The following is a 57671-nucleotide window of genomic DNA, read 5'->3' as shown; positions in this document are numbered from 1 at the left end:
ATGGGGCACGGCCGATTCGTCGAGCATTGCAAAAAGAAGTCGAAGACCGTTTAAGTGAAGCACTCCTATCAGGACAAATTCATTTAGGTGACAAAGTGACGATTGGTGCTTCCAAAGGATCGATCACTCTCAATGTCAAAGAGGGACAAGCACGGGTCTTGCAACAAGTTTAAGTCGAGCCAATAACGGCAGCGGCGTTTCTATGGTCGAGTAATCGGCACCCATAGAAACGTCGCTTTTTTGTCTTGCTATGTCTAGTAGTGATCAAGTGATCTCTATTAATTATGATTGATGATTCACAAAAAAATATCCTTCTAAATAGCTTTATGACAACGGTTGATTAACGGAAAAAGCGCTATTCGTGAAAAAAAGAGTAACGAGACCTCTTGGAAAGAATCCTGCTGTGTGATACTATGAATGAGTTGAAAAAAGGAGGAGTATTATGGTTGAAATTATCGCCACGGTGGAATCGATCGAGCAAGCACAGCAGCTCATCCCTTATGTTGATACATTGTTTTTTGGAGAAGAGACATTCGGGCTGCGCCTACCGGCCTCTTTTTCTCGTGAAGAGCAAATCAGACTGATCGACATGGTCCACGAAGCTGGAAAGAAAGTGACGATCGCAGTCAATGGCATCATGCATCCAGAAAAAATGAAGCGGATTCCAGAATACCTAGCATTTCTGAAGACCAATCAAGCCGATCAAATCGCTCTCGGAGATCCTGGGATCATTTACCGCATGAAGCAAAATCCAGAATGTGCCGTGCCATTTATTTATGCAGGGGAAACCTTAGTAACGAGCGCTCGTCAAATCAATTTTTGGGGACAAAAAGGAGCAAAGGCAGCCGTTTTAGCGCGAGAAGTTCCTTTCGAGGAAATGAAAATCATGGCACCACAACTAAATATTCCTGTGGAAGTATTGGTTTATGGTGCGACCTGCATTCACCAATCGAAGCGTCCGCTTTTACAAAATTATTATAACTATACCCAACAATCGGAAGAAAAGAACCACGACCGTGGGTTGTTTTTATCTGAACCGAAAAAAGAAGAAACTCACTATTCCATTTATGAAGATAGCCACGGCACGCACATTTTTGCCAATAACGACATCAATCTGATGCTGCAGCTGGGGGAATTAGCCGCAACAGGCTTTCAAACCTGGAAGCTGGACGGAATCTATACACGAGGGGCTGCCTTTGTGGCAATTGCTAAGCTGTTTGCCCAAGCCAAGAGCCTTGTGGAAAGTGGGAAGTGGCAAGCAGAGCAAGCAACTGTGCTCAGTGAACAAGTTGCCCAACTTCATCCAGCAGAACGTGGGTTGGACACTGGATTTTATGCCATCGATCCTGACGATATCAAGTAAGGAGCAAGAACAAATGACCGTTAAACAAGCATTGAAACGACCAGAAGTGTTAGCACCAGCTGGTACGTTAGAAAAATTAAAAACAGCGATCCACTATGGCGCTGACGCTGTCTATATCGGCGGCAATGCCTATGGTCTACGGAGTCGCGCGGGAAACTTTACCTATGAAGAAATGGCGGAAGGGGTGGCTTTTGCCAAAGCCCACAACGCAAAAGTCTATGTAGCAGCCAACATGGTGACCCACGAGGGCAATCAAGAAGGTGCAGGGGAATTCTTTCGGGAATTGCGAGATGTCGGTATTTCGGCAGTGATCGTTTCTGATCCCGCTTTGATCCAGATCTGCGCAACAGAAGCGCCAGGTCTACCGATCCATTTGTCCACCCAAGCCAGTGCCACAAACTATGAAACATTGGAATTTTGGCGGGAAGAAGGCCTAGAACGGGTCGTTCTCGCCCGAGAAGTGTCGATGGAGGAAGTCGCTGAGATCCGCAAAAATACTAGCGTGGAGATCGAAGCCTTTATTCATGGCGCCATGTGTATTTCTTATTCTGGCCGTTGTACTTTGTCCAATCATATGTCGATGCGAGACGCCAATCGCGGCGGCTGTTCGCAATCTTGCCGCTGGAAATATGATCTGTTTGACATGCCCTTTGCAACGGAACGAAACAGTTTGACTAAAAACGGGACAGTGGAAGAAGAGTTTTCCATGAGTGCTGTGGATATGTCGATGATCGAACATATCCCGGATTTGATTGAAAACGGCGTGGATAGTTTCAAAATCGAAGGCCGCATGAAATCGATCCACTATGTTTCAACCGTGGCGAACGTTTATAAAGCAGCCGTGGACAGTTACATGGCCGATCCAGAGAACTATGTCTGCAAACAAGAATGGATCGATGAACTGTGGAAAGTTGCGCAGCGAGAGCTTGCGTCAGGCTTTTACTACGATACCCCAAGTGAAAATGAGCAGTTGTTTGGTCCGCGTCGGAAAATTCCGCAATACAAATTTATTGGGGAAGTCATGGCGTATGATCCGGCAACAAAAACAGCTACGATTCGGCAACGGAACCACTTTTCCGTTGGCGATGAAATCGAATTTTACGGTCCCGGATTCCATCACTTTCACCAAACCGTCGAAGTCATGTATAATGAAGACGGTGAATCCATCGATCGTGCACCAAATCCTATGATGCTGTTGACGATGCCGGTCAAAGAACCGGTGGAAGTCGGAGACATGATTCGGAAGAAAAAATAAGGTCGAGAGTTTCTCTCGGCTTTTTTTGTTGAATCAATCCAGCCAAAAAGGATCGATGAGAACATAGACAATCTTAAGGAGGAAACAACAAATATGGAAACATACGACTACATAGTAATTGGTGGCGGCAGCGGCGGAATCGCCTCAGCCAATCGGGCAGGGATGCACGGCGCCAAAGTATTATTGATCGAAGGCAATGAATTAGGCGGCACCTGTGTCAATGTCGGTTGTGTACCGAAAAAAGTCATGTGGCAAGCTAGTGAGATGTTAGAAATGATCAAACGGGACGCAACTAGCTACGGCATTTATCCACATGTGGATAAATTTAATTTTACTGAGCTTGTGGATAACCGTGAAAAATACATTGATTTTTTACACACAGCCTATCAAAAAGGCTTAGACAGTAACAATATAGAAGTTATCCACGGTTATGCACAGTTTGTGGATAACCACACGATTACCGTCAATGGGGAAAACTACCATGCAGCAAACATTTTGATTGCCACCGGTGGAAAACCTAGCGCGATGAATATTCCCGGCGGTGAGTACGCCATTGACTCGAATGGTTTTTTTGCGTTGCGAGAAGCACCAAAGCGTATGGTCGTCTTAGGGGCAGGCTACATCGCAGCCGAAATCAGCGGTGTCAGCCAACAGCTGGGCAGCCAAGTGGCTTGGGCGTACCGCAAAGAGCGGCCATTACGAACCTTTGACAAGATGCTTGCGGATAATCTCGTGGAGATGTACCAAGAATCAGGAATCGAAACTTATGCAGGCTACGTTGCCTCTCGTATCATTAAAGAAGGTGACGAGTATCTCGTTCACTTTGAAAATGGCGAAACCTTGACCGGCGATTGCGTCCTTTTTGCTGGTGGTCGCGTGCCGAATACGGATAAGTTAGGTCTGGAAAACACCGATGTCCAATTGGATGAAAAAGGGTTTATCATTGTGGACAAATATCAAAATACCACAGCTGACTCGATTTTTGCGGTGGGCGATGTCATCGGAAAATTGGATTTAACCCCGGTTGCGATCGCCGCCGGTCGTCGCTTGTCTGAACGCTTGTTCAACGGTCAAAGCGATGCGTACTTGGATTATCACTTAGTACCGACGGTCATCTTTACTCATCCACCGATTGCCACGATTGGTTTATCCGAAGAAGCAGCCTTGGCAAAATACGGCCAAGAGCAGATAAAGGTGTATCGCTCGCGCTTTACACCGATGTACTTTGCTTTAAATGAGTATCGCCAAAAATGTGAGATGAAATTGGTGTGCTTAGGAAAAGAAGAAAAAATCATCGGTCTGCACGGCATCGGGATCGGTGTCGATGAAATGCTGCAAGGCTTCGCTGTAGCCATCAAAATGGGTGCTACAAAAGCAGACTTTGATCAAACCGTTGCCATTCATCCGACAGGGTCAGAAGAATTTGTGACGATGCGTTAACTAGTAAATAGAAGAAAAAATGAGCAGGGAAAAACGAATGGATCGTTCTTCCCTGCTCATTTTTATGAAAGGAAGGGGCTGTATTGTTCAGCCGCTTATCTTGAAGCACCTAGGTTCTTTATTTTTCGACATCGTAAGCGATGTAGTGAGTGTTTAAAAGCTGTGCGACATGGATATTTTCTGAAGTACTGCCGCCTCCATGGGACCCGCAACCTAGAGTCAAGGAAGGATTTAAGTTCGTGGTGCCTCCAATGGCTCCTAAAGCTGCTTGGGTATTGACTAAGATTCGGGCAGAAGGGATCGCCAGCCCAAATTCACGAACAAAGGTATCGTCTTTGGTATGAACGACAGCGGTGTGTCCAGCACCTTGGATCTTTAGCAACTCTTGGCAAAAACGAATGCCTTCCTCGGCATCAGCCACGGTATAAAACGCGAGGATCGGCGAAAGTTTCTCCCGCGCATAGGGATTGTCTTTAGCGATGACCGTCTGTTCCGAAACGAGGATTTTCGTATCACTTGGGACCGATAGACCGCTCATTTCGGCAATTTTAACTGCTGGCTGACCGATGATTCGGGGATTCAGACCGCCCTCAGTCGTGGTGATAAAATCAGCCAGCCTTTCAGACTCTTCTTGATTCAAAAAGTAGCCGTGATTTGCTTTCAATTCAGAGATCACTGTATCTTTGATCGATTGCTCAACGACTAATGCCTGTTCAGAGGCGCAGATCGTCCCATAATCGAAGGTTTTGCTACGGATGATCTGATCAACGGCTTTCGCGATGTCTGCAGATTTTTCTAGCAGTGCAGGGGTATTACCAGGGCCGACACCGATTGCTGGATTGCCCGAAGAATATGCGATTCGAACCATCGCTTTACCACCAGTAGCCAAGATTAGATCGGTATCGGGATGTGCCATCAATTTTTGGGTATCCTCAATTGTCGGTTCTTCTAGTAATTGAACCAAATCGATCGGCAATCCGCATGCTTGCAGCACCTCTTTAAAGAGGGACACGGTCTCCTTGATTGCCTGCAGCGCTCGGGGGTGAGGGGACAAGATGATTGCATTTTTCGTTTTCAATGCCAAAAGTACTTTGAAAATCGTGGTGGATGTAGGATTGGTGGAGGGGATCAAAGCAACTAAGACCCCCAATGGCGCAACGATTTTTAGCATCTTTTTCTCAGGAATTTCTTCTACGATTCCAACCGTCGGCATATCTTTGATACTGTTATATAATATTTCACTGGCAAATAAATTTTTGATGTTTTTATCTTCTGCGTTTCCAAAGCCGGTTTCTTTCTGTGCCAATTTTGCTAAGTGCATCGAGTGGCTGGTCAGTTTCTCTGCAGCTTTTCCCACCACGTAATCAACCGTTTCTTGCGAGGCAGTACGATAAAGTTCTTGGGCGTCTGACGCTTGTTTCATTAAGGAATCAACCAGTGTTAAGGGACTGTGCATCTTTGTCTCTGTCATCATATCAATCATCCTCCTTGTTTTTTATACTTTAATTATATGCGAAAGTAAGCGTTTTCTTTAGGAGGGTTCTATGCTGTTTCAGGACAATTTTATCCAAGATTGTTATATTTTTAACATGTGTTGTTATTGTTCATAAAAAGCAATAAACTTAATGATAAATGATTAAACATGGTATAATTTGAAAAAGAGAACACGGAAAGGAGCTGCTTTCATGTGCTACATTTTAGTTTCCACCCCAGATGAAAAGGAACGAAATCAGATAAAACAAGTGGTCAGAAAAGATTTTTTTAACGCCACGCTCTTGCAAGATGCTTGGACAATGGCTGAAACGGTAGCGATCGCTGGGAAAGTACACGTTGATATCCTCATCTTGTCAATCTCTAATGAGGCCGAAGATCCTTTTTATTGGACAGCCGAGGTCATGAAAAAACAGCCGAACATCAAACTGATTTTGATTGATGAGACGAAGAACTTCGACAATCTTCATCGCTCACTGCGCTGCGGAGCCATCGACTACTTAGTGCGGCCTTTAAGCAAGCAAGAGCTTCAGCACAGTATCCACCGTAGTATTCTCTCGTTGAATCAAATTTCCCTATTGCACTATTCTACGTCAGCGATCACTGATAATATTGCTGAACAAGTCAATCAGATCATTGAATACATCCATCTCAACTATCAAGAGCCGATCACCTTAGATGTCCTTGCTGCTTTCAGCCACATGCATCGCAACTATATCAGCCGGATTTTTAAAGAAGCCACTGGGATGACTTTTACTAAATATTTGACGTTTTATCGAATAGAACAAAGCAAAAAGCTGCTGGTTACTACGGAGGATTCCATTGCTGCTATCGCTGAACAAGTGGGGTATGATGATGCGGGTTATTACGCCCGGATCTTCAAACGTGAAACCAGTTATACACCAAACCAATACCGCAAAACCTTTACCTCTTCCTATGTTGCTGCAGATTTAGTGTTTGCCCAAAGAGAAATGAGTTCATGAGGGATTCCCTTGCTCAACTAAAAAAGCATGATCGCTTTGGCAGCGACCATGCTTTTTTGGTGTTCGTTCATTAGATCAATTGCTTCGCCCAAGGATCTGAGCAGTGATCTGGTAAAGATACGTTTTGGTTTCATCTTTGGTCTCAGGTAATTTCTGGATCGCCTGCAAAGCTTTTTTCGTATAGTCGGCTGCGAGTTTCTTGGCTTCTTCGATCCCAGCACTTTCTTGGACGATCCGATAGACTTCGTGGGTGTCGGTGTCCGTCATGGCGTCTTGTTTTTCCAGCAATGGGAGCAGCTGTTGGCGGTCACTTTTCAGTGCCATTAACAGCGGCAGGGAATAGACGCCTTGCCGAACATCTTCCAATACTGGTTTCCCTAAAGCAGCCGCATCTTGGCTGTAATCCAAGACGTCATCCATGATTTGAAAGGCAAGACCAATGGCTTCACCGATCTCACGGGCTTGATTGGCAAAGCGCAAGGAGGTGCCGCTTTCGTAAGCTCCGATGAAGCAGCTTAAAGCAAACAACTCAGCGGTTTTGCCGCGAATGTTTTCTAAGTAATCCTCGACAGTGACGGACAAATCGTATCGTTTGCTCATTTGTCCTAATTCGCCGGCCAGGATTTTTTCCATACTACGGGAATTCATCTGCAAGCTTTTCATGGAGCTGGCATAATCCGCCATCAATTTAAAGCAGCAGACGAAGAGGTAATCACCAGCATAGACAGCGACATCGTTGCCAAATTCGGAACGAATGGTCGGCAGCTTGCGGCGGGTGTCCGCATGATCGACGATATCGTCGTGGATCAACGAGGCAGTGTGGAGCATTTCGATCGAGGCCGCCAATGCGACGGCTTTTTCGCGATCTTTGTCGCTGCCATAAGCAGAAAAGAGCAGCTGATAAGCAGGACGCAGCAGTTTCCCACCTGAATGGATCATGGACAGGATCGCTTGTTCGACCTCTTTGTTTTTTAGTTTTAATGATTTTTCCATCAATTGCAAGGAGGCAGATAAGTCAGCTTGCAGTGCTGGATACTCTTGCCACATGGAATGAAGTTTCATAATTAACTCCTTTATTCTGAATCCGAGCGCCATTTGACTTTGGTCTGGCGTTCATAATCAATTTGAAAACGGCGCAGTGTTTCGACACGGCGCAGCAAGTAGTTGGCGGCGATTCCGATAGCGATCCCGGACAAGATCCCAAAGAAAGACAGGACCGGCAAGTAGAGCATCACGCTCCAGGATTGAGCGATCCATGAGGCAGTGATCAACTGTCCGACGTTGTGTAAGAACCCGCCGGCCGCACTAATGCCGATGATACTGACACGCTTAGGCCCCAACTGTTTCACCAAAGACATCCCAAAGTAGCTCAATAAGGAACCGCTCATACTATATAAGAAGGTCGAAACCGTTCCTCCTAGTAACGTCGTTAAGATCAGTCTTAGCCAAATCAAGAGAAAGCTGTCTTTTTTTGGCATGGTGAACAAAGCAATAATGGTAATTAAATTTGCCAAACCTAGTTTCGCACCAGGCGCAAAGGCAAATGGATAAGGGATCATATTTTCAACTAAACCAATCACGACCCCTTGGGCGACCAGCAGTGAGATGAAAATTATTCGTTGTAATCGACTCATAAGCAAACGATCAATAGATTAGATCGTCGGTCTCACTCCCATCTGCGGCTTGGATTTCGATCACCAATTTATGAGGCAGACAGACGATGGTTTCCCCATTTTTACTAGCCCAGCCACGGCGGACACAAATCTGGTCGCCGCAATCGGCTTCCTTGATTCGGATCCGATCCCCTTCGATCTCCAGTAAATTGGTATCGCCATCTTCATCTTCATAAAGATAGGTGTACGTTTTTTGACCTTCAACTAAGTCAAAACGCTTGATTTCTGTCCCATCGACCCGCAAGACGGCTTCTTTGTCCGCTGTTTGCGTCTGGCCAAAAATAAAAATCGGTAAAAAAGAGCTGAGGATCAAAACAAGTATGATGACGCCATCCCATGGTTTTAAATGGGCATCGCGGATAAATTCTTTTAATTTCATCAAAAAAGACTCCTGTTCTTTCATGTGATGTGTCTCATTCTAGCATAAGAAGACAAGATTCTACTAGCTGAATCCTCAATAATCCACCGATTTCTGTGCAAGGACGATCAAGAAAAAGTTCTGTACTTGGAAAGAGACCAAGACACTGATTGAAAATCAGAATGTCTTAGTCTCATGAAGTCGTACAGGTATTCTATTTTGCTGGCTTATTTATTGCCGTATAAGGAGCGAGGGGTACCGTACCACCATTTTCCAAGGGTACGTTGCAACCATGGGATTACCCAACGGTCTAAACCGACTGCGCGTCCTGAACCGTTCATCAAGGCAAATGCAACTGGAATGAACCAGATGTTTACCCAGTAGAACATACCAGACATACAGAAAGTCAACACTAAAACGATAGTCGTTGCGTTTACTAACCAAGTGAAGAGACCAGCCATCAATGCAAGAGCTAAAGCAATTTCAAAGAAGACCATGAATTTTTGGAAGAACATTGCAACGTCGTTGTTTGGCATGATAAATTGCATAACTTTTGTGAACCAGTCAGGTGATTTTTCAATCACGATCATTGGTTGCTCACCGTAGGCATAGCTCAAACCGAAGTGTGCGGCTTGTGTCGCTGCATCGGCTGCTTCACCGGCACCACTAGCGGCACTTGCTGCATCGGCTGCTTCACTAGCACCACTTGCTGCATCAGCGACTGTTTGGTATTCCCAAGTCCAAGGGAAAACGCTGTTGCCTTGGAACCAAGAACCTTCACCGAACCAAGTACCAGGTTTGAAGACTTCCCCATTCGTACCCAAAATTTTCTTGAAGGCTTCAACGAACCAGACAAGACCATAGAAAATACGAAGCGGAACACTCCACAAGACGTTTCCGTAACGAGACGTATGACCACGAGCGACTGTCCGGTCATCTTTGATGTGGAAGATTTCATGCATCAAGTATTGGAACATGTAGTAACCAGAACGAATATCAAAGAAGTATTTCAAGTTAACGATATGTTTCATAATGATCGCTAAGAAACCGCTCAGGTGAATCTTATTGAATAAGTTCGCCACGCCCCATTTGGCACCGATGGAAACCATAAATCCTTGGTAGTTTCCTTTGAATTTATGTTTTTCGCCGCCTTTGATGGCTGAAACGATATTCGTTGCTGCAGTGTGCCCAGTTTGTTCAGCTGCTTGCACGATTTGTGGTGTTGGTGTGTTCGGGAATTCTTCGAAGTAAACCAAGTCACCAATAATATAGATGTTTTTGTCTTCGTAGCCTTTTGCTTCCATGTACTCATTGGCAACTAGACGGAAACCACGAGCGGTTTCTAAACCGAAATCAGCAGCATCGCTAGTTCCTTTGACGCCGGCAGTCCAGATCAATGTGTGGGTTGGGATCGTTGAACCATCTTTTAGTTTGATGTGGTCAGGTGCCACTTCAACGATTGGTGCATTCAAGACAAGATCAACATTGTTTTTCTTCAAGTAACGTTCTGCTTTGGCTGCATCGTTACGATCAAGCATGTTTAAGATCGTTGGCATTGCTTCAACGACTTTCAAGCTGATTTCACTTGGGTCCAATTTATAATCGGAAGCTAAACGATCTTTCCAATCGATCAGTTCACCGATCATTTCGATCCCAGTAAACCCAGAACCACAAACGACAAACGTCAACATTGCTTTACGTAATGCTGCATCTGGTTCGATCGCTGCTTTTGCGACAGTTTTTTCAATGTGTTCGCGAATGCGGACAGCATCGTCAAATGACCATAGAGTAAAGCCATTTTCTTTGACACCAGGTGTACCGAAGTCATTCGGTTCGCCACCCATCCCTAAGATCAAGTAGTCAAATGAATAGCTGCCTAATTTTGTTTGGACGGTTTTATTTTCTTTATCGATCCCAGTTACTGTATCGGTTACTAAACGAACATTTTTCTTGCGTGAGAACAAGCGCTGCAAGTCATATTGAATTGCGGTAGGTTCTACACGTCCTCCAGCGACTTCATGCAGTTCAGTCATCATCGTATGATAAGAGTGACGGTCGATCAATGTTATCTCAACATCATTGTCTTTTTTCAATTTCTTTGCCATGTACTTCGTAGCAGAAACGCCTGCATAACCGGCACCGACAACGACAATGTTTTTCTTTGCCATTGCAAATCTCTCCTTAATAAAAATAATCTATGATAATAATTACACAATCGTTCCTATTATATAGACAAATGGTTCATTTGTCTAACGATTCTGATGAAAAAAACGCATATTTCCTGAAATTCGTGAAAACTTGCGAAAATCAAAAAATAAGTCATTTTTTATTGAAAAAGCGGAAAGGAAGCGGTTGACATCTCGTAAATTTACTTTACAATGTTAGATGTATCACAAACTTTTTTGTGGGGAAAATAAACAAGTAAAAGGTGGATAATTATGAAAGCAAAGAAATTGATTGTAGGTATGGCGGTATTTTCATTCGCAGCATTATTGTTAGGGGGATGCGGAGCAGACGACAACAATACAGGTTCTTCGTCAACTAGTGAAAGTACATCACAAACTTCTGCAAGCGATTCTGCAACTACAGAAAGCTCAGAAGCAACCGTCGTTGCAGGCGAGCCAATGCAAGATGGTACGTATCGTTTAGAAGAAAAGAACTATAAAAACGACTACCGTGTCACATTTGAGATCACAGTCAAAGACGGCAAAATCGTTGAATCAAAATATGACAACGTCAATGCGGATGGCGAATCAAAAACAGAAAACACTGAATACAATGAAACAATGAAAGAAAAAGCAGGCATCAGCCCAGAAGAATTTATTCCTAAATTCAATGAAGAGTTAGTTGCCGCACAAAGCCCTTCTTCAATCGAAGTAGTTTCTGGCGCGACTCATTCCTTTGATTCCTTCCAAAACTATGCACAACAATTGATTCAAGCGGCGCAAGCAGGCAACACGGAAACCATTGAAATCGACAATGGTGCAGACTTGAAAGACGGAACCTATACATTAGAAGAAAAGAACTACTCAAACGGTTACCGCGTAGTCTTCTCAATGACTGTAGCTGACGGCAAAATCTCTGAATCAAACTACGACTACCTAAACGAAGCAGGCGAGTCGAAAAAAGATGATGCATCATACAACGAAAACATGGAAGCAAAATCTGGTACAAGTCCAGAAGAGTTCATTCCAAACTTCAATGAAGCCTTTGTTTCTGCAGTCAATGCCGAAGACGGCTCTGTGGCAGACATGGATGTTGTTTCAGGGGCAACCCACAGCTTCCACAGCTTTGTTATCTATGCACAACAATTGTTGAATGCCGCTGAAAAAGGCGACCAAACAACAATCGAAGTGGATAACTTCGTTACTGAATAATCACAACTTCTTTCCATGAAGAGGACAGCATTCGTTTTGAGTGCTGTCTTTTTTTCGTGGGCAACAAGGGCACAAAAGCAAGTTCGTGCAAAAGGAAGCAATCTGGTGGGAAGGTTTTTTTAAAAAAGAACTGTTTTTTACAAAGAAGAAAAGGTTCGATTAAGGATTCCTAAAATACGTTGAGGAATCACGGAATGCCCTTTTCATTCTGCCAAAAAAAGGCTATTATATGAAGGTTGAAGACAATAGAAAAGAGGAAAATCATGAAAAAGAAAGTAACGTTTTTTCTGATGTTTGTTTTTTTAGGCACAATGTTGGCAGCCTGTGGCAGTGATCAGGAAGCAACGACGCTGCGAGAAGAACCATATTTTCAAGAAGAATTTTTATTAGGTACGTATACTCGGATTCGCATTTATGATGAAGGCAAAGAGGACGCTATGAAGCCTGCCTTTGACCGCATCAGAGAGTTAGGCGATAAAATCACCATCAACCAAGCAGGGTCAGAGATCGATGAAATCAATGCGCAAGCTGGCATCAAGCCAGTGAAGGTCTCAGATGATATCTATTATTTGTTGAAAGAAGCCTATGATTATAGTGTGAAATCAGAAGGCGGCTTTAATATGGCCATCGGTGCGATCACCCAATTGTGGCGAATCGGCTTTGATGATGCCCGCAAGCCAGAACAATCTGAGATCGATGAAGCGTTGAAACATATCAATTATGAACAAGTCGAGTTTAACGACGAAGACCACACGGTGTATTTAAAAGACAAGGACATGATCCTTGACCTTGGGGCGATCGCCAAAGGCTACATCACGGATGAAGTCGTCAAAGTGCTGAAGGACAATGGCGTGACTTCCGCGATCGTCGATTTGGGCGGGAATGTCTATGTGTTAGGTCATAGCAACCGCGGTGCAGATGAGCCATGGAATGTCGGAATCCAAGATCCAAACAAATCTCGCGGCTCGATTATCGGCAGTATCAAAGAAACCAATAAAACAGTAGTTACTTCAGGGATCTACGAACGCTACTTAGAAGTAGACGGCAAAACATATCACCATATTTTTGATTCTGAGACTGGCTATCCTTACGATAGCGATGTAGCAAGTGTGACTGTGATCACTGACAAATCCATCGATGGTGACGGGTTGACTACGGTGGCGTTTGATAAAGGAGTCAAAGAAGGCTTGGCTTATATCGAACAGCATACCGAAAAGGGAACCGATGCGATCTTTATCACAAAAGAAGATAAAGTGTACGTAACAGACGGCATCAAAGATACCTTTGAGCTTTCAGAGGAATCAGGCTACACGATGGGTGATCGTGCTGATTTAGAATAGGAGGAGTGAAAGATGTCTCTTTCAGTGTTTTTAGAAGTGGTGGAGATCCGCACCAAGGTGGCGAGTGTCTTCCCCTTCATTATGGGTGTGTTGTTCTCGTTGGTGTATTTTCATGAATTTCATCCGTTGAATACTGTGATTTTTTTTCTGGGGATGCTGCTGTTTGATTTGACGACGACGTCCATCAACAATTATATGGATTTCAAAAAAGCCAAATCAGAGACCTACAAATACCAGCACAATGTGATCGGGCGCGAAAACATCTCAGAAGCTACTGTTCGCAATCTGATTTTTGCGATGCTGGCAGGAACCTTACTGATCGGTCTTTACTTGACCTTTGTTACCGGCTGGCTGCTGCTAGTGATGGGGCTGGTGGTTTGTTTTATCGGGGTCTTTTATACCTTTGGCCCCATTCCGTTATCGCGGATGCCTTTAGGCGAGGTGTTCAGCGGTGTAACGATGGGATTAGGGATTTTTGCCATCACGATCTATATCAATACCATTGATCAAAAAGTTTTTTATCTGGCACTGGATTTTGCGAACGGAACCTTTGGCTTAGTGGGGAACCTCTGGGCCGTGTGCGCCATCGTGTTGGCATCCTTGCCGTTGATTTTCACGATTGCTGACATCATGTTAGCCAATAACTTACGGGATCTGGAAGCTGATATCGAAAACCATCGCTACACGCTGGTGTACTACATCGGTCGCGAAGCAGGTATCCGTCTGTTTCAAGGCATGATGTTGGCGTCTTATGCCGCTATTTTATTGGGCCTCTTGTTTGGTCTCTTTCAATGGCCAATTTTGCTCGTGTTTCTGACACTGCCAAAAATCCGTCAAAACTTGAAAGAACATCAAGCCAGCCTGCCCCACCCACGTAGCTTCGGCTATTCGATTAAAAACATGATTTTATTCAACAGCAGCTATGCCTTGGGCTTGCTTTTGTGCCTGCTGTGGCAATTGCTGTAAAAGAAAAGATCGACCGGCTCTTGAAAGAGCAGGTCGATCTTTTTTATGTGGGGAATGAAAGAGCGCATAAAAACTGTAGAAAAGACATGATAAAAGAACAAGCATCCTACTTATTATGAAAAGATGAGGCTCGCTTTCTCTGCGATCCTGATTGCAACAGTAAAGTTGTGGTGACAGTGGCTAAACCCGATAGAAAGGGGAGCTGCCTAGGTTGTTCTTTTGTATGACCCCTCGGAATAAGCAGGTCTGTTTATGGAGCATGTGTGCTCGCGATTGCTTTGACTAATTCCTTGCGAAAGCAGCGAATCAGCAAGCGGATTTGCGACTTTTTGCAGCATCAATACCGTTCCAAACTGATTTCTCCAGAAGAAAGCACCTTGCGCTCCGTTGCTGTTTCCACCACTAATTCACCGGTGTTAGTAATGTCTTTGGCGATTCCTTCATAGGTCACACCTTGTTGTGTAAACTGAACGGTGCGGCCCAAAACGAAGGATTTCTGTCGATAGCGGGCCATATAATCCATGTCAGGCAGCTTTGCCAATAATTGGAAGAACCGACGCCAAATTTCTTGGATCAAGGTTGCCCGAGAAAAGGTTGGATACTCTTCACCAGGAAAGAGTGAGGTCGCTTTTTCCCGAATCTCTGCTGGAAACTGCTGTTGCGGAATCGAAAAACTGATGCCGATACCGATCACAACCGAGGTAATGCGGCCTGTTTCAAAGTCACTGGTTGCTTCAGACAAAATACCGCAGATTTTTTTTCCATCTAAGTACAGATCGTTGACCCACTTAATGGCCGTTTCCTTCATTAGAAGGGCATCGATGGCTTCTGCGACTGCCACCGCCGCCAAAACGGTATATTGCGGCAATTCTTGAAACGCTTGGTTTGGTTTTAAGAGCAAGCTCATGTAGATCCCTTGTTTTTTCGGTGAGAAAAACGGTCGTTCGAAGCGGCCATGGCCGCCTGTTTGTGTTTCGGTCAAAAAAAGGGCGGGGGTTGCCAGTCCACTGTCCAAAGCGGCGATCTTGGCTTCTTTCATGGTGGACTCAACAGCATCCTTGATTTGAATCGTGGGGATCATCGGCAAGGCGGCTGCAAGTGCTGCTTGATCGTAGCGGTCAGCGGAGACAAAGCGATAGCCGTTGGCCAAGTGTTCGAAATGATAGCCTTCTTTCTCAAGTTCTTTAATGGCTTTCCAGACTGCTGTACGAGAGATCGACAAGGCTTGGGCTAGTTTTTCTCCGGACAGTACAGTATCTTCTTTTTGTAATAAGGTCAGTATTTTTTCTTTTGTCGTCATAAGGATATCCTTCCTAATGTTTCACGTGTAACGTTTTCGTTAGCATAGCAAGAAATCGGCAAAAAGCAAAGTAGTTTCTTACGAAAAACAGTCCTCACCAGCCTTGTTTTTTTCTTTAGAAAATCTTAGGAAATGGGTGCGTCAGAAAAGCATTGTAACTTCCAATGAAAGCTTGACAGAAAAGTACTTCATCTGTATAATAAGGAGTTGCAAAAACTATCTGAACGAAAAAAGCAGAAACGAAATATTGTCCGTTTCGGCTTAGGAATAAGGAAACAAAAGTAGAAAATGCCCAATGCATCCGTTCTATTTTTGGTTTTTTTTTGCCTAAAAGCCGCAAAAAATGCTTTCTGTAACCTATATTTAATATTTGTTACAGTTTTGTAAATAATCGGATAGCCTTTTTGAAAGACTTTATGAAGAGGTGAAGAGCTTGGCTGGACACGTAGTAAAATACGGAAAGCATCGCGAACGTAGAAGTTTCGCACGGATCAGTGAAGTATTAGAATTACCGAATTTGATTGAAATTCAAACCGACTCTTACCAATGGTTCCTAGATGAGGGCCTAAGAGAAATGTTTGAAGATATTTTGCCAATCGAAGGATTCAACGGTAACTTGTCCCTAGAATTTGTGGATTATGAATTGAAAGAACCAAAGTATACAGTAGAAGAAGCCCGTGCCCATGATGCAAACTATTCGGCACCATTACATGTTACTTTGCGTTTGACGAACCGTGAAACTGGGGAAATCAAATCCCAAGAAGTATTCTTTGGTGATTTCCCATTAATGACTGAACAAGGAACCTTTATCATCAACGGGGCAGAACGGGTTATCGTTTCTCAGTTGGTCCGCTCTCCAGGTGTATATTTCCATGGCAAAGTCGATAAAAACGGCAAAGAAGGCTTTGGTTCAACTGTTATCCCTAACCGCGGTGCGTGGTTAGAAATGGAAACTGATGCCAAAGATATCTCTTACGTACGGATTGACCGTACCCGTAAAATTCCTTTGACGGTCTTAGTCCGTGCCCTAGGGTTTGGTTCTGATGATACGATCTTTGAAATTTTCGGCGACAGTGAATCATTGCGTAACACGATCGAAAAAGACTTGCATAAAAACGCAAGCGATTCTCGTACCGAAGAAGGATTGAAAGATGTTTACGAACGTCTTCGTCCAGGCGAGCCAAAAACAGCAGACAGCTCACGTAGCTTGCTGAACGCACGTTTCTTCGATCCAAAACGTTACGACTTAGCAAATGTTGGTCGTTACAAAGTAAACAAAAAATTAGACTTGAAAACACGTCTATTGAACTTGACCTTAGCAGAAACCTTGGTTGACCCTGAAACAGGCGAGATCATTGTTGAAAAAGGCACGGTTTTGACTCACCAAGTCATGGAAACACTAGGCGCATTTATCGATAATGGCCTAAACAGTGTAACGTACTATCCATCAGAAGATGGGGTCGTTACCGAACCAATGACAGTCCAAGTCATCAAAGTCTTTTCACCAAAAGATCCAGAACAAGAAGTCAACGTGATCGGTAATGGCTATCCAGATACTGCTACACGTACGGTTCGTCCAGCAGACATCATTGCTTCAATGAGCTACTTCTTCAACTTGATGGAAGGCATTGGCAATGTCGATGACATCGACCACTTAGGAAACCGTCGGATTCGTTCTGTTGGTGAATTATTGCAAAACCAATTCCGGATCGGGCTTGCTCGGATGGAACGTGTCGTGCGTGAACGGATGTCGATCCAAGACACCGAAACCTTGACACCGCAACAATTGATCAATATTCGTCCGGTAGTCGCAAGTATCAAAGAATTCTTTGGTTCTTCTCAGTTGTCACAGTTCATGGACCAAACAAACCCACTGGGTGAGTTGACCCATAAACGTCGTCTATCTGCCTTAGGACCTGGTGGTTTGACCCGTGACCGTGCCGGCTATGAAGTTCGAGACGTTCACTATTCCCACTATGGCCGTATGTGTCCGATCGAAACGCCTGAGGGACCAAACATCGGGTTGATCAACAGCTTGGCCTCTTATGCCAAAGTCAACAAGTATGGCTTCATTGAAACACCATACCGTCGAGTTGACCGCGAAACAGGCCGTGTTACTGACAAGATCGATTACTTGACTGCCGATACCGAAGACCACTACGTTGTGGCCCAAGCAAACAGCTTGTTAAATGAAGACGGCTCTTTCGTAAACGACGTTGTTATGGCGCGTGCTACTTCTGAAAACTTGGAAGTTTCGATCGATAAAGTCGACTACATGGACGTATCACCAAAACAAGTAGTCGCAGTCGCAACCGCATGTATTCCTTTCTTGGAAAACGATGACTCCAACCGTGCCTTGATGGGTGCCAACATGCAGCGGCAAGCTGTACCATTGATCAATCCGAAAGCACCTTGGGTTGGTACTGGTATGGAATACAAATCAGCACATGACTCAGGAGCTGCGTTGTTATGTAAACATGATGGGATCGTAGAATACGTGGATGCAGCCGAAGTGCGCGTTCGTCGTGACAATGGCGCATTGGACGTTTATTCTGTTACCAAATTCCGTCGTTCAAACTCAGGAACCAGCTACAACCAACGTCCATTAGTAGCACTTGGTGAAAAAGTGGAAAAAGGCGACATCTTAGCAGATGGCCCATCTATGGAACAAGGCGAAATGGCACTAGGACAAAACGTCTTAGTCGCATTCATGACTTGGGAAGGGTACAACTATGAAGATGCCATCATCATGAGCCGTCGTTTGGTGAAAGATGATGTTTACACTTCTGTCCATATTGAAGAATATGAATCAGAAGCCCGCGACACAAAATTAGGACCTGAAGAAATCACTCGCGAAATCCCGAACGTTGGGGAAGACGCATTGAAAGACCTAGACGAAATGGGGATTATCCGAATTGGTGCGGAAGTCAAAGATGGCGATCTGCTTGTTGGGAAAGTCACGCCAAAAGGGGTAACGGAACTTTCAGCAGAAGAGCGTTTATTGCACGCAATCTTTGGTGAAAAAGCCCGCGAAGTGCGTGACACTTCTCTACGCGTGCCTCACGGCGGCGGCGGAATCGTCCACGATGTCAAAATCTTTACCCGCGAAGCTGGCGATGAATTGTCACCAGGTGTGAACATGCTGGTTCGCGTTTATATCGTTCAAAAACGGAAAATCCATGAAGGGGATAAAATGGCCGGACGTCACGGAAACAAAGGGGTCGTTTCTCGCATTATGCCAGAAGAAGACATGCCTTTCTTACCAGATGGCACACCAGTCGACATCATGCTGAACCCATTAGGGGTACCTTCTCGGATGAACATTGGACAAGTATTAGAGTTACACTTAGGAATGGCTGCGCGTCAACTAGGCATTCACGTGGCAACACCAGTCTTTGATGGTGCCAGCGATGAAGATGTTTGGGCAACGGTTGCTGAAGCAGGAATGGCCAGCGATGCCAAAACAGTGCTTTACGACGGACGTACCGGCGAACCATTTGATGGCCGCATCTCCGTTGGTGTCATGTACATGATCAAATTGGCCCACATGGTCGATGATAAATTGCATGCCCGTTCCATTGGACCTTACTCATTGGTTACTCAACAACCATTGGGAGGAAAAGCCCAATTTGGTGGACAACGTTTCGGAGAGATGGAAGTTTGGGCACTGGAAGCATACGGTGCTGCTTACACCTTGCAAGAAATCTTGACCTACAAATCAGATGACGTGGTTGGTCGTGTGAAAACATACGAAGCGATCGTCAAAGGGGAACCAATTCCAAAACCAGGTGTACCAGAATCATTCCGCGTATTAGTAAAAGAATTGCAATCACTGGGTCTAGACATGCGTGTCCTAGATATCGATGATGCAGAGATCGAACTACGTGATATGGATGATGACGATGATGATTTGATCACCGTTGATGCCTTAACAAAATTTGCGGAGCAACAAACAGCCCGTGAATTAGAACAAAAAGCACAAACAGAAGCTAAAAATGCCGCCGACGCGTTGAACCAACAAATCGAGACAGCAGAAGATCGCTTGCAATAATAGACGGCCCTCGCTATTTCCGCCACTAGCGGAAATAGCCCCCGTTCTATCGGATATGTCCATGAAATGAAATGGAGGGAACCTTTTTTGATCGATGTAAATAAATTCGAAAGTATGCAAATCGGTTTGGCTTCTCCTGAAAAAATCAGAAGCTGGTCTTATGGTGAAGTAAAAAAACCAGAAACCATTAACTACCGTACGTTAAAACCTGAACGCGAAGGGTTGTTTGACGAGCGTATTTTCGGTCCAACCAAAGACTGGGAATGTGCTTGCGGCAAATACAAACGGATCCGCTATAAAGGCATCGTTTGTGACCGTTGCGGCGTGGAAGTAACACGTTCAAAAGTGCGTCGTGAACGCATGGGACACATTGAACTAGCAGCACCAGTATCACACATTTGGTACTTCAAAGGCATTCCTTCACGGATGGGTCTTGTCTTAGACATGAGCCCACGTGCATTGGAAGAAATCATCTACTTTGCTTCTTACGTAGTGATTGAACCAGGAAACACCAGCCTTGAGAAAAAACAACTATTGACTGAACGGGAATACCGTGAAAAACGTGACCAATACGGTCAAGAATTTTCAGCAGCGATGGGTGCCGAAGCCATCAAACAATTATTAGATGGCGTTGATCTTGAAGGCGAAGTTGCTGAATTGAAAGAAGAATTGAAAAACGCAACTGGTCAAAAACGGACCCGTGCGATCCGCCGTTTGGATATCTTAGAAGCATTCCGTGCTTCAGGAAACAAACCAAGCTGGATGGTCATGGACGTTATCCCAGTTATCCCGCCTGATTTGCGCCCAATGGTGCAATTAGAAGGTGGACGTTTTGCCACAAGTGACTTGAACGACTTGTATCGTCGTGTAATCAACCGTAACAACCGTTTGAAACGCTTGTTAGACTTGAATGCACCAAACATCATCGTTCAAAATGAAAAACGGATGCTGCAAGAAGCAGTCGATGCCTTGATCGATAACGGTCGTCGCGGCCGTCCAGTCGCAGGGCCAGGGAACCGCCCATTGAAATCTCTTTCTCACATGTTGAAAGGGAAACAAGGTCGTTTCCGTCAAAACTTGCTAGGAAAACGGGTCGACTACTCAGGTCGTTCAGTTATCGTCGTTGGTCCATTCCTGAAAATGTACCAATGTGGTCTGCCAAAAGAAATGGCGATCGAATTGTTCAAACCATTCGTGATGCGGGAGCTTGTTTCTCGTGAAATCGCGTCAAACATCAAAAATGCCAAACGCAAAATCGAACGTCAAGAAGACGAAGTTTGGGATGTTTTAGAAGATGTCATCAAAGAACATCCAGTGCTATTGAACCGGGCACCTACGCTTCACAGATTAGGTATCCAAGCATTTGAACCAGTCTTAGTTGAAGGCCGTGCCATTCGTTTGCACCCACTTGTTTGTGAAGCCTACAATGCCGATTTCGATGGAGACCAAATGGCCGTTCACGTACCATTGAACGAAGAAGCGCAAGCAGAAGCACGTATGCTGATGTTAGCAGCCCAAAACATTTTGAATCCAAAAGACGGAAAACCAGTTGTAACACCATCTCAGGATATGGTCCTAGGGAACTACTACTTGACGATGGAAGAAGAAGGCCGTGAAGGGGAAGGCATGATCTTCCGTGACATGGACGAAGCAGTTACGGCATGGCGCAATGGCTACGTGCATTTACACACACGGATCGCCATCAATCCAAACACTTTAGGGGACAAACCATTCACGTCTGAACAAAAACAACGTTTGATGGTAACAACGGTAGGTAAAGTGATCTTCAACTCGATCATGCCGCCAGAATTCCCATTCTTGAACGAACCGACTGACTACAACTTGACGGTTCAAACACCAGACAAGTACTTTATTGAAGCTGGTACAGATGTGCCTGCCTTCATCAAAGAACAAGAGCTTGTTGGCCCATTCAAGAAGAAAAACTTAGGAAACATCATTTCAGAAGTCTTCAAACGTTTCCGCATCACTGAAACGTCACGCATGCTTGACCGCATGAAAGACTTAGGATACAGCCATTCAACAATGGCAGGTATCACCGTTGGTATCGCTGATATCATGAACTTGCACGAAAAACATGACATCATCGACAATGCCCACAAACAAGTAGAAACGATCACGAAACAATTCCGTCGTGGTTTGATTACCGATGACGAGCGTTATGAACGAGTTATTGGTGTTTGGAATGCAGCCAAAGATGAAATTCAGTTAAAACTGATGGAATCATTGGAAGCGAAAAACCCAATCTTCATGATGTCTGATTCCGGTGCCCGTGGTAACATCTCCAACTTTACTCAGCTTGCTGGGATGCGTGGATTGATGGCCGCGCCTAACGGACGAATCATGGAATTGCCGATCATCTCAAACTTCCGTGAAGGTCTATCTGTCTTGGAAATGTTTATCTCGACCCATGGTGCCCGTAAAGGGATGACCGATACCGCCTTGAAAACAGCCGATTCCGGTTACTTGACACGTCGTCTAGTTGACGTTGCCCAAGATGTCATCATCCGTGAAGACGATTGTGGCACTGACCGTGGTTTAGACATTCAAGCAATTCGCGAAGGAAACGAAATCATCGAATCCTTAGAAGAACGTTTGATTGGACGTTACACACGTAAATCAGTGATCCATCCTGAAACTGGCGAAGTCCTTCTAGGGGTCAATGAATTGATCACTGAAGATTTAGCTAAAGCCATCGTGGACGCTGGCATCGAAACAGTATCCATTCGCTCTGTCTTTACATGTAACACCAAACATGGTGTATGTAAACATTGTTATGGCCGCAACTTAGCCACTGGTTCTGAAGTTGAAGTTGGGGAAGCAGTCGGTACCATCGCTGCCCAATCAATCGGTGAACCTGGTACTCAGTTGACCATGCGTACCTTCCATACCGGCGGGGTTGCCGGAGACGATATCACGCAAGGTCTCCCTCGTGTCCAAGAAATCTTTGAAGCTCGTAATCCGAAAGGACAAGCGGTCATTACCGAAGTTACCGGAGAAGTCATCGATATCTCAGAAGACCCTTCAACTCGGACCAAAGAAGTGACCATCAAAGGGGAAACCGATACGCGTACGTATACCGTTCCTTATACTGCCCGGATGAAAGTAGCAGAAGGCGACTTTATCCATCGTGGTGCGCCATTGACGGAAGGATCGATCGATCCAAAACAACTGTTACAAGTTCGCGATGTCTTGTCTGTTGAAAACTACCTATTACGAGAAGTTCAACGCGTTTACCGGATGCAAGGGGTAGAAATCGGCGACAAACATATCGAAGTAATGGTTCGTCAAATGCTGCGTAAAGTCCGCGTCATGGATCCAGGTGATTCAGGCATCTTGCCAGGAACATTGTTGGATATCGCCGACTTTAAAGACCGCAACTACGACACATTGGTAGCCGGCGGCGTTCCTGCAACTAGCCGTCCAGTCCTATTAGGGATCACGAAAGCATCCTTGGAAACCAACAGCTTCTTGTCTGCTGCGTCCTTCCAAGAAACCACTCGTGTGTTGACCGATGCAGCGATCCGCGGCAAGAAAGATCCACTTCTTGGATTGAAAGAAAATGTTATCATCGGTAAGATCATCCCAGCTGGTACTGGTATGCCTCGTTACCGTGAAATGGAACCAAAAGAAGTAACAGTTGCCAGCGAAAATGTCTACAGCATCTCAGACATCGAAGCACAAATGGCTGCTGAAGACGCATTGAACAGCCAAAACTAATCAATGCCCAGCACCTGATTGACTCAGTGTGACGGAAAAGCTTGTCATTCTTCGGAATGGCAAGCTTTTTTTGTAGTTATATAGGATCAAATGTTGAACGCTCTTGGCATACTAAAAAGCCCCGCCAAAAGTGAAACGAAGCTTGTATCCTCAGAAGTTGCTCTAACTTCTGAAGGGATAGCACTTCAATAGCTCCTTTTGAGGGGCTTTTTTGTTTTTCATCGGTCTTCCTGCCGTTTTTGTAAATTGGCGATCCCTTTTTCCTGAATCTGCTGCGCAATAAAAGCCAAGTCATTTGAAGTCAGATTGATATCCGCATAATGAAACACATTTTTTCTGCTTGAAGGTGTCAGATTGCCGATGATCAGATCATAGGTCTCGTCCAGCATAGTTAGAGAAAAAGAATCGAGGGGATTTAAGATCGTGATCGTTAGCTGATAGGGAATAAACTGTTGAATTTTCGTCTGGATAAATTCCGTATGGTAACTATTCGTATCATAGAACAAGGCTAAGTGAAAGTCAGCATTGGCGTCGATGATTTCTTTGGCAAAATTGGGAAAAGAAGTATGAAAAATATAAATCAGGTAATTGATCGTACTTGGTCGAATGATCGGTAAACTCGAATGGGTCAAAAGCTGAACGATGTCTTGGTTGACTGCTTGCTGAACAAAATCACAATTAGCAACAAAGCGGGCGAAACGATCATCCAAAATGCAGTAAGGAACCTGCAGATTGATCCCAAGAAAATAGGAAAAGACGACAGCATCCAGCTTTTCTTCAAAATTGCTTTCACGGTAGTTGTATTTTCGAAACAATTGCTTCGTCAAATGATAAAATTCTTGTTTGGTTTTGCGAAAGACAGTGGGGTCTTGCCCAATGTGCGTCGTGACATAGCCAACCATTTTTTCTACATAGGCACGGGTGTAGCCAGTAAATTCACTCAAGTCGATTTTTTCTAAAAAATACTCGATATGATCCGCATTGGTTTCAGAGGCAGCAAAACGGTCACGCTTCGTATTGATATAGATGACAAAAGCGATCTTTTTGATATCGGAAAAATAGAGATTTAAGGGCGTCGCTGCTGCCATAATATGGGCGATTTTCAAAAATTCCTGTTCTTGATTGATGTTGGCGTCGATAAATTCATATTGGTATTTCTCCAAGAAGAAAATCAGAAAAAATTGGCGAATATTCTTTTCATTGCCTTTTAACTGGATAGGTTTAGTTGCGATAAAGAAATCAAAAGGAGCCAGAATCAAGTTGATCCTCTTAATTAAACGAATAATCGATGATTTGCTTAAATTTAATTCCAGCGCCAGCATATCATAACTGGTAAAACTGGAAGAAAACAATAATTCCAGTAATTGAAACGCAGAAGAACGGTTCAAAAAGTGGCTGTAAATATCCAAACGAGTAGCAAAGGGATGTAAGTGCAAGCGAACCGCTGAAAAATCATCAAATTGTAAGTCCAGAAACGAAAATTCATTGTCAATTTCTGCGATATAGGTTTTTGCTGAGGACATGGAGATAGAAAATTTCAGTGCTAAATCGTGAAGACTGGTCCCTTGATCGTCCAATAAATACTCAATCAGCTGTAGTTTCTTTTGTGAAGTGGATGATAACAATTTCCGTAACATATTTTCCTCCAAGCCTCCTTTTGACTAAATAGTATCACGTTTTTACATGTATTCAAAAAAATTACCTGTTGAATTTTTTTTGAATACATCACCACGTGATAATTTGGGAAAATAGAAGTGTGGGATAGTAGTAACACGTTTGATGCAAGTAGCAAAGACCTAAATCGTAGAATCATGGGGAGGGGGAAAAAAGCAGTTGTTTGTTGGGATATCTTGCTCACTGTTGAACAATTTTATTCGTGGAGCACTTCCGAAATCAATTGAATAAAAAAACTTTATACAAAAGGAATGAATAATCATGAAAAAGCCATTTTCTATCTATATATGTTTGCTGGTGTTGCTTGGTTCAATTGTTTGTGAACCAACGATCATATTAGCAGAAGCACTTAACGCAACCGATAGCACGCAACGCACGACAGAAACGCTAGCAAGTAGCGAAGCAGAGAGCGAAACGATCGATTCGGAAAAAGCACCGACGGACTCATCTGGGACAGAGGAAACACAACCTACGACTACTCAATCTACAGAAGCACCAACTACCGTCCCTAGCGAGAGTCAAGAAACCCAAGCATCTTCGACATTGAATCAAAACAGTATTCAACCGCGAGCACCAGATGCTGAGACGGAAGCGGAAGCTTCGGCTACCGCGGAGAATCTTAGTGCCAACCTAAATGAACGGGGCGTGCAGCTATTTGATAATGTTCGGATCACTGACTTAAACGATCAACCCTTCACTGCCGAAAATCCACCGATGTATAACGGCAACATCAAAATCCATTTTGACTGGTCGTTAGCAGACACGGAAGAAATTCGCGCAGGCGATTATTATACGTATCAATTGCCAGACTATTTTGCCATTCATAATACCGTTAGCGGCGAATTGACTCGTTCTGGCGGACAATCGATCGGAACCTTTACCTTGGATCATGATGGTACATTGACTGTCACGTTTAATGAGGCCGCACAGACATTATCCAATCGTTCGGGGACCATTGATCTGATCACGGAATTAAGTGTGAGTACTGTTACTGAAGAAGTGACGATTCATACTGGGATCTACGATGAAGATGGTCATGAGATCATCATTACATTGCCGATTTATGAAGTCGATATCATTAAGACTGGTAATGTGACTTCCAGCGGTTCAGTGGTCTGGGAAATTATTTTTAACCAAACCAGTCGTGAATTGCACGATGTGGTGATCACCGATAAGATGCCCCAAGGCTTATCTTATAGTACCTCGACGGGCTACTTGTACGATGAAGCTACCAAGGAGTGGGTTCGTACCGATGGCTTATATACCTTTAACAGCGTCAACAACACGTTTACCTTCAATCAAACCGTCAATCAACCGGTCCGCATCGTCATCAATAGTGCAGTCACCGATCCAACGGCTTCTTCTTTCAAAAACACGGCAACAATCAACGGTAGCGATTTTACAGAAAAAACCGCAGAAGCAACGGTGACCTATGATGAACAATCAGAATACAAACGGTTTAAAGGGTATAATCAAGAAACGAAACGTGCGTCATGGGAAATTTCCGTCACATTGGACAAAGACCAAGCCAAAGTTTTGGATCAGACCTATTCAGGAACGGATCCTGAAAAAGCCCTGCACTTTTTTGTGCCAGAGACTTTGGTGATCACAGACAAAGATGGTAACTCGATTCCAGCAGAAGATTGGTCCTTTGATGGGACGTACCAGCTGGACAAAGAGGGGGAAATCGTACGCTTTGGTATCACGTTTGCCAAAGCTGGTTACTACAAGATTCAATACGATACTCAGCTGTATGAATCGGTTTTAGCCGATACCCGTATTTACAACTACGCTTCGGTCCGCGACAATCAAAATACCTCGTTGACGGGCAGTGGGACAGTGACACCAACCAAAACGATCGGTGTCGTGAAAACCGCTGGCACCAAAGACTATGAAACGAAGACTGTCGCATGGAAAATTGAAGCTAATACCAATCAGCAAAAAGTTAGCGATCTGATTATAGAAGACCGCTATCAATTGATATCTGGCGCAAACAGCAGTGCTTTAGCTTTATTGGCGGATACGCTAGTAGTGACAGCCAGCGGGGTGACCGAGCCTTTAGAGCTCAATACCGACTATACGCTAGAGCTGATCACAGAAACGAAAACGCTAGCCGATGGCTCAACGAAGGAACTTGAGAGTGGATTTCGCATCAAGCTGCAAGGAGCGTACCAAACGACCTCGGCAACGATCACTGTTAATTTCAAAACCAGCTTCGATGTTTCACAACAGATCGCATTAGGAAGTTCTAGCAGCCGGTTTAGTAATGCAGCGTTTGTCCATTATAAAGACGAAGCTGGCAATACGTTCACGGAAGCTTCTGAATCCAATACTTGGATGGATACCAACTGGGTAAAAAATGCCTTGAAATACGGCCTATTCATTGGTGAAGGCGAAGATGTCGCCAAAGCGATTACCGCTGTATTTGGTCGGAATCTAGGAACTATTTTTGATGAGCAGACAGCTTCAAGCGATCAAGTCTATTGGATGGGGCTATTCAATACGTACAAAGAAAAAATCAATAAAGATGCAACCATCACGGACCAGCTGCAAGAAGGCCAAACCTTGAAAGACTTGGCGCTTTACACGGTCACGGTAACTGGATATACGACACAAGTCAGAGCACTGAAAGAGCAATTGGTGCTAAACGAGGATTACAGTTACACCTATGATCCTGATACGAAGAAAGTTACGATCACCTTGCTGAAAGAAACGTCTGAAACACTGGCGGTCTTCTTGGCAACCGAAGCAGCTGAAGAGGTATTTACCTACAAAAATACCATCACATTGACGGACAATGACACAACCTTGACTGCCGATGGCCAAGTCGACAAGTCCGCAAAAACGGACTGGTTGATGAAAAACGGCAGCCAGAATGCCGACAACAATCGGTTGATCGATTGGGAAATCATGATCAACGCTGACAGTCGCAAAATCCACAATGCGGTAGTTACCGATACCATCAACTACAATCAGCACACCTTTTTACGCGATGCCAACGATGCCGTGATCGTAGAGGTGTATGAAGCGGTCTTAAACAATGGCACGTGGGAAAAAGGAGAAAAAGTCACCTTCACCAACGAGGACAATCCGAAAATCACCTCAGATGTGGTAGCAGGGACGCAATCGTTAGTGATCGCTTTTGAAGAAATGATTGATAAACCGTATTTTATCGTTTATCAAACACAGCTTGATCCTGGGATTTTGAACAATGAACGGGTGGCCAATAGTGTCAATTTGACGGGTAGTGAGATCGAGATTCACACAGTGACCAAAGAAATCACCATCAAATCGACAGACGGCAGCGGAACCTCTTCTGGGACGAATGGCTCCTTGACGATCGTGAAATACGATGCCGATGGCACCAAAGAACGAGGGATCGATGAAGAAGCAGTTTTCCAATTAAGCCGCAAAAATGCGCAAAATACCTATGAAGTCATCTTGTCGAATCTGGTGGTCAAAAACAATCAGATCATGGAAAACGGCAACGCCATTGATCGGATCGACAATCTGCGTTACGGCGATTATATGATCCAAGAAATCACCGCACCAGAAGGATACGAACGAGATGCGACTCAGTACACCTTCACTATCTCTGATAAAGAAGTCAATTATGTCTTTGAGCTAGCCAACAAGCGAGAAATCAAAGAAACGACCCATGCTTTGAATGTTCAGAAGCTGCTTCATGGACGCGAGCTGAAAGACGGCGAATTTACTTTCTACCTGGTGGATGAAGCTGGCTCTGTGATTCTAACCCAAACCAATGACGGTAACGGACAAGTCACCTTTGACGACATCACTTACAATGAGCCTGGCGATTACCATTACACGATTCGGGAAAAAGCCGGCGATGATCCAACCATCACCTATACTGACAAAGAACTAAAGGTAACTGTGACGGTGACAGAAGAAGACAGTCAGTTGATTGCGACAGCAGTCTATGAAGGTAATCAAGTCTTTGAAAATGACTATACACCAAAAGCTGGCAGTGTCGTTTTGAATGCTGAGAAAATTTTGACGGGTCGAAGCTTGCAGGCAGAAGAATTTGACTTTGAACTAGTTGATGAAGCAGGAACTGTGCTTCAGACAAAAGCCAATGATGCCACGGGCAAGATTTACTTTGACGCGCTCCCTTACGAGGAAACAGGTGAGTATCACTACACTATTCGTGAGAAAGCAGGAATTGATGGCACGATTACGTACGATAGGAAAGAACTGGCGGTAGTTGTTACTGTAACGGATGAAGACGGACAGTTGACTGCAGTGGCGGAATACGAAGGTAACCAAGTCTTTGAAAACGACTATACGCCAAAAGCTGGCGGTGTGGTGCTGAATGCTGAGAAAGTGTTGACGGGTCGCGCGTTAGAAGCCAACGAGTTTGCCTTTGAACTAGTCGATGAAGCAGGCGATGTAGTACAGACGAAAAGCAATGACGTAAATGGTCAAATCTATTTCGATGAATTGACATATGGCGAAGTCGGCGAATACCGTTATACGATTCGGGAAAAAGCTGGCGCAGATAGTACCATTACCTATGACACGAAAGAAATTGGTGTTGTCGTGAAAGTAACCGATGAAGACGGGCAACTAGTGGCAAAAGCAACGTATGATAGCAATGCGATCTTTGAAAACGACTATACACCAAAAGCTGGTAGTGTCGTACTGAGTGCCGAGAAAGTCTTGACAGGCCGCACGTTACAAGCTGACGAATTTATATTTGAACTGGTAGATGAAGATGGTAACATTCTTCAAACAAAAGCCAATGATGCAACCGGGCAAATTGCCTTCGATGCTCTTGCATATGACAAAGCAGGCGAATACCGTTACACCATCCGTGAGCAAGCAGGAACTGATGGCACCATCACTTACGATGCAAAAGAACTAGCGGTAGTTGTAACCGTCACCGATGAAGACGGACAGCTCGTGGCAGTGGCCGAATACGAAGGCAATGCGATCTTTGAAAACGACTATACGCCAAAAGCCGGCAGTGTCGTACTTAGTGCCGAGAAAGTCTTAACCGGCCGTACCTTACAAGCAAATGAATTCGCTTTTGAACTAGTCGATGAAGATGGAACTGTACTTCAAACAAAAGCCAACGACGCCACGGGCAAGATTTACTTTGACGCTCTCGCATATGATGAAGCAGGCGAATACCGCTACACCATTCGTGAGAAAGCAGGAAACGATGGCACCATCACCTACGATGCGAAAGAGCTTGCGGTAGTTGTAACCGTCACTGATGAAGCCGGACAGTTGACCGCAGTTGCGGAATACGAAGGCAACCAAGTCTTTGAAAACAGCTATCAACCAAAAGCCGGTAGTATCGTACTAAGTGCCGAGAAAGTCTTAACCGGCCGTACCTTACAAGCAAATGAATTCGCTTTTGAACTAGTCGATGAAGATGGAACTGTACTTCAAACAAAAGCCAACGACGCCACGGGCAAGATTTACTTTGACGCTCTCGCATATGATGAAGCAGGCGAATACCGCTACACCATTCGTGAGAAAACAGGAACTGACGGTACCATCACTTACGATACAAAAGAGCTTGCAGTAGTTGTGACCGTGACGGATGAAGACGGACAGTTGACCGCAGTTGCCGAATACGAAGGCGATCAAGTCTTCGAAAACAGCTACCAACCACAAGCAGGCAGTGTCGTACTAAGTGCGAAGAAAGTCTTGACGGGTAGAGACTTGCAAGCCAACGAATTCGCATTTGAATTAGTGGATGAAGCTGGAAAGGTTCTGCAAACCCAACGCAATGACGCAAATGGAACGATTACCTTTGATGCATTGACGTATGACGATGCTGGGGAACATCGTTACACGATTCGTGAAAAAGCTGGCAACGACGCCACGATCATCTATGATGAAACCACCTATCAAGTAACGGTCACCGTCAAAGAACAAGCAGGAAAATTAGTAGCTGAAGCGGAGCAAACGGCAGAGATGGTATTCAACAACCATGTCAAAGAAGGCAAAACACCGAAGCCGGGAACTGACAACTTACCGAAAACCAATGACACCATGACCGCTGGTTGGGTCGTCCTTGGACTGTTGTTGGTAGTGATCGCAGTAGGCATCTACCTTGATCGCAAAAAACGGACGCCGTTATCATAGGCAGGGGAAGCAACAAAGCAGAAAGAGAAAGCGGGATGAGGCCAACTTGTCCCGCTTTTTCCTGTCCCGTTTTTCTTCACTTCAAAGAAAAAAAGCGTCAAAAGTATGAAACGCTAGGAAGCGAACAATCAGCAAACCCAGACTCAAGAAGGGGACGAAGGGCAACTGTGCCAATCGTTTCTTCCAGATGCCTTGATAGCTAAAAAAAGCGAGGAGACCAAGACTGCTGGCTACTAGTAAGAGGGCCAAAAGGGTCTTTGGCGCTAGCCAAGTGCCCCAGCCTGCCAGCACTAAGAGATCGCCGCCGCCCATTTTTTCCTGCCAGACAAAAAAGACCAGTGGAACCAGCAAGCCTAAAGACAGCCATTGAAAAGAAGCGCCGCTTCTAAGCTGTGCCAGCGCTAGCAGTAGGTGGGCGGGGTACAGCAGTTGCGGGTAGACGCTATAGTCTATCAAGTCGGTCAAGCTGAGTAAAAAGGCACTGGTCAGCCAGACAAAAGCCAGGAAGCTTTCTGAATCATGAAAGGCAAGCCCGCAAAGTCCGCCATAGCACAAGCAGGCGATGGCCCAGTAAATCGGGGGTGAAAGCCATCTTGTAGGAAGGAGAAGAAACCAATGGTTATCCGAAACTTTGTTCACTTTCTGGTAGTGAGAACGAGAATCACTTTTTGGCAGATTCCAAAACAGGGTTTGTAAGAGCAAAAGCCAAAAGAAGCCGAGTAAAGCGCCTAAAAAAAACACGAAAATCGTCATTTTTCGTCCCCCCTCATAAAGAAATACGTAAGAGAGTGAGAAATTTTCTCAAATAGATGATTTTGTTGTACTTTTTAATTGTTTCGTATTATCCTTAAAATAGATAATTTAGAGGAGGAATCGTTATGAAATTTGAACAAACAAAAGAAGTATTAAACCAACTTGTTGCTGATTTAAGCCAAATGGCTATGGTCGTTCACCAAACACACTGGTACATGCGTGGACCTGGCTTTTTGACATTGCATCCAATGATGGACGAATTCATGGATGATCTAAATGAGCAATTGGATGAAGTTTCTGAACGCTTGATTACATTAGACGGTTCACCATATTCAACTTTGCGTGAAATGGCAGAACACACTCAAATCCCTGATGAAGTGGGTAACTGGGACCGCACGATTCCAGAACGCTTAGCTACATTGGTGGAAGGTTACCGTTACTTAGCGGACTTATACCAAAAAGGGATCGAAGTATCTGGTGAAGAAGGCGACGATCCAACCCAAGATATCTTCATCGGCTTCAAAACAGCCATCGAAAAACGTATTTGGATGATCCAAGCGCACTTAGGCGAAGCGCCATTGATCGATCCAGCGAAATCTCGCGTACGTCATTAATCCACAAAAAAACCAGCGAAGAATTTTCTTCGCTGGTTTTTTTACTTGCCTACCAATAATGCTTTGGCGGCTTCAATTTGTTGTGCCACTTGATCAAAACCGGTGCCGCCATAAGAATGACGATTTTTGACGGCGGTATAGGAGTCAAGTTTTTCAAAAATATCGCTGTCGATGGCAGGATGGATCGCTTGGTAGTCTTCCAAGGAAACATCTTGCAGATAGATGCCTTTGCTCAAACACTCGCTGACAAGTTTGCCGACGATCTCATGGGCTTGTCTGAAAGGCACGCCTTTGCCAGCTAAGTAATCCGCTAATTCTGTTGCGTTGGAAAAATCCTTTTCAGTGGATTCTTGCATTCGTGCTTGATTGACCTTCATCGTTGCGATCATGCCCGTCATGATCTGCAAGCTTTTCGTGATGGTTTCGGCACTGTCAAACATGCCTTCTTTGTCTTCTTGGAAATCTTTGTTGTACGCCAGCGGCAAGCCCTTCATGACCGTCAAAAGACCAAAGAGGTTCCCATAGACACGTCCTGTTTTTCCACGGATCAGCTCCGCCATGTCAGGGTTTTTCTTTTGAGGCATGATGGAGCTGCCGGTGGAGAAGGTATCGGTCAGTTCCACAAATTGGTATTCGTGGCTGCACCAAAGAATCAGCTCTTCACAAAAACGAGACAGATGCATCATCAATAAAGAGGCGTTGCTTAAAAATTCCAAGATAAAATCACGATCGCTGACCGCATCTAGGCTGTTGCTGTAAATATTGCTGAACCCTAACTCTTGAGCAGTGAAAGCACGATCGATAGGGAAGGTAGTTCCTGCCAAAGCGGCACTGCCTAAAGGCATCACATCGATGCGGCTCAAACTCTCACTGAAACGCTCTTGGTCACGCGTCAGCATACTGTAATAGGCTAAGAGGTGATGGGCAAAAGAAATCGGCTGTGCATGCTGCAGATGGGTATAACCGGGCATGATGGTGTAGATGTTGGCTTCGGCTTGTAAAACCAGCGCTTCTCGCAATTCAGCGATCAAAGTGATCACGTCTTGCACGACTTCTTTCAAATACAAATGCATATCGGTCGCCACTTGGTCATTACGACTACGGGCAGTATGCAATTTGCCTGCCACTGGTCCAATCAATTCATGCAAGAATGTCTCGATGTTTAAATGGATGTCCTCATTTTCAATCGTGAAGGTCAATTCGCCAGCGGCTAATTGCTGTTGAATCGTGGTCAAGCCGTCAATGATCGCTTCGCCATCGGTTTGACTGATGATGCCCGTATGGACCAGCATTTTGACATGTGCCAAACTGCCAAGAATGTCTTGCTTTGCTAACTTTTGATCAAACGTGATGGAAGCCCCAAAAGCATCGATCCATGCTTCATTTTTTCCATCGAAACGTCCGCCCCATAATTTTGCCATATTCTCACCTCAAAAAAAGATTACGGCTGAAGCGGCAGCTTCAGCCGTGCATACTTAAATCAATGTTTCTGTTAGTTGCTGTTGTGCTTGGATCTCAGCGTGCACTTTGCTTGGCAGTCCCCATAATTTGATGAAGCCGATGGCCGCATGCTGATCAAAGGTATCTGCAGAAGTATACGTTGCTAAGTTTTCATCGTACAAGCTGTTTTCAGATTTCCGTCCTTCACAAATGACGTTTCCTTTGAACAATTTCAAACGCACGATCCCGTTGACGTAGACTTGCGTACTTTTCAGGAAGGTAATCAAGGCTTCCGTCAATGGATTGAACCAAAGACCATCATAGATGACTTGGGCTAATTGCTGCTCGATAATTGGTTTGAAATGCGCCAATTCCCGGACAAAGACCAAATCTTCCAATTCTTTATGAGCCGTCATCAAAGCGATCGCTCCCGGACATTCATAAACTTCTCGTGATTTGATCCCCACTAAACGATTTTCGATATGGTCGATCCGACCAACGCCATGTTCGCCAGCCATCCGGTTTAGTTTCATGATCAATTCTGCTAGATTCATCGTTTCGCCATCAATGGCGGTCGGTACCCCTTGATCAAAGGTGATCTCAACGATCGTCGGTACGTCAGGAGTATCTTCTAATTCTTGCGTGATGGCGTAGGCTCCTTTTGGCGGTGTTGCCCAAGGATCTTCTAAGACGCCGCACTCACAGGCACGTCCCCACAAGTTTTGGTCGATGGAATATGGATTGTCCAAGTCAGCGGGAATCGGCACTCCTTTTTCAGCCGCATAGGCAATCTCTTCTTCTCGCGACCATTTCCATTCCCGAACCGGTGCGATGACTTTCAAGTGAGGCGCTAAAGCGGCGATCGCTACTTCAAACCGAACTTGGTCGTTGCCCTTACCAGTACAGCCGTGGGCGACGGTCGTTGCGCCAGTCGCTAATGCCAACTCCACCAATTTCTTGGCGATCAATGGACGAGACAAAGCGGAAACAAGAGGATAAGAATTTTCATAAAAAGTATTGCCTTGTAAAGCGATCAAAGCAAAATCTTGGGCGAATTCTTCGCGGGCATCGATGGCATAAGATTCAATCGCGCCAACTGCCAAAGCTTTGTCTTTAATGGATTGGGTGTCGCGACCTTCACCGATGTCTAGGCAGCAAGCCACCACATCATATCCTTGGTCCGTTAACCATTTAATTGAAACGGAGGTATCTAATCCTCCAGAATAGGCCAATATTACTTTTTCTTTCATACTTATTAACTCCTTTTCCGCGTGTTTTCAAGTGATTGAAGCTATCTTATCAGAATAAAAATAATAAATCAAGGGTAAAATTAAATATTTATACATAAAAATGGTGATTATCAGGTTTTTATACTATTATCGGTGATTGAGGAAAAGAATTGCATGCTCACTTTTTTATGAAATTTTATACATAATATTCATTATGGTATTCAGTTTTAGAAACCTGCAACAACAAGTTTCGTTTTTCAGAGAAAATGGCAGAAAACGAATGGAGAAAATTTTCAAAAAGAGGCGGAATTACGTTGACATTAGGCTTTATAGAAGGTATTATGTTATATGGTATTGTTTGCCCCACAAGAGCCCCGGAAACTCAAGTGTATGTCAAACATTCGTGAAATTGAATTGGAGGAAAAAATTGTGCGTACAACATATATGGCCAAACCAGGCGAAGTAGAACGTAAATGGTACGTAGTAGATGCAACAGATGTTCCTATGGGTCGTCTTTCAGCAGTAGTAGCATCTGTCTTACGTGGTAAAAATAAACCAACATTCACACCTCATGTGGATACAGGCGATTTCGTAATCGTCATTAATGCAGAAAAAATCAAATTAACAGGTAACAAAGCAAGCGATAAAATTTATTACCGTCACTCAAACTTCCCAGGAGGATTGAAATCAGTCTCTGCTGGAGAATTACGTGCTAAAAATTCTCGTCGTTTGATCGAAACTTCTGTAAAAGGCATGCTTCCTAAAAACACTTTAGGCCGTAAACAAGGAATGAAACTTCATGTTTATGCTGGCGCTGAACACCCACATGCTGCACAACAACCAGAAGTATTGGACATCACAAACTTAATCTAATAGGAGGGAATTTCATTGGCACAAGCTCAATATATCGGCACTGGCCGTCGTAAAAATGCAGTAGCCCGCGTACGTTTAGTACCAGGTACTGGTAAAATTACTGTTAACAAAAAAGATGTTGAAGAATACATCCCACACGCAGACTTGCGTGAAGTAATCAACCAACCATTCGGCGTTACAGAAACTAAAGGTTCATACGATGTTTTTGTAAACGTAAATGGTGGTGGATACGCTGGACAATCAGGTGCAATCCGTCACGGTATCGCACGCGCATTGTTACAAGTTGATCCTGATTTCCGTTTAGCTCTTAAACGTGCTGGCTTACTTACTCGTGACGCACGTATGGTTGAACGTAAGAAACCAGGTCTTAAGAAAGCTCGTAAAGCTTCACAGTTTTCAAAACGTTAATCTTTTTATCGAAGATTTCAAAACACTCTCCTTTTGGAGGGTGTTTTTTTGTTCTGGTAATGAGAAAGGTAATAACAATATTATAAACCAGTGTAAGCAATGAATTTTTTTAACGCATTTCGTTGAGCTTTTTCAGTAACATGAGAATAAGTGTTAAGGGTAGTTTCAGCATTTTTATGACCCAATCGATCTTGTGTTTCTTGGATGATATTGATCAAAATTATCGTTTTCTCCAAAAAATAAATACAAAATGGAGGAGGGGAAAGATGTTTAAAGTTTACTTCCCGTTTCAGTGGCTCGTTAAAGGAATTCTTTTAGTGCTACTAGGATTGATTATTTTTGGAAGTTATCTAACAATTAAAGCCAGATATTTTCCAGAAGAAAAGCCAATAAAAATTGTAACAAATGATTTAAAAATAGGTGAAACTTATCAGGCAGATGCGGTTGAACTAACATTTAAAGATATTGAATTGACCGAAAAAAGAAATGAATTTGCACAACATGATCGTGTATTACAAGTGGCTTATACATTAAAAAATGATACAGAAAATCCGATACGTCCATAACAATGGTCGATTGAAAATAAGAATGGTGAAGAACTTTAAGAGTATGCTATGATATTGGATAATCCAGAATATATTGAAAGTGGCAAAGCAGAAACAATAAATTACTATTGTGAATTACCGAATGATACACAGGAATATCAAATCGTAGTACGTAGAGCGAATGGTTATTTTGTTGGATTACCCTTTACTTTGTAAGTCTTATTTTGTTAGTGGCTTTTAAGTTAATATCATTTTTGTGATTTTTGAAAATGAAAGTGAGGAAATTGGAAGAATGGCTGAAGAAAATAAAGTTGATCCGCTTGAAACATTAGTGATAAATAAGAAAGAATTTGAGCAACTTTTTCTTGATTTTTTTGTTCAATATGACATGATTTATGATTTTAGTTCGTCACTAGATTTATTTGAATTAGAAGCAGAAATAATAAAAAATAGCCAAGAGGAAGATGGTAACATCATCATTTCAGTAGAAAAGTTCCTTGAATTGTTTTCGGAAATATTTGAAATAGATACAGATTATTATCAACCACAAGAAGTTTTTCGAGAGTTTAGAAATAAGATTATTCGTTCAAGTAATATAGCAAATTGAATCAATAAAAGAAGCGTTGAAGAAAAATTCTTTCTTTCAACGCTTCTTTTTAGAAGATTTTACAGATGCCTTATGGAGATTTGCTTCAATAACTACTTGTAGTCATTCGTTTAAAATTATTATGTTACACCCTTATGTGTCGCGAAGAAATACTGGTATAATAATGAATGAGATATGTAACGTTAGGGTATACTCTTGTATTACAACTTTATTTATCTAGGAGATTTTGAATTTGAATAGTACTAGAAAAAGCATATTAGAAATGGATAATCAAGAAGCAAAACAATTTTTATTAACGCCAGCAAGCTTTTTTAAGACGCCTTTGCCTAATTATATCAATTTATCAGTAGTTATAGGAAAAGCGGTGGATTTATTAAAAGACAAGCCATTTTCTGAACTAGTTAAACATAAGAGGTCGCTATCTGAAGCAGTTGACGTTAATCATCGAATATTAGCTAACAAAGATGGAAATTACGCTTGGAGACCTCTTCAAATATTACATCCAATAGTATATGTAGACTTGGTAAACGTAATTACACAGCAAAACAATTGGAGGCACATCAAAAATAAGTTTGAAGAATTCCAAGCTGATAAGCGAATTGAATGTATATCGCTTCCTGTAGAATCGATTTCTTCGAAGAGTGATACTGCGGAAACTATTTTAAATTGGTGGGAAAATCTTGAACAAGCACAAATTGGTTATGCATTGGAATATGAGTACTGTATTCATTCAGATATTACCGATTGCTATAGCTCAATGTACACACATACCATTCCATGGGCGTTACATTCAAAAGAATGGGCTAAAACACATAGAAAAAATTCCCAAGGTATTGGAAATTTAATAGATTCTAAAATACAATATTTGCAAAACGGTCAAACGAATGGTATACCCCAAGGAAATGTATTAATGGATTTTATAGCTGAAATAGTACTCGGATATGCTGATAAAATGTTGTTAAACAAGATAGAAGAGGCGGGGATTGAAGAATTTAAAATACTTCGTTACAGAGATGATTACAGAATTTTCTCGGTTCGAAAAGACCAGGCCGAAGTGATTATCAGATTATTATCTGAAGTATTATCGGATTTAAATTTGAAGCTAAATTCAAATAAAACATTTTTATCGGATAATATAATCTTAGATGCAATTAAGTCAGATAAGATTTACTGGGATCTTAAGCATGCAAGTTTTACAGAAAAAAATAATAATAAGTGGAAGTTTAAGCTTAGTCTTCAAAAGCATTTGTTACAAGTAAAGCTTTTAGGAGATAAATATCCAAATTGTGGGAGCTTAAGTAAAGCGCTAAGTGAGGTTTACACACATAGAGTTTCTACTTTAAATAAAAGACCAGATGATATCTACCAATTGATTAGCATTCTTGTTAATATAATGCAAAAGAATCCTAGAACTTTGGAAGCTTGTATTGTGATTTTAGGTAAGCTTTTTGAGTTTATTGCTGTAGAAGAAATCAACTTATACTTGGATAAAATCTTAAGAAAATTCGTTAATACTCCTAATACTGATATAGTTGAAATTTGGTTACAAAGGCTTTCTTTAATTCATTCACGAGAGAAACCTTACAGTGCAAAATTATGTAAGAAAGTTTCTGATCCTAAAGGATTCACATTGTGGAATTCTGATTGGTTGAATGATGGATTTGATGAAAGTGAAATAATCAATGAAGCTTGCATTTCGAATTTAAGCTTGACTACGCCATCTAAAGAGTTAGAGCTATTTTTTTCGCAATATGAAGAATAATATAATATTCGCTATGCTAATTTTTTGAAATCGATTAGTTATAGAAGCGTAGTACTTTGTTGAATTGAATTATAAATTTCAGTGATATAAAAAACATTTCGTGATTAATGGGTGACATAAAGCTGAATTATAATTTATAACTATGGGGGGATACAATTGACTGAACTTAATGAAGGATATAACATAGAATACAAGGAATCAGTTCCCAAGAAGCCTAATCATCTAAAGGCAGAGATCGTATCTTTTTTAAATAGCGATACAGGCGGAACGATTTATTTAGGTGCTAGTGATGATGGAATACCAGTTGAACTTCCTAATAAGAGTAAGCAATATAAAGAATGGGAAGAACTATTAAGTAATTGGGTAGCCAGTGCATTTAGGCCAGAAGTTACGGGTTTAATTCTGGTTGATCCTAATTGTACACCTTTTAAAATTTCTGTAAGTGCGGGTTCTAATAAACCCTATTATTATACTGACGGGGAAGGAATGAACTGGAAAGGCGTATATATACGTAATGGCAGTTCGAAAAGACGTGCTAGTGATTCGGAGATAAGAAGAATGATGAATCGGCATATTGCCAATTCTTTCGATAGCGAAAAAATTGAACGGAATGACTTAACCTTTAATTACGCCGAGCAGGCTTTTACAAAAGAAGGAATAAAATTTGATGTTATTGGGTTGGATTTTAAGAAAAAGGTAGAGGATCAATTCAATAACGCTGCATTAATAGTTAGCGATGAGAATCCATTTATTTCAAAAGTAGCGGTGTATGAAGGACTGGATGTAGTCACTTTTCGAGATAAAAAAATATTTTCAGGCTCTGTGGCAAAACAAATTGATGATGCAATTCAATATATTCATCTAAGTAACAGGGTTCAAATTACTCTAGGACACAATGGCAAGCGAATAGAGAATTATTCTTATCCGATTGATGCAGTCCGTGAAGCAATAATGAATGCCTTCGTTCATCGAGACTATACTATGAGTTCAGATATTAAAATAGAGATTTTTGATGATAGATTAGCGATTTCTTCACCGGGCTCTCTTCCAGATGGATTAACGGTTGAGGACATAAAACAAGGAGCGAATGCTAAACGGAATCCTATTTTGATAAATGCTTTGGATAAAATGAACTATATTGAAAATTACGGTTCTGGAATTCGCCGCATTTATTCTCTGTATAAGGGGTTTATGCGTCAACCAGAATTAATTGCAACACATAATTTATTTACTGTTGTCTTGTATAATATGAATTATAAGCTAAATACTATGGAATTGAATCGTAATATGATTTCGATTGTTCAATATCTTAGTGATGGGAAACTTGCTAGCCGCCAAGAGATCCAAGATGCCCTAGACTTGCAAAAAAGCTACACATCTGAACTATTATCTAGTCTGAAGAAAGCAAGCATAATTGGTTCTGAGGGGCGAGGGCCAGCTACTAGATATTACCTGATAGCCACTGAAGCTAGCTAATTTTAATTAATTTTTTTATCTTTACCGGACGATTTACCGGAAGATAGAATATAAATCTTATTATATCAACGTTTTATCGACCGGACGATGTTTCATAATATTCATAGTTTTAGAACCTTTTACCGGACGATTCACCGGACGCTATGTCTTTAAACCCGGTATATCGCTATTTTGGTCACCGGACGATAGAGGGTTAAGGGTTTAATGAAAAAGTGATTGCTATTCTTCAATCAGCCAACTCGCCAAGTTGTGGTAATGATTTGAGGTAATGACAGAATATAATTTTATATTGCTTAGTAAAACTTCATGAATAAGAGAACCTTAATTTTGCGCTGTTTGTAGCAGTGTAAAACATTAAAAAACAAAAGTTTGTTTAGCCAGGTCTTAAGAAAGCTCGTAAAGCTTCACAGTTTTCAAAACGTTAATCTTTTTATATCGATATTTTCAGGCGCTTCGCAATTTAGATTGTGGAGCGTTTTTTTGTTGGTGTGAAGAATGTCCAAATAATGCAATGAATCATAATATCTAGTTGGGATAAATAGTATGAATATATGATATTCATAGCTAAGTAGATTAAAATTATTAATACTAAATTCTATCAGAATGTATGTAAACTTATTACGCAGGATCATTAAAAAAATCATACAATGATCTTCCTAAAATCAATAACTCTATGACATTATGATCATCTATGACTTCAATACCATGTCTTTTTAAAAACATCATAAATTGTGGTAAAAAATTTTTAACTGAAGCATCGAAATCAAGATTATATTGGCCATCTTCAGATGATATTTGTAGATAGAACATATCGAAACCAAAATCAAAGGGTGATAGCCGTACTTTTTTTTCGTAAATAATTTCTGCTGATAAGAGACCATCATAGTTGATTTTTTTGCTAGTTTTTTTATTTGTTAATAAATCTATTAGCTTACGCAAATCATTATTTGAGTATTTTTTGATAGAAATACCATCACTTTCGATAACCCAGTAATCATTAAAAATTGTGGGCAAAACTACAAATATTCCCATAGAAAAAATAATAAGAAATATCCAGAATGGCTGATATCCAAAGCCTGTGAATAGCAAACTAATAAGTAACCAAACAATCAAAAAGAGTAACCCTTTTTTTCCATTATACTTGTTCCCAACAAGATAAGGCTTTTTAAAGTATGGACTGCCTTGAACCAATTCATCTAGTGAAATATCATACAAATCAGATAATGCTAATAAATTATCTATCGATGGAACAGAAGATCCATTTTCCCACTTAGAAACAGCTTGTGTTGAAATAAAAAGTTTGTTTGCAATTTGTTCTTGAGTATATCCATTTGTATTTCTTAAGGTTTTCAACATATCTTGTAGTAACATTTTAATCCCGTCCTTTCTCTTTTCATTGTTAGAGTATATTTTTTTCTGATTTTTATCAATCAACTAGTGGTTGATGCTTGATAAAATAAGCTCATACTCCATAATAATGTGTCTTTAGAAAAAATGTATTATCATGTGATATGTTCTTTGTAAATTGGGAAACAATAGATTGCTAGCAGTAAGATACTCTCTTTCTTTGTAATATTAATTTGGTATTTTTATAAGATTATTATCTAAAAATTTATTTGAATTTTAATCAATTCGAATAAGTGTATTCTACTTAGATTGAATAACTGGAATGCAAACTGATGGGATAAATAAAAAATTTGTTAGCCAATTCGATGATAACTTAGTGTATAATTTTATAATAAGAAGAAACTACGATTATATGTAAACGTATTCAAAATGCGGCGGTATAGTTGTATATAAGTAGAAACAGCGCTTAGCTTATCGATCAGAGTCAAGTCATGAATGTGTAATGGTCAATGAAACAAACTGTTTTGTGAAATACTTATAAAACTAAAATTCATTAATTCAAAATAGTTGGAGGGTTTAATGAAAAATAAAATTTTGTATTATATGGAAAAAATCATGAAAAATGTTGATATAAAAAAGGAACTTATAAATGATAACAATTCTACTAAGCCGTTAGTATGTTTCCGTGGAGAGTCCATAGATTATGGAGATACCAAGTTGATGCCGTCTTTATTTCGGAATGATTCCGGAATCTTATTAGAAAAAGAACTTATTGAATTACTAAGTGATTATGATATTCCTCAATCAAAAGATAATACTAAACTTTCAAAAACAATTGCAGGACAGCATTTTTTACAAATCAGTCGTTTACTTGATATAACGTTTAGTATTCTACCAGCCCTTTATTTTGCTAGTGACAACCAAGAAGACGATGGGTTCGTATATACTTTTGTATTTCCAGAGTCTTTTTCTCCTAACTCAGATTATTTAAATCATTATTATGATAGCCTAGTTGCTAATGAATTTTTTCCATATTCGAAAGATTTCAAAGTAATCACACATAGCTATAATAATGAACGATTAAAAATGCAGAGCGGTGGCTTTATTCTATTTGGAGGGGAAGCTTTTTCCAAAATTCCTGAAGAATACTATTGTGAACCTACGAGAATATTAGCAGAAGATAAAGTAACGATTCGAGCACAATTGTCAAAATACTTTAATTTAAATGAATCAACTATATTTCCAGAGAAAGACAAGCGGAAAGATCCTATAATGGAGAGACTTTCCTACATAAAAAGAAATAGATCGAATAAAGGTGATTTCGTAGATGTTGAATTGGAATATTGTTTCCGGAGGATCGAATTTGAAACTAGTTTGAAACAGGAAGATCCAAAAAAAATACTTAGATTCCTACGGAAAGAAAAAGCTAATTTGTTCACTTATATTGATAAAAACTATAAAAGCGAATCAGAAAAATATAAAAAGAGAAAAATTATCGAAGATAAGTTTACAATTATTGAATCAGGAGTGGGTTTATGAAAAATGAATTAAAATCTATATTGATAGATAACGAGATTATTACGATTGAAGATTTGAAAGCCGAAAAGTTCAAATCTTTGTTCAGATTTTATTCTATAGAAAAACAAACTGATAGTAGTATTATTACTATTTTGATAGCAGATTACAGAAATATAAATATTGTTGATCGAAATGAGATCAAGCTGCTGAAAAAAAATCTATTAGAATTAAGGAATGAAATTGAGAAAGGGGAAAAAATATACGAGCTATATGTATTTTTCAACGATTGGGAACAGGAAAGAGAATCTTTACGAATCTTTTTAAAAGAATCGGATAATGCAAAAGAGCGTAAAATAGTTAATGACATGTATAGTTTTATCACCTCTATCTACTATGAGACACCCGAAGAGTTGCATCTCAAAGTTGATCAAGAAGGTATAAATTATTTAGAGATGCTTAGAATCAAAGAAGTAAAATTAGAAGCGAAAATATTCAATGTATCTATGTTGGAGTTAAAAGGCTTATTCAATATTAGAGGAAAACATTTATTTAAACTAAACGTGAGAACCGGAATCGAAAATAAAAAAAATGGCTTAGAATTAAAAGAAGATTTTAAAAATTATTTAAAAGTGGGACTTTTTAATCAAGTTGCTAAAGAAAATACTGACACGGATCTATTGGATAGCTTATCGAATTACTTTGGTATAACAGAAAGTACGAAACAGAAATTTAATCCCGATATTTTTTGGTATAAACATAACGGTATAAATATTTACATGGATGAACATGCTCTACTGGATACTTCAACGCATCTTGTTAAATTAAACCCGAAACTGGTCAGTGTTATTAACGGTGCCCAAACATTGACGAATTTTTTTATTGCTAAAGATGAACTTATTAAGGAAATAGAGATAAGTGATTTTCAACTCCCAAATTTAGATATCAAAATGAATGCAGTTTTAGATTCAATCATTGTTAAAACGATATTCATAAAAGGAGATAGAAATTTATCTAAAACTATCACTTGGGGATTAAATAACCAAATTCCAATAACTCAAGAAGATTTTATTGGTGTGTCGAAAGATATTGTTGAACTGAATAAAATGTTAAAGAAGTACCAATTAAAAGTATTAAAGACTGGAGAAATCTCAAAAATATATAGGGGATTATCTTCTTTGGAATTTATAAAATTATTCTATATTGCAAAAGGTGACCCAGGAAGAAGTAAAAACTTTAATAAAACGAACTTAGAAAAGGATATAGGGGAGGCTGTTGCAACAATCAAGGATAATGAGGTACTACTTACGAAAATAGATATAGCTTTGCAGATTGGGAAGTGGTGGGATGATTTATATCGTAATGCTGATGATAAGTCTATTTTTCTAAGGTATGGGAAGAATTATTTTCAGAGTTTTGTAGTATGGAGGCTCGATGAGAACGACGGACTAGTCTCTTTTATAGAAACTGATTTAGAAATGTATTATGAAGAGATTGAATCGTTAGCAAAAGAAATGAATATAGAAATCAATGACTATAAATCAAATCAATCTTTTATGAAGATACAAAGGAAACTATCTAAGTCAAAAGCTATAAATATTAAGGAGAATGAAAGTAATGATGATAGAGCTTTGAGCGATTATGTCATCAAGAACAAGCAAAATAATTATTCAGTATCATCGATAATCAAGAGATTTAATGAACAGCAGGGTATCGATATGGAGTATTTCCGTACTATTTCATACAAAGGGAATAAAGTTAAAGAAAATTTTCCTTTCCCTAATTCTACATTTGAAGAATTTTATAAACGAGAAAAATATATGGACGACGACGCTTACCCAGTTTTTGAAGACTCCCTATTTTTAAAAGAAATAAGAAGGAAGTACCCTGTCTATGTTATTTTTTTGAATGAGAATAACGATATTAAGAACGTTAAATTTATCTCATCTTTTTCAGTTACAATGGCTAAAGATTGGAAAGAAAAGGCTGAGGAAGCTTTCAATTTAGTGAGAAAAGCTTTCTTGCTAGGGGATTCAACGAGATTTCCTAAAGTAAGTTCAAATATTGGATTCCATGTTCGTCCTAAAGCAGCAAATTCTAAGGATACGTTTCAGTTTAGTGATGGTGAATTTATAACGAGACGAACGTTTTGGGCTAATTCGGAGTATATAAATAAAATATTGTTAGATAATAAACTAATATAAAATAAATCAGAAAAAAGCATCAACCATACTGTTATGTTGAGTACGATTGACGCTTTTTTTAGAAATATTTTTGAGTTTTTGAAAACAAACAGTTGGAGATCATGCTTCTAAAATATCTTTTAGCCCATCACCGATCCGTTTTACTATCTCTGTCACTAATGCATTTCCCATGAAAAACATGCGCATACGATCAGAGACTTCTACAATTTCACCCGTCGAAAGTTTTTTGAATCTTGTCCAGTCATCAGGGAAGTCTTGTAACCGCTCTGCTTCTATTGGTGTCAATAATCGATATCGACCATCGATAAATAAAATATGAGTAGAGCGATTTACTGATCCTTCAGAGGTAAGCATCGTTCTTCCTGGCATGCTCAAATCATCATATGGAGACATGCCACCTTCTGCAAAAATATATTTGTGGCCTTCGGCAGAAGTTCGTTCGATTTTTTTCGGTCCGCGTAAATACTGGAATTTTTCTAGTTTATTTGGGTCTGTCAAATAATACTTTTCGTCTACCATCTCAGATGGCTGAATGATTTCACCTAAGGTTATAGGACGTTCATCACCTAGTGGTAAAGTGTCTATAGTGTAATAACGCCCATGACGCATAACACCTGTATTCCAAACTTTCCCAGTGAACCCATCAGAAACTTCTACTATATCTTCTGAAAGTTCGTAAAAAGCCTCTCTATTTTTATAAGGCTGTTTAACTATCGGAAATTGCCGAGCAAATAATCCATCATTGAATATATACTCATCATAGCGATGCTCAGCAACAAATAAGTCCTCAGAAGATGAATTTTCTTCGAAACGTTTATCCAATCGTTTTGCAAAATCTGTGTCGTTTCGATAAACAAAGAAGAAAACACGTCTGCGCCTTTGGCTCCGGCCGTAGTCAGCAGCATTGATGACCCGCCATTCAACTGAGTATCCTAGTTGATTGAACGCGGTAAGCATGATAGCAAAATCACGTCCTCTTTGCTTGGAAGGAGATTTTAACAGACGGTCAACATTCTCAAGAATCAAATATTGGGGGCGAATATGATTAGTAGCACGTATGATTTGCCAAAAAAGAACGCCTTTTTTACCTTGGATCCCCATTTCATGTTTCTTACTCCGAGCGACTGAATAATCTTGACAAGGAAATCCACCTACGATTATGTCTGCATCCATTTTTTCGAAAACATCATCAGAAATCTCTTCAATGTTTATATTTAAATTTTCACTATCTGGGAAGTTATAGTCATAAACTTCGAACGCATCTTGGGATCTGCGAGATGGTTCCCATTGATTTGCCCACTTAGTTACATACAAATCGGGATCGGAATGTTCGAGCCCAACGCGGAAGCCGCCTACACCTGCAAAAAGTTCTAATACTTTCATTTTTTGTTTCATTATACGAACATCCTTTCGATATATCTATTGGTCATTATACACTAAAATTAAAAAAAGATCAAGATCTAAATTCAATTTATTGATGTTATAATAAACATATGAAGAAAGTCAGGATATGAATGAAATATGTATATAAATAATTTAAAGAAGGATGAAGAATTTGGAAAAAAATTTGCATTGCTTTACAAAAAAAGATTTAGTAATGATTTTGGACAATGTTCTGGAAAAGACATTAGGTGAAGTGGATAAAAACCGCGTGTTTGATCGTACGATAGTCCATCCCAAAATTACAGGTATTGCTGGCGACGTGATTGAGCAGTCTGTTTTAGGATATCCTGCTGATTCAAGACAAGAACCTGATTTGATAGTTGACGGTGAGGAAGTGGAACTGAAAACTACAGGACTTAGAATGTCTAAAAAGGTCAAAGGTCAATTTGAAGCGAAAGAACCGATGTCTATTACCGCAGTTTCTCCCAAATCTATCATTACACAAGATTTTGAAAGTTCACATTTTTGGAAAAAGTTAGAAAAAATGCTTTTAGTTTATTATTTATATGATTCTGATGTGACAGTACCAGCTGCCGCATATGCTGATTTTCCAATCAAAGGTTATGATTTTCATGAATTTGATGAAGCAGATAAAGAACGATTGTCGAATGATTGGTCTCTAGTAAAAAACTATATCGTAGAATTGCAGTCAGAGGAAATTCCGGAAGAACATTACTCGACGATTTCATCTAAACTTAGACCACATTTGATGTTGATAGATACCGCACCTAAATGGCCCAATCCACCTAGGTTTCGTTTGAAAAGGTCGACGGTCACTACTATGGTTCAAAAGTATTTTGGTAAACGATTTGAAGAATTGGATAAGGATTTTGGTACATATGCTGAGATCGATCAACAGCTTAAAGAGTTTACATTGAATTATCAGGGAATGACGGTTTTACAATTGATGGAACATTTTGATATTCCAATCAAATTGAATGATAAAAATGACGTAGCAAAATCTGTTACTGAGCAAATAGTTGTACGTATGTTTGGTGCTTCTTCAAATAAAATGAAGAAAATCGAATTATTCAGTGAAATTGGATTGAGAGCAAAAACTATTACACAAACATCTAGAGGAAATCGAACAGAAGATACTAAAATGTTCCCAATCGATTTTGATGAGTGGATGCAAAAAGATATACTTTTTGAAGAATCTACCGTTTATGCTGAATTCAACGAGCAACAATTTTTATTTATCATTTTCGAGGAAAGTTCTTCTAAAGATAAATTACTTGAAAAACGATTTAAAGGGTTTAAACGTTTGTCTTTCGATGAACAGTTTATTGAGACAGAGGTACGCCCGATTTGGGAATCTGTTCGTTATTTGATTTTTGAGAACAAGCTAGTTGAAACTGTGAAAAAAAAGAAAGATGGACAAGTGCGTGTCAATAAAAATGGAACGGTGATGACATCGATAAATTTCCCTAAATCAGCAACTAATACTGTATTTTTTAGGGGATCTGGTGCGGATTCATCTGATAAACCCGTAGAGATCAATGGTATTTCAATGTATCGCCAAGATCTCTGGATAAAAGGCAAAATACTTGTCGATATGTTGAACAAAATGCCCTTCCTATAAGGATAAATAAAAAAAGTGAGTTGATTTATTGAGGAGATGCAATGAATCAACTCTATGTTTATTTGCGCAGTTCTATCCTAGTTAAAATATTGATCACACAGCTATCCAAATTTTTTAAAACTTCTTTTTCCCAAAAATGGATCGGTAACCATCCACTATCAATTAGAAGTTGGTCATTCTTTTTATCACGTTTGATGTTCTCCTCGATTTTTTCAATCCAATAATCTCTGTTTCGTTTCAATTTCTTTTTTCGATTTACCCAATCTTGTCCATGCCAAAATTCTCCGTCAACAAAAATAGCGATTTTATATTTTGTGATTGCAATATCAGGAGAACCAGGTAATTTTTTATAGTTTTTCCGATAACGTATGCCTTGGTGCCACAGGGAGAGCGCTAAGAGGTTCTCAGCTTTGCTTCCTTTCAAATGGACGTTCCCCATCCTTTTAGATGTTGCTGCATCTGTTTCTAACTTTCTATGTTTCATTTTATTATCCCCATCCTTTTATGATTAATAAAAGAGTAACATAACCGTCATACGCTAAGCGAATGAAGCGACGCGGTATTTTTTAATCAGGCTTGAAATAGTATTTGTTGAGTTTTCTTTATTGATTTATACAGTAAAGATGAACGTACTACGGGAACACATTGTGTACTTAATTATATTATAGCTCTTGATCTCTTGTGCTTATTGGGTTTTATTGTTGGTAAGCAAATTTTTTAAAAAAATTTGCTTATAAGAGTAATACGAAGTGATACCTATATAAGTATCACTTCGTGCTTATTATGTATTTAAAAGTCGATCGATAGAAAATCATTATTGAAATTCAAGTAATTTCGCTTTTTAAGCCTATCTTGTTATACTGTCTGTTTAACATGAATAGAATCGATAAAAATAATATACTAATGTTGTGCTGTCTATGAAAGCTTTCATTTATCCTCAATCGTCAAAATCTCACGAATATCATCTATATTCAAAGCCTCAGCTATTCGTTCGATGTATTCAATATTGATCCGTTGTCGTTTTCCACTGGATAGTTCACTTAGCCGGGCAATATCTATGTCCGCACGCCTAGAAAGCTCTCGTAAAGAAATATCATGTTTTTTCACAAGTTCTTGAATACGGATCACTAACACTTTTTCCTTATACACAAAAATCACCTCTTTATTGATGTTTATGTAAGTATCATAGAGTATAATGTTAACAAATCCATTGCTTTATTAGCAAACATTAAGTGAGTTCTTCCTATTTATCACTTTTAACCTAAAAACAGATCCAGTCATTAATATAAACAGAAAATCGGAGAGAAGAAACTGATTAATGAGCGTCTACTCATCTCTTAGAATGATTTAAAAGCGTTATTACAATGAAATTTCGGTATCAGTGCTCACTGGCTTTATAAGAAGTTCTGACATCAGTCATATTTGTTAAATAATCAATACTAGTATCATAATAATTTGCTAACTTTATCAACGTTTGAATAGGGATATCTAGCTCACCGTTCTCGTACCGAGAATACGTTGACTATAAATATTTAAAAGAGTAGCGATCTGGTGTTGGGTTAAATCGTTGTCTTCTTTCAAATCGCGGATTCGCTGAAACATTCACGTCACCTCGATACTATTCTAAATTATGCTCTTATCGCATATTGGTTTTTATGCGTTTTTGCTCATATCATGTTGTTAGTTACGAGGATAAGGATTTTGATGGTCCGTTAAATTAAGCAAATAATCGACGCTAGTAGAATAAAAATCTGCAAGTTTGATCAGAGATTGAGTAGGAATGTCTAATTTCCCTGACTCATAGCGGGAGTAAGTGGTTTGGCTGATATTCAGTAGTTTAGCAAGTTGTTCTTGATTCAAGTCTTTGTCTTCGCGTAAGTCGCGAATTCTATGATACACAAAATCACCTCATATGATAATATTAATACGGTCAAAGAGATTACAGCATAATAACAAATTGTACACATCGATTACTTTATCCATCAAAAAAACATAAATCATTTCTGTTATTAAATCATTTCAAACAGATTTGGTCTTGCTTTCCAAAACGGGTTTCTATACAATAGAGGGGAATAGAAACCGAATAAAAAAAGGCACCCCGTATCAGAGTTGGCGCTCCAATACGAGGCCTTGAAAAGTCACGCGAACTGACTAATCAAGTTGCCATAGTCAATACCCTAAGGTATCGACCTGTTTATTGTACCTAATATTCTGTTCTTTTTCTAGTAGGAAAAGCAGATTTTCTGGGATTTTATGCAGGATGCCTTATGCTTATTTCGCTATGTCAAAAGGATTGGACAGTCGTCCAATCCTTTTTTTGTGTTTCAAATGGGGAAGTTAAAATAACAGGGGATTGACGCATTCCAATTCTCAAACAGAGTGTCGGCAAGCCTCGGTTTCTATTCGTCTATCAAATAGTCAAAAAGTTCTAAGGAGGGATTCACATAGAAAGTGAAGTTGCTTGGAAACTGCCGAAAGGGATTTTTTAGATAAAAGAGGGGATGAAGCAATGAGAAAGAAAGACGAGTGTTGGCTAAAAAAGCGTGTAGCAACTGATGTAGTTTCGACATATAGTTTCGAGCAGTCGGACCAATTGACGGATACGATCAAACGAGAGATGCAGACATTATTTCCAATGTGCCGCTATGTGAAAGAGGCAAATGCAGAGTTATATTTCAAAAAGGCAATGGATGCGCTGCTTGGGGATGAAGGATTTGAGATCAGTTATGAGCACAATCAGACAGTCGTTTATGCGAACACTAGTAAAGGCTGGTTATATGGCTTCTTTGAACTTTACAAGCATGTGATTCGAACCACTGAGTTGCCAGAAAATTTGAGGTCGATTCCCAATCAAGCCATTCGTATGGTCAATCATTGGGATAATTTTGATGGGACGATCGAACGTGGGTACGCTGGAGAATCGATTTTCTTTTCAAACAATCAGTTTCGGCAAGACCATGAAACGGTACGCGACTATGCGCGTTTCTTAGCTTCCATCGGAATGAATGCGGTTTCTATCAATAACGTGAATGTTCGCGGAGATGCCAAATGGTTTATTACGGAATCATACTTGATCGAGATTAAAAAAATCGCAGATACATTCGCTACCTATGGGATTCGGACGTTTGTAAGTATCAACTTTGCGGCACCTTTATCCGTTGGAGGACTAACGACCGCCGACCCGTTAGCTGAGGAAGTTATTGCGTTTTGGCAAAAAACAGCAGATACAATCTATCAGGTAATGCCGGATTTTGGTGGGTTTGTAGTCAAAGCTGATTCTGAAGGGGAACCGGGACCGTTTGTTTACGGGCGTGACCATAATGATGGTGCCAATATGCTGGCACGGGCGTTGCAACCCTATGGAGGGCTACTGATATGGCGTTGCTTTGTTTATGACTGTTTACAGGATTGGCGAGATCGCTCAATTGATCGTGCCAAAGCTGCCTACGACCACTTCATGAAATTAGACGGTACGTTTGAGGAAAATGTTATTTTACAGATCAAAAATGGACCGATTGATTTTCAAGTACGGGAACCCGTGACGCCGCTTTTTGGCGCGTTAAAACACACCAATCAAATGTTGGAATTCCAAGTGACGCAAGAGTATACCGGACAACAAAAGCACATTTGCTGCTTACTACCGATGTGGAAAGATGTGCTAGATTTTGATATGAAGCATCCACTTGAACACGCCACAGTAAAGAAGATTCTACCAGAGCAAAGTCCAAATCCTAAATACTCTGGCGTGGCAGCAGTCGTCAATGTCGGCATGGATGATAATTGGACCGGACACAAGCTAGCGCAAGCGAACCTTTTTGGCTATGGCAGATTGATTTGGAACAATGAATTAAGCACAGAAGCTATTCTTTGCGAATGGATCGATTTGTCCTTTGAGTTAGATGATTCTGCAAAAAAAAGACTACTTGCAATCCTCGCTACGTCCTATCAGACCTATGAAAATTATACTGCCCCACTAGGTATCGGTTTTATGGTCCGTCCCAATCATCACTATGGGCCTGATGTCGATGGCTACGAATATGATAGATGGGGGACGTATCACTTTGCGGATAGAAAGGGCATTGGCGTCAATCGAACGTTAAAAGACGGCACCGGCTATGTAAGGCAGTATGCGGATGCTTGGTGTGAAACATACGAAAATGTAGAAACTTGCCCAGATGAACTTGTCTTATTTTTCCACCATCTGCCATACGACCATGTCTTACAAAGCGGCAAAACGATCATTCAACACATCTATGACACGCATTTCGAAGGCTATGAAAAAGTAGAGGAATATGTTACCGAGTGGGCTTCCTTAGAGGGACAAATCGATGAAGAAAGTTATCAAAACGTCGCCGAACGATTGCAAGAACAAGTTCGTTCTGCTAGAGATTGGCGGGATCAAATCAACACGTATTTTTATCGTAAAAGCGGCATTCCAGATGCACATGGACGTCAAATTTATGCGTAAAAAGAAAAATAAGTGCTAGGTTTCAAAGAAGAAATAGCTCGTTTAGATCACTAAGAAAAAAGATTTCAACCAGAGATAAATTTTTTGTAATATAAGTTAGTTTATCCAACTTACTAAAAAGAATCAGGAGGAAGAGTGATGGAAAAATGGAAAAAACAATTGATAGTGGTAGGTTCTTTGCTTTCGGTATCACTGGTGTTGGCTGGATGCAATGCTGGGAGGAAAAAGACTGAGACAACGGGGAGTGGTGATCGAGTAGAAATCAGCTTTAGTTGGTGGGGAAATGATGATCGTCATCAGGCAACCCAGGAAATGATCGCTCATTTTGAAAAGGAGCATCCTGAAATTTCAGTAAAAGGAGAGCCGAGCGGCTTTGGCGATTTGGATCAAGCCTTCACGACGAGGTATGCTGGCAATACTTTGGCGGATATCACGACTTTACTCTACAATTGGGTGCCGCAATTCGGGCAAAATGACGGGTTTTATGATCTTAATACAATCGATAGTTTGGATCTGTCCACCTATGATCCTGATTTTTTGGCATTCGGACAAGTTGATGGAAAGCAAGTTGCCGTTCCTTATGGGGAAAATACTTTAGTTATGTATTTAAACAAATCCGAATATGAAAGACATGGTATTGATGTCGCTACGTTGAAGACGTGGGACGATTATGTGGAAGCCGCTAAGAAGTTACCAGAAGGGACCTTTTGTGTCGTATCCCCAACTTGGCGTTTTCCGGTAACCATTTGGTTGCAACAAAAGACTGGAACGTCTGAGTTTGATGAACAGGGAAATATGAATTGGACAGAACAAGACTATTTAGAAGCGATGACTTGGTATAAGGAAATGGCAGATGCTGGGGTCTTCGTTTCAAGACAAGATTATTTAGAAAATGTCGGCTCAGAACCTGTATCCTTAGCCACTAACAAAAAGTGGATTGAAGGACAATATGCGGGTGGCATCGATTGGAATGCCAGTATGTCTTCTAATTATGAAGCATTGAAAGAAGTAGGGGATGAAATGGTCGTCGTTGACTACCCAATCGCAGAAGGCGGCACCGAGGTGAATTTAATGTCAAAACCTTCACTCCTTTTTGCCGTTCGGAAAAATGTCGAGCATCCAGAAGAAGTAGGCACATTTCTAAATGAATTTTTAAATGGCGAGGAAGCAAATAAAATTTTGGGTCTTTCCAGAGGGATTCCTGCTTCAAGCAAAGCGATCGAAGTATTGACGGAAGATGGACAATTATCAGGCGTGATGAAAGAAGGCTTTGAGTACGCCCAAAGTGTCGCAAAAATCAACCAAACACCGTTCTATGAAGATGGTACCTTAACGACTATTTACACTGCAGAAATGGAAGCTGTCGAATTAGGACGAACGGATTTAGAAACAGCTGCTCGCAACGTCTACACGAAAACAAAAGAACAAGCCGAAAAGCTTGCGAAAGACTATAAATTGCAATAGACAACTATCCGCATACTTTATGGGAGTGAATGGCTTTTGTTTGCTTCCATGAAGTGTCGTGAATCGTTGTCAAAAAGTTTGGAGGGATTTTATGAAAAAGGAAAAAGTGGGCTTGATCTATGTAACCCCTTGGCTGATTGGCTTTTTACTGTTGACCGCTTGGCCGATCTTGTCCTCATTTTATTACTCACTGACCGATTATTCTTTGGCTCGTGTCGGACAGACACCTGCATTTTTAGGCATTCAAAATTATGTGAATCTCTTTAAGGATCAAACGTTTCTTGATTCGATGCGGGCGACACTGATTTATACGGTGTTTACTGTGCCTTTTCAACTAGGGTTTGCATTGTTCGTTGCGTTTATTCTGAATTTCAAATTAAAAGCCATCAATTTCTATCGGACGGCGTATTATATTCCCTCGATTCTAGGGGGAAATGTGGCCGTTGGTGTGCTTTGGCGATCAATGTTTCAACCAGAAGGTTTGGTGAATATTTTTCTAGGAACCGTTGGCATCGAGCCAATTAACTGGTTATCGACACCTACAGGCGCAATGGTCGTCTTGATTCTCTTGAAAGTGTGGCAATTTGGTTCCTCAATGTTGATTTTCTTAGCTGCGTTGAAGGAAATCCCCCAGGATTTGTATGAGTCTTCGAGTTTGGACGGCGCATCAAGGGTGACCCAGTTTTTCAAAATTACGATTCCTTTGATCACACCAACCATTTTTTTCAACTTAGTGATGCAACTGAACAATGCCTTTCAAGAATTTAACGGTCCTTTTATTGTCACCGGTCGTGGTCCCCTCAATGCCACGTATCTGTCCTCGATGTTTATTTATGATAAAGCATTTAAAGAATTTGATATGGGCTACGCAAGTGCGGCAAGTTGGGTGTTGTTTGCGTTGATTGTTTGTTCAACGGTTCTTCTTTTCACGAGCCAAAAACGATGGGTCTATTATTCTGATGGAGGTGGGAAATAAATGGAGGCAACCCCTGTAGCATCTGTAAAAAAGAAGCACTCGAATAAGCATGGTCAAGCACTGATTCGCTATGTTTTGTTGACGGTCGTTGCACTGATTATGCTGTATCCAATTATTTGGATGGTTGGAGCGTCCTTCAAAACGAACACAGAGATTTTCACATCAATCGGCTTCATTCCTTCATCGATTGATTTCCAAGCATATATTGATGGTTGGAACACCAAGGGCGATTATACGTTCACCTTGTATTTTATCAATACCTTTAAATACGTCATTCCAAAGATTCTTTTTACTGTTGTCTCGGCGACTCTTACAGCCTATGGATTTGCTCGGTTTGACTTTCCATTCAAGAAAATCATGTTCTCGTTGTTAATGGCAACGATGTTTTTACCTCAAGTCGTAACCAGAATCCCCTTGTATCTCTTCTGGAATCGCTTGGATCTATTAGATACGTATGTTCCGTTACTGGCCAATTCATTTTTAGGACAAGAACCCTTCTTCGTGTTCATGATGATCCAGTTTATGCGTTCAATTCCACGGGATCTCGATGAAGCAGCGATCGTTGACGGTTGTTCTTCTTTCGGTGTTCTCTGGCGTGTCCTGATTCCGGCATTAAAACCTGCACTGATTTCTTGTGTGATTTTTCAATTCGTTTGGAGTTTCAGTGATTTCTTAGGTCCATTGATTTATATCACTTCACAAGACAAATTCCCAGTATCTCTTGCGTTGCGGCTCAACGTTGACCCATCTACTAACACCCCATGGAATCAAGTGTTTGCAATGTCGGTGATCTCATTGTTGCCAGCCATCATCTTATTCTTCAGCGCGCAAAAGTATTTTGTCGAAGGTGTCACAAGTTCGGGTATCAAAGGATAGGAGGTAAGTATGAATCCTTTCTTTCACGCTATTTCTGAGTGGACCGTTGCCATTGTCCACTCAGCCTATCGGCTTTTGGTTTATCAACTGTATTTCATCCTGTCGAATAGTTTACTCCTGATGCACTTGTTTTTTCTTCGATTGACTCTGAATAATATTGTCTTTTTTTGGGTACCCCTAGTATTTTTTATTGCAAGTCTGTCCGCTCAATTCGGCTTATTTAACAACCCAGAGCATTTATCGAATAGAAAGAACTATTCTCAGTACTATCGAGAATGCTTGAAGAAAAACTGGGGATTATATTTCTTGTATTCTCTGATCATTCTCTTGATTCTCTTTGGACTGAAAATACTGATAGTATATCAACGATCTGTTATGTTTTTGCCATTTGTCCTTACGAGCTGTTTTTTATTAAGCAGTATGCTCTTTGTCTTACTGATCTCAAGCGATTCCCGCGTCACTCAAATCCCATTTAAGAAGAAACTAGAATGGTCATTGCTGATAAGCTACCGTTTGCCTTCAGTCACTGTTTACAATAGTGCATTTATTGGACTGTCGATCTTTTTGATGCAGTATTTTTCTTTGGCGTATCTTTGTTTTCTTAGTGGTGCAATCAATTACGGCGTGTATCGTAATTTGATTCGACGATTTTCACTTGATTTGTTTTTTGAGGAGTGGGGCAACAAGAGCGAACGGCTTGAAATGAATACTAATCAAAAACTGTAGCTTAAATTTAAAAAAAGAGGTGTTTCTATGAAAATAAAAAATCCTGTCTTATCCGGCTTTCATCCTGATCCGTCCATCATCCGAGTAGGAGATACGTACTATCTAGCTAATTCAACGTTCGAATGGTTCCCTGGGATTCGTTTGCACGAATCAAAAGATTTGGTCCATTGGAAACTGCTGGATGCTCCTCTCGATTCAGTAGAGATGCTAGACATGAAGGGAAATCCGTCGTCT

42 protein-coding genes and 1 pseudogene (2 of these 43 cut by a window edge) are annotated in these 57671 nt (G+C 41.0%); 27 read left to right on the top strand and 16 right to left on the bottom strand.

Translation table 11 applies throughout. The features are described from left to right. The 4 genes from IGI77_RS17190 to gor form a co-directional block, all read left to right on the top strand. Window positions 1-173 carry the 3' portion of an ATP-dependent Clp protease ATP-binding subunit gene (locus IGI77_RS17190; RefSeq protein ID WP_010748867.1) on the top strand. It extends 2308 nt beyond the left edge of the window, so the window shows 173 of its 2481 coding nt (coding positions 2309-2481); the start codon falls outside the window, past its left edge; its stop codon occupies window positions 171-173. A 269-nt stretch (window positions 174-442) separates the two neighbouring features. Then, complete coding sequence (locus IGI77_RS17185) at window positions 443-1363, top strand: peptidase U32 family protein (RefSeq protein ID WP_438770442.1); 921 nt, start codon at window positions 443-445, stop codon at window positions 1361-1363. A 13-nt stretch (window positions 1364-1376) separates the two neighbouring features. Then, entirely contained in the window at window positions 1377-2618 is a 1242-nt protein-coding gene (locus IGI77_RS17180; protein WP_008381725.1) for a peptidase U32 family protein, read from the top strand. A gap of 93 nt (window positions 2619-2711) precedes the next feature. Then, on the top strand, window positions 2712-4058 hold the full coding sequence (gor, locus tag IGI77_RS17175; RefSeq protein WP_438770440.1) for a glutathione-disulfide reductase: 1347 nt from the start codon (window positions 2712-2714) through the stop codon (window positions 4056-4058). Between the two features lie 118 nt (window positions 4059-4176). Here the strand turns inward: gor and IGI77_RS17170 are convergent, their stop codons facing one another. Further along, complete coding sequence (locus IGI77_RS17170) at window positions 4177-5532, bottom strand: aldehyde dehydrogenase family protein (RefSeq protein ID WP_438770438.1); 1356 nt, start codon at window positions 5530-5532, stop codon at window positions 4177-4179. 211 nt (window positions 5533-5743) lie between these two features. Between IGI77_RS17170 and IGI77_RS17165 the strand changes: the two genes are divergently transcribed. Continuing rightward, window positions 5744-6532: a response regulator transcription factor gene (locus IGI77_RS17165; protein ID WP_074934233.1), complete on the top strand. Its 789-nt coding sequence runs from the start codon at window positions 5744-5746 to the stop codon at window positions 6530-6532. A gap of 75 nt (window positions 6533-6607) precedes the next feature. Here IGI77_RS17165 and IGI77_RS17160 read toward each other — a convergent pair whose 3' ends face one another. From IGI77_RS17160 to IGI77_RS17145, 4 genes are all read right to left on the bottom strand, one after another. Continuing rightward, complete coding sequence (locus IGI77_RS17160) at window positions 6608-7594, bottom strand: polyprenyl synthetase family protein (RefSeq protein WP_164890366.1); 987 nt, start codon at window positions 7592-7594, stop codon at window positions 6608-6610. A gap of 11 nt (window positions 7595-7605) precedes the next feature. Continuing rightward, a complete protein-coding gene (locus tag IGI77_RS17155) occupies window positions 7606-8166 on the bottom strand; it encodes a Gx transporter family protein (RefSeq protein WP_005232987.1) in 561 nt (186 codons plus the stop codon). Window positions 8167-8176: 10 nt separating this feature from the next. Then, a complete protein-coding gene (locus tag IGI77_RS17150; protein ID WP_010748871.1) occupies window positions 8177-8584 on the bottom strand; it encodes a NusG domain II-containing protein in 408 nt (135 codons plus the stop codon). 206 nt (window positions 8585-8790) lie between these two features. Continuing rightward, complete coding sequence (locus IGI77_RS17145; RefSeq protein WP_005230327.1) at window positions 8791-10731, bottom strand: NAD(P)/FAD-dependent oxidoreductase; 1941 nt, start codon at window positions 10729-10731, stop codon at window positions 8791-8793. 270 nt (window positions 10732-11001) lie between these two features. Between IGI77_RS17145 and pplA the strand changes: the two genes are divergently transcribed. The 3 genes from pplA to menA all read left to right on the top strand — a co-directional run bounded on the left by pplA (window position 11002) and on the right by menA (window position 14246). Further along, a complete protein-coding gene (pplA, locus tag IGI77_RS17140; RefSeq protein ID WP_016608361.1) occupies window positions 11002-11940 on the top strand; it encodes an extracellular electron transfer flavoprotein PplA in 939 nt (312 codons plus the stop codon). A 263-nt stretch (window positions 11941-12203) separates the two neighbouring features. After that, on the top strand, window positions 12204-13280 hold the full coding sequence (locus IGI77_RS17135; RefSeq protein WP_005230331.1) for an FAD:protein FMN transferase: 1077 nt from the start codon (window positions 12204-12206) through the stop codon (window positions 13278-13280). A 12-nt stretch (window positions 13281-13292) separates the two neighbouring features. Beyond that, window positions 13293-14246, top strand: a complete 954-nt coding sequence (gene menA, locus IGI77_RS17130) for a 1,4-dihydroxy-2-naphthoate polyprenyltransferase (protein WP_015510612.1) — start codon at window positions 13293-13295, stop codon at window positions 14244-14246. 337 nt (window positions 14247-14583) lie between these two features. Here menA and IGI77_RS17125 read toward each other — a convergent pair whose 3' ends face one another. Further along, on the bottom strand, window positions 14584-15546 hold the full coding sequence (locus IGI77_RS17125) for a biotin--[acetyl-CoA-carboxylase] ligase (protein ID WP_142974312.1): 963 nt from the start codon (window positions 15544-15546) through the stop codon (window positions 14584-14586). Between the two features lie 433 nt (window positions 15547-15979). On the opposite strand from IGI77_RS17125, the gene rpoB reads away from it, so the two are divergent. Both rpoB and rpoC read left to right on the top strand, forming a co-directional pair. Next, on the top strand, window positions 15980-19597 hold the full coding sequence (rpoB, locus tag IGI77_RS17120; RefSeq protein WP_008381746.1) for a DNA-directed RNA polymerase subunit beta: 3618 nt from the start codon (window positions 15980-15982) through the stop codon (window positions 19595-19597). 87 nt (window positions 19598-19684) lie between these two features. Beyond that, window positions 19685-23335: a DNA-directed RNA polymerase subunit beta' gene (gene rpoC, locus IGI77_RS17115; protein ID WP_015510610.1), complete on the top strand. Its 3651-nt coding sequence runs from the start codon at window positions 19685-19687 to the stop codon at window positions 23333-23335. Window positions 23336-23553: 218 nt separating this feature from the next. Here the strand turns inward: rpoC and IGI77_RS17110 are convergent, their stop codons facing one another. After that, window positions 23554-24972 carry a helix-turn-helix domain-containing protein gene (locus IGI77_RS17110; RefSeq protein ID WP_438770436.1) on the bottom strand — a complete coding sequence of 473 codons (1419 nt, stop codon included), beginning with the start codon at window positions 24970-24972 and terminating at the stop codon, window positions 23554-23556. 298 nt (window positions 24973-25270) lie between these two features. Between IGI77_RS17110 and IGI77_RS17105 the strand changes: the two genes are divergently transcribed. After that, window positions 25271-31129: a Spy0128 family protein gene (locus IGI77_RS17105; protein ID WP_438770434.1), complete on the top strand. Its 5859-nt coding sequence runs from the start codon at window positions 25271-25273 to the stop codon at window positions 31127-31129. Between the two features lie 81 nt (window positions 31130-31210). On the opposite strand, the gene IGI77_RS17100 is transcribed toward IGI77_RS17105, so the two are convergent. Beyond that, window positions 31211-31882 (bottom strand): prepilin peptidase, encoded by a 672-nt coding sequence (locus IGI77_RS17100; RefSeq protein ID WP_438770432.1) that lies wholly within the window; start codon window positions 31880-31882, stop codon window positions 31211-31213. A 125-nt stretch (window positions 31883-32007) separates the two neighbouring features. Here IGI77_RS17100 and IGI77_RS17095 point away from each other — a divergent pair, with 125 nt between their 5' ends. Continuing rightward, window positions 32008-32496 carry a Dps family protein gene (locus tag IGI77_RS17095; protein ID WP_005230382.1) on the top strand — a complete coding sequence of 163 codons (489 nt, stop codon included), beginning with the start codon at window positions 32008-32010 and terminating at the stop codon, window positions 32494-32496. A 41-nt stretch (window positions 32497-32537) separates the two neighbouring features. Here IGI77_RS17095 and argH read toward each other — a convergent pair whose 3' ends face one another. Together argH and IGI77_RS17085 are read right to left on the bottom strand one after the other, a co-directional pair. Further along, the gene (gene argH, locus IGI77_RS17090; protein WP_438770430.1) at window positions 32538-33917 is read right to left on the bottom strand and encodes an argininosuccinate lyase; all 1380 of its coding nucleotides are present in this window, start codon (window positions 33915-33917) and stop codon (window positions 32538-32540) included. A gap of 54 nt (window positions 33918-33971) precedes the next feature. Continuing rightward, window positions 33972-35186, bottom strand: coding sequence for an argininosuccinate synthase (locus tag IGI77_RS17085; RefSeq protein WP_005233014.1), 1215 nt, complete (start codon window positions 35184-35186; stop codon window positions 33972-33974). 405 nt (window positions 35187-35591) lie between these two features. On the opposite strand from IGI77_RS17085, the gene rplM reads away from it, so the two are divergent. The 6 genes from rplM (at window position 35592) to IGI77_RS17055 (ending at window position 40836) form a co-directional block, all read left to right on the top strand. Beyond that, complete coding sequence (gene rplM / locus IGI77_RS17080; RefSeq protein ID WP_301280258.1) at window positions 35592-36038, top strand: 50S ribosomal protein L13; 447 nt, start codon at window positions 35592-35594, stop codon at window positions 36036-36038. Between the two features lie 15 nt (window positions 36039-36053). Continuing rightward, a complete protein-coding gene (rpsI, locus tag IGI77_RS17075) occupies window positions 36054-36446 on the top strand; it encodes a 30S ribosomal protein S9 (RefSeq protein ID WP_003128901.1) in 393 nt (130 codons plus the stop codon). A 266-nt stretch (window positions 36447-36712) separates the two neighbouring features. Continuing rightward, entirely contained in the window at window positions 36713-37012 is a 300-nt protein-coding gene (locus IGI77_RS17070; protein ID WP_438770429.1) for a hypothetical protein, read from the top strand. A gap of 271 nt (window positions 37013-37283) precedes the next feature. Further along, window positions 37284-37598, top strand: coding sequence for a hypothetical protein (locus IGI77_RS17065; RefSeq protein WP_275853596.1), 315 nt, complete (start codon window positions 37284-37286; stop codon window positions 37596-37598). Between the two features lie 262 nt (window positions 37599-37860). Continuing rightward, window positions 37861-39360: an RNA-directed DNA polymerase gene (locus IGI77_RS17060; RefSeq protein ID WP_438770551.1), complete on the top strand. Its 1500-nt coding sequence runs from the start codon at window positions 37861-37863 to the stop codon at window positions 39358-39360. A 156-nt stretch (window positions 39361-39516) separates the two neighbouring features. After that, window positions 39517-40836 carry an ATP-binding protein gene (locus IGI77_RS17055; RefSeq protein WP_438770427.1) on the top strand — a complete coding sequence of 440 codons (1320 nt, stop codon included), beginning with the start codon at window positions 39517-39519 and terminating at the stop codon, window positions 40834-40836. A gap of 618 nt (window positions 40837-41454) precedes the next feature. Here the strand turns inward: IGI77_RS17055 and IGI77_RS17050 are convergent. After that, window positions 41455-42207 (bottom strand): helix-turn-helix domain-containing protein, encoded by a 753-nt coding sequence (locus IGI77_RS17050; protein WP_438770425.1) that lies wholly within the window; start codon window positions 42205-42207, stop codon window positions 41455-41457. Between the two features lie 555 nt (window positions 42208-42762). On the opposite strand from IGI77_RS17050, the gene IGI77_RS17045 reads away from it, so the two are divergent. Together IGI77_RS17045 and IGI77_RS17040 are read left to right on the top strand one after the other, a co-directional pair. Next, window positions 42763-43722, top strand: a complete 960-nt coding sequence (locus tag IGI77_RS17045) for an FRG domain-containing protein (RefSeq protein ID WP_438770424.1) — start codon at window positions 42763-42765, stop codon at window positions 43720-43722. Next, window positions 43719-45902 carry a hypothetical protein gene (locus IGI77_RS17040; protein WP_438770422.1) on the top strand — a complete coding sequence of 728 codons (2184 nt, stop codon included), beginning with the start codon at window positions 43719-43721 and terminating at the stop codon, window positions 45900-45902. The genes IGI77_RS17045 and IGI77_RS17040 overlap by 4 nt, the downstream gene beginning before the upstream one ends. Window positions 45903-46001: 99 nt before the next feature. Here IGI77_RS17040 and dcm read toward each other — a convergent pair whose 3' ends face one another. Next, the gene (dcm, locus tag IGI77_RS17035; RefSeq protein ID WP_438770549.1) at window positions 46002-47285 is read right to left on the bottom strand and encodes a DNA (cytosine-5-)-methyltransferase; all 1284 of its coding nucleotides are present in this window, start codon (window positions 47283-47285) and stop codon (window positions 46002-46004) included. Window positions 47286-47457: 172 nt separating this feature from the next. On the opposite strand from dcm, the gene IGI77_RS17030 reads away from it, so the two are divergent. Then, window positions 47458-48927, top strand: coding sequence for a MutH/Sau3AI family endonuclease (locus tag IGI77_RS17030; protein ID WP_413129669.1), 1470 nt, complete (start codon window positions 47458-47460; stop codon window positions 48925-48927). A gap of 58 nt (window positions 48928-48985) precedes the next feature. Here the strand turns inward: IGI77_RS17030 and IGI77_RS17025 are convergent, their stop codons facing one another. The 4 genes and pseudogenes from IGI77_RS17025 to IGI77_RS17010 all read right to left on the bottom strand — a co-directional run bounded on the left by IGI77_RS17025 (window position 48986) and on the right by IGI77_RS17010 (window position 50826). Continuing rightward, the gene (locus IGI77_RS17025) at window positions 48986-49411 is read right to left on the bottom strand and encodes a very short patch repair endonuclease (protein WP_438770419.1); all 426 of its coding nucleotides are present in this window, start codon (window positions 49409-49411) and stop codon (window positions 48986-48988) included. 443 nt (window positions 49412-49854) lie between these two features. Then, entirely contained in the window at window positions 49855-50076 is a 222-nt protein-coding gene (locus tag IGI77_RS17020; RefSeq protein ID WP_438770418.1) for a helix-turn-helix domain-containing protein, read from the bottom strand. A gap of 229 nt (window positions 50077-50305) precedes the next feature. After that, a pseudogene (locus IGI77_RS17015) lies at window positions 50306-50529 on the bottom strand (helix-turn-helix domain-containing protein). 78 nt (window positions 50530-50607) lie between these two features. After that, window positions 50608-50826 carry a helix-turn-helix domain-containing protein gene (locus tag IGI77_RS17010; RefSeq protein WP_438770416.1) on the bottom strand — a complete coding sequence of 73 codons (219 nt, stop codon included), beginning with the start codon at window positions 50824-50826 and terminating at the stop codon, window positions 50608-50610. A 610-nt stretch (window positions 50827-51436) separates the two neighbouring features. On the opposite strand from IGI77_RS17010, the gene IGI77_RS17005 reads away from it, so the two are divergent. From IGI77_RS17005 to IGI77_RS16980, 6 genes are all read left to right on the top strand, one after another. Further along, on the top strand, window positions 51437-53395 hold the full coding sequence (locus IGI77_RS17005; protein ID WP_438770414.1) for an alpha-glucuronidase: 1959 nt from the start codon (window positions 51437-51439) through the stop codon (window positions 53393-53395). Between the two features lie 138 nt (window positions 53396-53533). Beyond that, the gene (locus IGI77_RS17000) at window positions 53534-54859 is read left to right on the top strand and encodes an ABC transporter substrate-binding protein (protein ID WP_438770412.1); all 1326 of its coding nucleotides are present in this window, start codon (window positions 53534-53536) and stop codon (window positions 54857-54859) included. Window positions 54860-54950: 91 nt separating this feature from the next. After that, a complete protein-coding gene (locus IGI77_RS16995) occupies window positions 54951-55835 on the top strand; it encodes a carbohydrate ABC transporter permease (RefSeq protein ID WP_016621141.1) in 885 nt (294 codons plus the stop codon). Further along, on the top strand, window positions 55836-56711 hold the full coding sequence (locus IGI77_RS16990; protein ID WP_438770411.1) for a carbohydrate ABC transporter permease: 876 nt from the start codon (window positions 55836-55838) through the stop codon (window positions 56709-56711). A 9-nt stretch (window positions 56712-56720) separates the two neighbouring features. Then, window positions 56721-57437, top strand: a complete 717-nt coding sequence (locus IGI77_RS16985; RefSeq protein WP_438770410.1) for a hypothetical protein — start codon at window positions 56721-56723, stop codon at window positions 57435-57437. Between the two features lie 27 nt (window positions 57438-57464). Beyond that, window positions 57465-57671: the beginning of a glycoside hydrolase family 43 protein gene (locus IGI77_RS16980; RefSeq protein WP_438770409.1), read on the top strand. It continues 1428 nt past the right edge of the window; 207 of the gene's 1635 nt are visible here — the first part of the coding sequence; it begins with the start codon at window positions 57465-57467; the stop codon falls past the right edge of the window.

It is taken from the genome of Enterococcus sp. DIV0213h (genome assembly GCF_051711285.1).
Taxonomy (GTDB): domain Bacteria; phylum Bacillota; class Bacilli; order Lactobacillales; family Enterococcaceae; genus Enterococcus_D; species Enterococcus_D casseliflavus.
Note: the sequence above shows the minus strand (reverse complement) of the source record. Positions and strands in the feature narration are given on the sequence as shown.

Bases quoted from the DNA above. Each gene is read 5' to 3' on its own strand.
- IGI77_RS17150 (WP_010748871.1), bottom strand. From the start codon at position 8,584: ATGAAATTAAAAGAATTTATCCGCGATGCCCATTTAAAACCATGGGAT.
- dcm (WP_438770549.1), bottom strand. From the start codon at position 47,285: ATGAAAGTATTAGAACTTTTTGCAGGTGTAGGCGGCTTCCGCGTTGGG.
- IGI77_RS17165 (WP_074934233.1), top strand. From the start codon at position 5,744: ATGTGCTACATTTTAGTTTCCACCCCAGATGAAAAGGAACGAAATCAG.
- IGI77_RS17110 (WP_438770436.1), bottom strand. From the start codon at position 24,972: ATGTTACGGAAATTGTTATCATCCACTTCACAAAAGAAACTACAGCTG.
- IGI77_RS17000 (WP_438770412.1), top strand. From the start codon at position 53,534: ATGGAAAAATGGAAAAAACAATTGATAGTGGTAGGTTCTTTGCTTTCG.
- menA (WP_015510612.1), top strand. From the start codon at position 13,293: ATGTCTCTTTCAGTGTTTTTAGAAGTGGTGGAGATCCGCACCAAGGTG.
- IGI77_RS17005 (WP_438770414.1), top strand. From the start codon at position 51,437: ATGAGAAAGAAAGACGAGTGTTGGCTAAAAAAGCGTGTAGCAACTGAT.
- argH (WP_438770430.1), bottom strand. From the start codon at position 33,917: ATGGCAAAATTATGGGGCGGACGTTTCGATGGAAAAAATGAAGCATGG.
- IGI77_RS16995 (WP_016621141.1), top strand. From the start codon at position 54,951: ATGAAAAAGGAAAAAGTGGGCTTGATCTATGTAACCCCTTGGCTGATT.
- IGI77_RS17145 (WP_005230327.1), bottom strand. From the start codon at position 10,731: ATGGCAAAGAAAAACATTGTCGTTGTCGGTGCCGGTTATGCAGGCGTT.
- gor (WP_438770440.1), top strand. From the start codon at position 2,712: ATGGAAACATACGACTACATAGTAATTGGTGGCGGCAGCGGCGGAATC.
- IGI77_RS17135 (WP_005230331.1), top strand. From the start codon at position 12,204: ATGAAAAAGAAAGTAACGTTTTTTCTGATGTTTGTTTTTTTAGGCACA.
- IGI77_RS17170 (WP_438770438.1), bottom strand. From the start codon at position 5,532: ATGATGACAGAGACAAAGATGCACAGTCCCTTAACACTGGTTGATTCC.
- IGI77_RS17180 (WP_008381725.1), top strand. From the start codon at position 1,377: ATGACCGTTAAACAAGCATTGAAACGACCAGAAGTGTTAGCACCAGCT.
- pplA (WP_016608361.1), top strand. From the start codon at position 11,002: ATGAAAGCAAAGAAATTGATTGTAGGTATGGCGGTATTTTCATTCGCA.
- IGI77_RS17185 (WP_438770442.1), top strand. From the start codon at position 443: ATGGTTGAAATTATCGCCACGGTGGAATCGATCGAGCAAGCACAGCAG.
- IGI77_RS17045 (WP_438770424.1), top strand. From the start codon at position 42,763: ATGAAAAATAAAATTTTGTATTATATGGAAAAAATCATGAAAAATGTT.
- IGI77_RS17025 (WP_438770419.1), bottom strand. From the start codon at position 49,411: ATGAAACATAGAAAGTTAGAAACAGATGCAGCAACATCTAAAAGGATG.
- IGI77_RS17125 (WP_142974312.1), bottom strand. From the start codon at position 15,546: ATGACGACAAAAGAAAAAATACTGACCTTATTACAAAAAGAAGATACT.
- IGI77_RS17040 (WP_438770422.1), top strand. From the start codon at position 43,719: ATGAAAAATGAATTAAAATCTATATTGATAGATAACGAGATTATTACG.
- IGI77_RS16990 (WP_438770411.1), top strand. From the start codon at position 55,836: ATGGAGGCAACCCCTGTAGCATCTGTAAAAAAGAAGCACTCGAATAAG.
- IGI77_RS17050 (WP_438770425.1), bottom strand. From the start codon at position 42,207: ATGTTACTACAAGATATGTTGAAAACCTTAAGAAATACAAATGGATAT.
- IGI77_RS17095 (WP_005230382.1), top strand. From the start codon at position 32,008: ATGAAATTTGAACAAACAAAAGAAGTATTAAACCAACTTGTTGCTGAT.
- IGI77_RS17070 (WP_438770429.1), top strand. From the start codon at position 36,713: ATGTTTAAAGTTTACTTCCCGTTTCAGTGGCTCGTTAAAGGAATTCTT.
- IGI77_RS17105 (WP_438770434.1), top strand. From the start codon at position 25,271: ATGAAAAAGCCATTTTCTATCTATATATGTTTGCTGGTGTTGCTTGGT.
- IGI77_RS17060 (WP_438770551.1), top strand. From the start codon at position 37,861: ATGGATAATCAAGAAGCAAAACAATTTTTATTAACGCCAGCAAGCTTT.
- IGI77_RS17160 (WP_164890366.1), bottom strand. From the start codon at position 7,594: ATGAAACTTCATTCCATGTGGCAAGAGTATCCAGCACTGCAAGCTGAC.
- IGI77_RS16985 (WP_438770410.1), top strand. From the start codon at position 56,721: ATGAATCCTTTCTTTCACGCTATTTCTGAGTGGACCGTTGCCATTGTC.
- IGI77_RS17085 (WP_005233014.1), bottom strand. From the start codon at position 35,186: ATGAAAGAAAAAGTAATATTGGCCTATTCTGGAGGATTAGATACCTCC.
- IGI77_RS17100 (WP_438770432.1), bottom strand. From the start codon at position 31,882: ATGACGATTTTCGTGTTTTTTTTAGGCGCTTTACTCGGCTTCTTTTGG.
- IGI77_RS17155 (WP_005232987.1), bottom strand. From the start codon at position 8,166: ATGAGTCGATTACAACGAATAATTTTCATCTCACTGCTGGTCGCCCAA.
- IGI77_RS17065 (WP_275853596.1), top strand. From the start codon at position 37,284: ATGGCTGAAGAAAATAAAGTTGATCCGCTTGAAACATTAGTGATAAAT.